Source organism: Mesorhizobium sp. B2-5-13, assembly GCF_006440535.1.
Classification (GTDB): domain Bacteria; phylum Pseudomonadota; class Alphaproteobacteria; order Rhizobiales; family Rhizobiaceae; genus Mesorhizobium; species Mesorhizobium salmacidum.
This window is the reverse complement of record NZ_VFUI01000008.1, coordinates 221,786-274,566: the sequence shown is the minus strand read 5'-3', so window position 1 is coordinate 274,566 and position 52,781 is coordinate 221,786. Positions and strand designations below refer to the sequence as shown.

At 62.1% G+C, this 52,781-nt stretch carries 50 protein-coding genes and 1 tRNA gene (1 of these 51 cut by a window edge); 28 read left to right on the top strand and 23 right to left on the bottom strand.

Annotation, left to right across the window (positions count from 1 at the left end; genetic code table 11):
• Positions 1 to 202: 202 nt before the first annotated feature.
• The gene (locus FJ434_RS16550) at positions 203 to 916 is read right to left on the bottom strand and encodes an RlmE family RNA methyltransferase (RefSeq protein WP_140753019.1); all 714 of its coding nucleotides are present in this window, start codon (positions 914 to 916) and stop codon (positions 203 to 205) included.
• A 25-nt stretch (positions 917 to 941) separates the two neighbouring features.
• Positions 942 to 2,306, bottom strand: coding sequence for a Ppx/GppA phosphatase family protein (locus FJ434_RS16545; RefSeq protein WP_140753053.1), 1,365 nt, complete (start codon positions 2,304 to 2,306; stop codon positions 942 to 944).
• Between the two features lie 55 nt (positions 2,307 to 2,361).
• Here FJ434_RS16545 and FJ434_RS16540 point away from each other — a divergent pair, with 55 nt between their 5' ends.
• From FJ434_RS16540 to FJ434_RS16530, 3 genes are all read left to right on the top strand, one after another.
• Complete coding sequence (locus tag FJ434_RS16540; RefSeq protein ID WP_140714292.1) at positions 2,362 to 2,634, top strand: hypothetical protein; 273 nt, start codon at positions 2,362 to 2,364, stop codon at positions 2,632 to 2,634.
• 85 nt (positions 2,635 to 2,719) lie between these two features.
• Entirely contained in the window at positions 2,720 to 3,652 is a 933-nt protein-coding gene (locus tag FJ434_RS16535) for a lysylphosphatidylglycerol synthase domain-containing protein (protein WP_140714289.1), read from the top strand.
• A 180-nt stretch (positions 3,653 to 3,832) separates the two neighbouring features.
• Positions 3,833 to 3,906: transfer RNA gene (locus FJ434_RS16530), tRNA-Gln, on the top strand.
• 67 nt (positions 3,907 to 3,973) lie between these two features.
• Here FJ434_RS16530 and FJ434_RS16525 read toward each other — a convergent pair.
• Positions 3,974 to 5,236, bottom strand: coding sequence for a site-specific integrase (locus FJ434_RS16525; RefSeq protein WP_140753021.1), 1,263 nt, complete (start codon positions 5,234 to 5,236; stop codon positions 3,974 to 3,976).
• A gap of 148 nt (positions 5,237 to 5,384) precedes the next feature.
• On the opposite strand from FJ434_RS16525, the gene FJ434_RS16520 reads away from it, so the two are divergent.
• The 12 genes from FJ434_RS16520 (at position 5,385) to FJ434_RS16460 (ending at position 14,772) form a co-directional block, all read left to right on the top strand.
• Positions 5,385 to 5,873 (top strand): MerR family transcriptional regulator, encoded by a 489-nt coding sequence (locus tag FJ434_RS16520; RefSeq protein WP_140753023.1) that lies wholly within the window; start codon positions 5,385 to 5,387, stop codon positions 5,871 to 5,873.
• A 36-nt stretch (positions 5,874 to 5,909) separates the two neighbouring features.
• Positions 5,910 to 6,101, top strand: a complete 192-nt coding sequence (locus FJ434_RS16515; RefSeq protein ID WP_181166176.1) for a DNA-binding protein — start codon at positions 5,910 to 5,912, stop codon at positions 6,099 to 6,101.
• Entirely contained in the window at positions 6,098 to 6,283 is a 186-nt protein-coding gene (locus FJ434_RS16510; RefSeq protein WP_140753025.1) for a hypothetical protein, read from the top strand. The genes FJ434_RS16515 and FJ434_RS16510 overlap by 4 nt, the downstream gene beginning before the upstream one ends.
• Positions 6,284 to 6,608: 325 nt before the next feature.
• Positions 6,609 to 7,052 carry a hypothetical protein gene (locus FJ434_RS16500; RefSeq protein WP_140753027.1) on the top strand — a complete coding sequence of 148 codons (444 nt, stop codon included), beginning with the start codon at positions 6,609 to 6,611 and terminating at the stop codon, positions 7,050 to 7,052.
• Positions 7,053 to 7,748: 696 nt separating this feature from the next.
• The gene (locus FJ434_RS29805) at positions 7,749 to 8,405 is read left to right on the top strand and encodes a hypothetical protein (protein ID WP_181166175.1); all 657 of its coding nucleotides are present in this window, start codon (positions 7,749 to 7,751) and stop codon (positions 8,403 to 8,405) included.
• Positions 8,405 to 8,983, top strand: a complete 579-nt coding sequence (locus FJ434_RS16490) for a hypothetical protein (RefSeq protein ID WP_140753029.1) — start codon at positions 8,405 to 8,407, stop codon at positions 8,981 to 8,983. The genes FJ434_RS29805 and FJ434_RS16490 overlap by 1 nt, the downstream gene beginning before the upstream one ends.
• Positions 8,980 to 9,174 carry a hypothetical protein gene (locus FJ434_RS16485; protein ID WP_140753031.1) on the top strand — a complete coding sequence of 65 codons (195 nt, stop codon included), beginning with the start codon at positions 8,980 to 8,982 and terminating at the stop codon, positions 9,172 to 9,174. The genes FJ434_RS16490 and FJ434_RS16485 overlap by 4 nt, the downstream gene beginning before the upstream one ends.
• Entirely contained in the window at positions 9,171 to 9,662 is a 492-nt protein-coding gene (locus FJ434_RS16480) for a hypothetical protein (protein WP_140753033.1), read from the top strand. The genes FJ434_RS16485 and FJ434_RS16480 overlap by 4 nt, the downstream gene beginning before the upstream one ends.
• Positions 9,663 to 10,400, top strand: a complete 738-nt coding sequence (locus tag FJ434_RS16475; RefSeq protein WP_140753035.1) for a hypothetical protein — start codon at positions 9,663 to 9,665, stop codon at positions 10,398 to 10,400.
• 2 nt (positions 10,401 to 10,402) lie between these two features.
• Complete coding sequence (locus tag FJ434_RS16470) at positions 10,403 to 10,636, top strand: hypothetical protein (RefSeq protein WP_140753037.1); 234 nt, start codon at positions 10,403 to 10,405, stop codon at positions 10,634 to 10,636.
• Positions 10,615 to 12,414: a hypothetical protein gene (locus FJ434_RS16465; protein WP_140753039.1), complete on the top strand. Its 1,800-nt coding sequence runs from the start codon at positions 10,615 to 10,617 to the stop codon at positions 12,412 to 12,414. Before FJ434_RS16470 ends, FJ434_RS16465 begins: the two co-directional genes overlap by 22 nt.
• Before the next feature lie 72 nt (positions 12,415 to 12,486).
• Positions 12,487 to 14,772: a hypothetical protein gene (locus FJ434_RS16460; protein ID WP_140753040.1), complete on the top strand. Its 2,286-nt coding sequence runs from the start codon at positions 12,487 to 12,489 to the stop codon at positions 14,770 to 14,772.
• Positions 14,773 to 14,781: 9 nt separating this feature from the next.
• On the opposite strand, the gene FJ434_RS16455 is transcribed toward FJ434_RS16460, so the two are convergent.
• A complete protein-coding gene (locus FJ434_RS16455; protein WP_140753043.1) occupies positions 14,782 to 15,066 on the bottom strand; it encodes a hypothetical protein in 285 nt (94 codons plus the stop codon).
• 47 nt (positions 15,067 to 15,113) lie between these two features.
• The gene (locus FJ434_RS16450) at positions 15,114 to 15,347 is read right to left on the bottom strand and encodes a hypothetical protein (RefSeq protein WP_140753045.1); all 234 of its coding nucleotides are present in this window, start codon (positions 15,345 to 15,347) and stop codon (positions 15,114 to 15,116) included.
• 350 nt (positions 15,348 to 15,697) lie between these two features.
• Between FJ434_RS16450 and FJ434_RS16445 the strand changes: the two genes are divergently transcribed.
• Both FJ434_RS16445 and FJ434_RS16440 read left to right on the top strand, forming a co-directional pair.
• Positions 15,698 to 15,883 carry a hypothetical protein gene (locus FJ434_RS16445; protein ID WP_140753047.1) on the top strand — a complete coding sequence of 62 codons (186 nt, stop codon included), beginning with the start codon at positions 15,698 to 15,700 and terminating at the stop codon, positions 15,881 to 15,883.
• Positions 15,880 to 16,296, top strand: a complete 417-nt coding sequence (locus tag FJ434_RS16440; RefSeq protein ID WP_140753049.1) for a hypothetical protein — start codon at positions 15,880 to 15,882, stop codon at positions 16,294 to 16,296. Before FJ434_RS16445 ends, FJ434_RS16440 begins: the two co-directional genes overlap by 4 nt.
• 657 nt (positions 16,297 to 16,953) lie before the next feature.
• Here FJ434_RS16440 and FJ434_RS16435 read toward each other — a convergent pair.
• Positions 16,954 to 18,294, bottom strand: a complete 1,341-nt coding sequence (locus tag FJ434_RS16435; protein WP_140796813.1) for a calcium-binding protein — start codon at positions 18,292 to 18,294, stop codon at positions 16,954 to 16,956.
• 500 nt (positions 18,295 to 18,794) lie between these two features.
• On the opposite strand from FJ434_RS16435, the gene FJ434_RS16430 reads away from it, so the two are divergent.
• The gene (locus tag FJ434_RS16430; RefSeq protein WP_140749047.1) at positions 18,795 to 19,424 is read left to right on the top strand and encodes a hypothetical protein; all 630 of its coding nucleotides are present in this window, start codon (positions 18,795 to 18,797) and stop codon (positions 19,422 to 19,424) included.
• A gap of 39 nt (positions 19,425 to 19,463) precedes the next feature.
• On the opposite strand, the gene FJ434_RS16425 is transcribed toward FJ434_RS16430, so the two are convergent.
• Both FJ434_RS16425 and FJ434_RS16420 read right to left on the bottom strand, forming a co-directional pair.
• Positions 19,464 to 19,856: a hypothetical protein gene (locus tag FJ434_RS16425; protein WP_027143100.1), complete on the bottom strand. Its 393-nt coding sequence runs from the start codon at positions 19,854 to 19,856 to the stop codon at positions 19,464 to 19,466.
• 69 nt (positions 19,857 to 19,925) lie between these two features.
• Positions 19,926 to 20,612: a D-lyxose/D-mannose family sugar isomerase gene (locus FJ434_RS16420; RefSeq protein WP_140507247.1), complete on the bottom strand. Its 687-nt coding sequence runs from the start codon at positions 20,610 to 20,612 to the stop codon at positions 19,926 to 19,928.
• A 186-nt stretch (positions 20,613 to 20,798) separates the two neighbouring features.
• Here FJ434_RS16420 and FJ434_RS16415 point away from each other — a divergent pair, with 186 nt between their 5' ends.
• Positions 20,799 to 21,857, top strand: coding sequence for a D-TA family PLP-dependent enzyme (locus FJ434_RS16415; RefSeq protein WP_140749050.1), 1,059 nt, complete (start codon positions 20,799 to 20,801; stop codon positions 21,855 to 21,857).
• A gap of 4 nt (positions 21,858 to 21,861) precedes the next feature.
• Here FJ434_RS16415 and FJ434_RS16410 read toward each other — a convergent pair whose 3' ends face one another.
• The 8 genes from FJ434_RS16410 to hutI form a co-directional block, all read right to left on the bottom strand.
• Positions 21,862 to 22,623: a heme ABC transporter permease gene (locus FJ434_RS16410; protein WP_140749053.1), complete on the bottom strand. Its 762-nt coding sequence runs from the start codon at positions 22,621 to 22,623 to the stop codon at positions 21,862 to 21,864.
• 102 nt (positions 22,624 to 22,725) lie between these two features.
• On the bottom strand, positions 22,726 to 24,498 hold the full coding sequence (locus FJ434_RS16405) for a glucan ABC transporter ATP-binding protein/ permease (protein ID WP_027143104.1): 1,773 nt from the start codon (positions 24,496 to 24,498) through the stop codon (positions 22,726 to 22,728).
• A 371-nt stretch (positions 24,499 to 24,869) separates the two neighbouring features.
• Positions 24,870 to 33,458, bottom strand: coding sequence for a glucoamylase family protein (locus FJ434_RS16400; protein ID WP_140749056.1), 8,589 nt, complete (start codon positions 33,456 to 33,458; stop codon positions 24,870 to 24,872).
• Between the two features lie 287 nt (positions 33,459 to 33,745).
• Positions 33,746 to 34,324: a HutD family protein gene (locus tag FJ434_RS16395; protein ID WP_140749059.1), complete on the bottom strand. Its 579-nt coding sequence runs from the start codon at positions 34,322 to 34,324 to the stop codon at positions 33,746 to 33,748.
• Positions 34,325 to 34,335: 11 nt separating this feature from the next.
• Positions 34,336 to 36,009: a urocanate hydratase gene (gene hutU, locus FJ434_RS16390; protein WP_181165958.1), complete on the bottom strand. Its 1,674-nt coding sequence runs from the start codon at positions 36,007 to 36,009 to the stop codon at positions 34,336 to 34,338.
• A gap of 25 nt (positions 36,010 to 36,034) precedes the next feature.
• Positions 36,035 to 36,850, bottom strand: coding sequence for an N-formylglutamate deformylase (gene hutG / locus FJ434_RS16385; protein ID WP_140749065.1), 816 nt, complete (start codon positions 36,848 to 36,850; stop codon positions 36,035 to 36,037).
• On the bottom strand, positions 36,847 to 38,382 hold the full coding sequence (hutH, locus tag FJ434_RS16380) for a histidine ammonia-lyase (protein ID WP_140749068.1): 1,536 nt from the start codon (positions 38,380 to 38,382) through the stop codon (positions 36,847 to 36,849). The genes hutG and hutH overlap by 4 nt, the downstream gene beginning before the upstream one ends.
• Entirely contained in the window at positions 38,379 to 39,611 is a 1,233-nt protein-coding gene (gene hutI / locus FJ434_RS16375) for an imidazolonepropionase (RefSeq protein ID WP_140749071.1), read from the bottom strand. The genes hutH and hutI overlap by 4 nt, the downstream gene beginning before the upstream one ends.
• Before the next feature lie 98 nt (positions 39,612 to 39,709).
• Here hutI and FJ434_RS16370 point away from each other — a divergent pair, with 98 nt between their 5' ends.
• Complete coding sequence (locus tag FJ434_RS16370) at positions 39,710 to 41,074, top strand: formimidoylglutamate deiminase (RefSeq protein ID WP_140749074.1); 1,365 nt, start codon at positions 39,710 to 39,712, stop codon at positions 41,072 to 41,074.
• Positions 41,075 to 41,076: 2 nt separating this feature from the next.
• Positions 41,077 to 41,817, top strand: coding sequence for a histidine utilization repressor (hutC, locus tag FJ434_RS16365; protein WP_140714333.1), 741 nt, complete (start codon positions 41,077 to 41,079; stop codon positions 41,815 to 41,817).
• Positions 41,818 to 41,867: 50 nt separating this feature from the next.
• Here hutC and FJ434_RS16360 read toward each other — a convergent pair whose 3' ends face one another.
• Positions 41,868 to 42,212: a RidA family protein gene (locus tag FJ434_RS16360; RefSeq protein WP_140507265.1), complete on the bottom strand. Its 345-nt coding sequence runs from the start codon at positions 42,210 to 42,212 to the stop codon at positions 41,868 to 41,870.
• A gap of 229 nt (positions 42,213 to 42,441) precedes the next feature.
• Here FJ434_RS16360 and aztA point away from each other — a divergent pair, with 229 nt between their 5' ends.
• From aztA to FJ434_RS16340, 4 genes are all read left to right on the top strand, one after another.
• On the top strand, positions 42,442 to 43,260 hold the full coding sequence (aztA, locus tag FJ434_RS16355; RefSeq protein ID WP_140507267.1) for a zinc ABC transporter ATP-binding protein AztA: 819 nt from the start codon (positions 42,442 to 42,444) through the stop codon (positions 43,258 to 43,260).
• Complete coding sequence (gene aztB, locus FJ434_RS16350; RefSeq protein WP_140749077.1) at positions 43,260 to 44,135, top strand: zinc ABC transporter permease AztB; 876 nt, start codon at positions 43,260 to 43,262, stop codon at positions 44,133 to 44,135. The genes aztA and aztB overlap by 1 nt, the downstream gene beginning before the upstream one ends.
• Before the next feature lie 26 nt (positions 44,136 to 44,161).
• The gene (gene aztC, locus FJ434_RS16345; protein WP_140714261.1) at positions 44,162 to 45,103 is read left to right on the top strand and encodes a zinc ABC transporter substrate-binding protein AztC; all 942 of its coding nucleotides are present in this window, start codon (positions 44,162 to 44,164) and stop codon (positions 45,101 to 45,103) included.
• Positions 45,104 to 45,253: 150 nt separating this feature from the next.
• Positions 45,254 to 45,592, top strand: a complete 339-nt coding sequence (locus FJ434_RS16340; RefSeq protein ID WP_027143117.1) for a TIGR01244 family sulfur transferase — start codon at positions 45,254 to 45,256, stop codon at positions 45,590 to 45,592.
• On the opposite strand, the gene FJ434_RS16335 is transcribed toward FJ434_RS16340, so the two are convergent.
• A complete protein-coding gene (locus FJ434_RS16335) occupies positions 45,589 to 46,056 on the bottom strand; it encodes an Lrp/AsnC family transcriptional regulator (protein ID WP_140507272.1) in 468 nt (155 codons plus the stop codon). The genes FJ434_RS16340 and FJ434_RS16335 overlap by 4 nt on opposite strands.
• A gap of 139 nt (positions 46,057 to 46,195) precedes the next feature.
• Between FJ434_RS16335 and hppD the strand changes: the two genes are divergently transcribed.
• Positions 46,196 to 47,311 (top strand): 4-hydroxyphenylpyruvate dioxygenase, encoded by a 1,116-nt coding sequence (gene hppD / locus FJ434_RS16330; protein WP_140749080.1) that lies wholly within the window; start codon positions 46,196 to 46,198, stop codon positions 47,309 to 47,311.
• A gap of 64 nt (positions 47,312 to 47,375) precedes the next feature.
• Entirely contained in the window at positions 47,376 to 47,609 is a 234-nt protein-coding gene (locus tag FJ434_RS16325) for a type II toxin-antitoxin system prevent-host-death family antitoxin (protein ID WP_348640971.1), read from the top strand.
• Here the strand turns inward: FJ434_RS16325 and FJ434_RS16320 are convergent.
• The 4 genes from FJ434_RS16320 to hmgA are packed head-to-tail and all read right to left on the bottom strand — an operon-like array spanning position 47,606 to position 51,380.
• Positions 47,606 to 48,142 carry a DinB family protein gene (locus tag FJ434_RS16320; RefSeq protein WP_140749083.1) on the bottom strand — a complete coding sequence of 179 codons (537 nt, stop codon included), beginning with the start codon at positions 48,140 to 48,142 and terminating at the stop codon, positions 47,606 to 47,608. The two genes, FJ434_RS16325 and FJ434_RS16320, sit on opposite strands and share 4 nt — an antisense overlap.
• 15 nt (positions 48,143 to 48,157) lie before the next feature.
• The gene (locus FJ434_RS16315; protein WP_140749086.1) at positions 48,158 to 49,171 is read right to left on the bottom strand and encodes a fumarylacetoacetate hydrolase family protein; all 1,014 of its coding nucleotides are present in this window, start codon (positions 49,169 to 49,171) and stop codon (positions 48,158 to 48,160) included.
• A complete protein-coding gene (locus FJ434_RS16310; RefSeq protein ID WP_181165972.1) occupies positions 49,168 to 50,055 on the bottom strand; it encodes an MBL fold metallo-hydrolase in 888 nt (295 codons plus the stop codon). The genes FJ434_RS16315 and FJ434_RS16310 overlap by 4 nt, the downstream gene beginning before the upstream one ends.
• 11 nt (positions 50,056 to 50,066) lie before the next feature.
• A complete protein-coding gene (gene hmgA / locus FJ434_RS16305; RefSeq protein ID WP_140714250.1) occupies positions 50,067 to 51,380 on the bottom strand; it encodes a homogentisate 1,2-dioxygenase in 1,314 nt (437 codons plus the stop codon).
• A gap of 86 nt (positions 51,381 to 51,466) precedes the next feature.
• Here hmgA and FJ434_RS16300 point away from each other — a divergent pair, with 86 nt between their 5' ends.
• The gene (locus FJ434_RS16300) at positions 51,467 to 51,904 is read left to right on the top strand and encodes a MarR family transcriptional regulator (protein ID WP_181165959.1); all 438 of its coding nucleotides are present in this window, start codon (positions 51,467 to 51,469) and stop codon (positions 51,902 to 51,904) included.
• A gap of 61 nt (positions 51,905 to 51,965) precedes the next feature.
• Here the strand turns inward: FJ434_RS16300 and tdh are convergent, their stop codons facing one another.
• Positions 51,966 to 52,781, bottom strand: the 3' portion of a protein-coding gene (gene tdh, locus FJ434_RS16295) for an L-threonine 3-dehydrogenase (RefSeq protein WP_140714248.1). It continues 219 nt past the right edge of the window; only the last 816 of its 1,035 coding nucleotides appear in the window; the start codon falls outside the window, past its right edge; it ends in the stop codon at positions 51,966 to 51,968.

Here is a 52,781-nt window from a genome sequence, read left to right as displayed (position 1 = left end):
CGTGCTCTACCGGCGGAGCCAGCCGGCATGAGGCGGAGTCTGCCCAAAATCCGCCGCAAGGGTGGCCCGAGGCCCCAAGAAACCGGGCAAAATACCCCGCCAAGGCGGCCCGATCGCCTTTCAAAAAACGCCCATGCATCACGTGCGCCAAATATCGGCTCCCGTGCAAAGGCCTCCTTGTGCAAGAGGAGAAGGGAGAGCGTTACTCCCTGCTCGGCTCTCGCCCCTTGAAGTCCTTGGCCAACAGATAAAGCTCCACCGACTCATCGCGCGATGCCGGTGGCTTGACGTGGTGGACGGAGCGGAAATTCTTCTTGAGCATGGAGAGCAGCTCGTTCTCGGCGCCACCCTGAAAAGTCTTGGCCAGGAAATGGCCGCCGGGCTTCAAGACCGACAGCGCGAAATCGGCCGCCACCTCGCACAGATGCATGGTGCGGATATGGTCGGTCCGCTTGTGGCCGGTGGTTGGTGCGGCCATGTCGGACAGCACGACATCCGGATCCCCGCCCAGCGTTTCGGAGAGCTTTTGCGGAGCCTGCGGATCGAGAAAATCCAGCAGCAGCACCGGCGCGCCAGGCACGGCGTCCATTTCGAGATAATCGATGCCGACGACATGCGGATGCTCGGCCGTCGATTTCGTGCGCGCGGCCGCGACCTGACACCAGCCGCCGGGGGCGGCACCGAGGTCGATCACCTTCATGCCGGGTTTCAAGAGGTTGTGCTTGTCGTCGATCTCGATCAGCTTGTAGGCCGCGCGCGAGCGATAGCCGTCGGCTTTGGAGCGCTGGACATAGGGATCGTTGATGTGGCGCTGCAGCCAGCGGCGCGACGATTCCTTCAGGCCGCTTTTCTTCTTGATCCGCGTTTTCAACACGCGAATGCTGGCGGACCCTGGTTTTTCCGGTTTCTTGGTCATTGCCTGATTTCTTGTTTGAGCATGATCATGCCGTAGCACGTCCATCGTTGCGCCAGACGCCGTCATCGGCCATCAGCTCGCTCAATATGCCCTCGCGCAGGCCCCGGTCGGCGACGCGAAGCCGCTCCGAGGGCCAGACGGCGCGGATTGCCTCGAGGATAGCACAGCCGGCGAGCACGAGATCGGCGCGGTCAGCACCGATGCAGGGGCTGGCGCAGCGCTGCTGGAAATCCCAGCCGACCAGCCTCTCCACCATGCGGTCGACGCTGTCGCGGTCCATCCACAGGCCGTCGACCCGGCGGCGGTCGTAGCGTTCGAGGTCGAGATGGACGCCGGCCAGCGTCGTCACCGTCCCCGAAGTGCCCAACAGATGGAAATTCGGGCTGGCCTTGAGATGGCTCAACCGATCGCGGCCCTCGAAAGCGGCCAGCCTGCCGGCGACGTCGTCGACCATGGCGGTGAAGATCTCGCGCGTTACGGTGCGGCCGCCAAAGCGTTCCGCCAATGACACGACGCCGACCGGCAGCGATGTCCACGAAACGATATGGTTGGCGAGGCGTGGCGAACGGCGGCCGGTGAGATCGATCAGCGCTATCTCGGAGGAGCCGCCGCCGATGTCGAACAGGACGACGCCTTGCGTGTCGCGCTCGACCAGCGAACCGCAGCCGGAAACCGCAAGGCGGGCTTCGGTCTGGCGGTCGATGATCTCGAGCTTCAGGCCGGCTTCGCGTTCGACACGATCGAGGAACTCGACGCCGTTTTCGGCGGTGCGGCAGGCTTCGGTGGCGATCAGCCTTGCCTTCCTGATCTTGCGGCCGCGCAGTTTGTCACCGCAGACCTTCAGCGCCTCAACCGCGCGGTCCATCGCCGGCTGGCCGAGCCGGCCATTGGCGGTGAGCCCCTCGCCCAGCCTGACGATGCGTGAGAAGGCATCGATGACGCGGAACTGGCCGTGACGCGTGGGGACGGCGACCAGCAGCCGACAATTGTTGGTGCCGAGGTCCAGCGCCGCAAAGACCGGAAGCTCGTGCACCGGCGGCCTGCGGTGTCCTTGCTCGGGGCGTGGGATTGGAACGACGGGCGAGATCGCCGCAGCGGCAACAGGCTTCAGCTCCACTGCCGCGACAGCGGCCTTGCCTTGTGCCGGCGATCGATTGTCCCCGGGGCGCGCATCGTCGCGCGCAAAAACCTTGCGCCCACGCCTTCGCTTGCGCCGTTTCTTGGGCTTGCCCTTCTGGCTGTGGGTCGCGTCGCCTGCCTGCCCGTTCACGGAGCGAGGCTCCGTCGGGCGGCGTTGCTGCCAACCGGCTGTGCCCGGGCCTGACGATCCCGGGGAAGCGCTGGACGCGCCCACCTCCGGCGCCCCTGCGCCGGTGTCGCGGTCTTCCACTGTCGTTCCTTCCGGCGCCGCGCGAACCGGTGACGGACGCAGCAGGCGCTTTGGCATGTTTCAAGTTGCGGCCAGATTAACAGTGCTGTGGCCGATCACCAAGGGCCGCATGCTGAATTTTGCCGGCCGGGGCGCGAACCGCCTTTTTCGCTGCACCGCCGTAATGTACCCGCAAGGCTGGATTGATAACGCGGCGCCAGCGAAGACCGCGCCCGTCGAAGCCGATGCCCTCGCCGCTTGTCAGCGTTTTGCGCCCTGTCCAGTGCAGGCAGGTCTTGCCGGCATCAGGCGCGACAAGTGTTCGCGGTTGAATAGCCGGCTTCAATGAGGCATTTCTGAAATGAATGGGGAATGCGGGGCGGTTGGCCTCTCGACAGAAAGGAAGCGGATACACAACGCATGGCAGTCGGGCAATGAACTGGAAACGCTATTTCTGGCCGGTCGTCGGCATCGGCGCGGTGATCTTCTCGCTGCTGCTGCTCTGGCATGAATTGCGCGGCATCTCGCTGGATGACGTCTGGGACGGGCTGGCGGCCATTCCGGCTCGCGACTGGATACTGGCAGGCTTGAGTTCGGTCGTTGCCTATGCCGCGCTCGCCGGCTACGATCACATCGCGCTGCTGCATATCGGGAGACGAGTGTCGTGGCTGTTCGTCACGCTCTGCTCCTTCACCACCTATGCGCTGTCGCACAATATAGGCGGCTCGGTGTTTTCCGGCGCCGTCATCCGCTACCGCGCATACGGCACCAGGGGCCTGACCGGCCAGGAAGTCGGCGTACTGGTGGCGGTCTGCTGGATAACCTTCGTGCTGTCGACGATACTCGCCTCGGGCCTTGTGCTGGTGTTTGAGCCGCAGATTATCGACCGATTCACCGGCATCGCCCATCACGGCCTGTCGGAGGCCGCAGGCATCGCGATGCTGATCCTCATCGCAGCCTATATATTCGGTAGTTGGCTGCATCTGCGCCCGTTGACGATCGGCAGCTTCCAATTGCACTATCCGGCGCTGCCGATCGTCGCACGGCAATTGCTGATCGGCCCGATCGAACTGATCGCCGCCGCGGCGATCATTTTCTTCGCCCTGCCCGGAGTGCACAATCCCGGCTATTTTGTCGTGCTGGGCGTCTTCCTCGTCTCCTTCTCGGTCGCCCAGATCTCGCATGCGCCGGGTGGCCTCGGCGTGTTCGAGGTGGTGTTTCTGGCCGGGCTTTCCGACATGGAACCGGTCGGCGTGCTGGCGGCGCTGCTGGTGTTCCGGCTGTTTTATCTGATCATCCCGCTGTTTCTGGGCCTGGGCATCGTGCTGTTCTTCGAACGCTCGCAATTCAGCCGCAAGGAGAGCTGAGGCATCGGATCGGACTTTGCACCCGCGTTGTGCGCGCCATATGAACTCGGCGCCTGATACCAGCGGCCGAAACGTTGTGATTGAACCGCAGAGCAGGCTTGACTATTTTCCGCTGGCGGCTACAAGGCAGCGCTCAAGCGGCTCAGCCGTTCGGCCCGCGCGGTCCATGACCGCGCCTGCTGGGGAATAGGTTAACGGTAGACCCACGGACTCTGACTCCGTTAGTCCTGGTTCGAATCCAGGTTCCCCAGCCAAGCAATTTCAATCACTTAGGCCAGTCCAGACATGTCGACCGAGCCGCCATGTCGCGTTTGTGTCGCGTCAAGCGCCAAGCAGGGACTTTTCCGCCGCTGCCAATGCCTCGTGATCGTTCGTGCTTGGGAACAGGTGGCCGTAGGTGTCGGCCGTCATGACGATGCTGGAATGCCCCATGCGCGCCTGTACCGTCTTGATGTCCTTGCCCTGCCCGCCAGCTTCCTTCGGGTTGATCAACCAGCTTGCATAGAAGTGCCGCAGCGCGTGCAGGCCGGTGTATTTCGCGGCCATGACTGGATTGCCATCCTTGTCGACCTTGGGCTTCCCATTCCTGTCCAGCGCGGGAACCGTGAGGCCGGCGGCGATCTGTGGCGGGTGCAGGCCGCGTGTCACGATGTTGGCGTGAAACTCGATGTTGCCTTCCCCATTCGGGAACACTAGGTCGAGCTTCCCCTTCGGGCATTTCAGCTTCCACTCCCGCAGGGTGTTGACGACCATCGGCGCCAGCGGAATGGTGCGGTCCTCGCCAGCTTCAGATTTTGGCAGGCCGATCGGGTTATACCCTTCATCGACGTATTTCTTCGCGTGGTACTTGTCGGCGCGCTGCCGTACGTGCAGCTCGCCCGCCTTCAGATCCACATCGGTCCACCGGAGGCCCCGCAATTCGGATGAGCGCAGCCCGGTAAAGATGGCGGTAACGATGAGCGGGCGATGCCAGCCCGTGGTTTTCTCAAGGATGAGGCGGATTTCTGCCGGGGACGGTATGTCGATGCCGACCTTCAGCTTCGCCTTGCGGTCGCCGTTCGTCTTGCGCTTCCGGCGTGTGGACATGTCGTGCACTACGTTGCGAGCGACGAGGCCGCGCTCCTGAGCATCCGCCAACAGTGAACCCAGGCTGACAGTGACGCGCTTGATCATGTCGGCGCTGCACGGCTGATTCTTGGTGCCGTGCGGTTCGGCTCGGAGCCGGTCTTGAAACTGGCGCACAACCGGAATGCTCAGTTTCGAGAGGCGCAAGCCGCCCAGGTAGGGCAGGATATGCTCGTTCAGGTGTTGGCGGCGCTGGTCGAGCGTCGTGCGCTCAAGGCCCGCTGCCGTGCCATCCTTAAGCCAGTAGACGCCGGCTTCCTTCACAGTGACGGTAGCGCGGTCGGCGACGTGCGTCCCCTCGTCTATGGATACGGTTGTCTTTGCCTCCCATGCATCGGCATCCTTCTTTTTCTCGAAGGTCTTCAGCCGGCGGGTGCCCTGCCCGTCCACATAGTCAACAATCCAAGCCTCTTTCTCGACGCCCTTGGCTGTAGTCCATTTGCGCTTGCGTACCGACATTGCCCAGCCCTCTAACGGAATTGTTTGTACCGTGTTGCACTATGTCGCAATTACTCCGCTTGTCAATGGATGCGATTTTCGGGGGATGCTTGACACTCGACGGCGATAATTGTAAACAAAAGACGCTTTACGTCTTTGCAGGTGCTTCATGGAATACACCCTTTCGGATCTGGCCAAGATCACCGGCGCCAAACGTCGGACAATCCAGCTCTGGGCCGAGGCTCGCGTTATCCAGACGGACGACGTTCATTCAGGGTCCGGAACCTATCGCAAATACTCTCGGCAAGAGGCTGCGATTGCGTGCCTCATGGTCCCCTTCGCCAGACTTCAGATGTCGATCGGTCAGCTTGCGATCATCTCGAATGGCATCCGGGGACATCTGAATGGCGAGGGTGACGGCAACGTCTATTGGAAGGACATCGAGGCAAGCATTGCCGGGACGGCCAAGTGTTATCTCATTGTCAGTGCGTTTGACGGTGCTGATGAGGTCGTCCCGGTTTCGCTCTATGTTCCCAAGCGCCAAGCCGGGAGCGCGCAGTACGCCGGCATCGGCGCGATGATGGCGATGCACGAATCTGAACCCGGCGCCATCAGTCTGTCCCTGCTGGTCAACACCCACGTAAAAGCGTTGCGTTGAGTTTTTTTGAGCTAACAAAAACGGAGAACGTCTTTGATCAAAGATATCGCTTCCAATCCAATCGATCTGGTGTGGGGCTGTGCCGCCATCGCCAGAGTGATCCGGCGCACACCGCGTCAAACCTTCCATTTGCTCGAAAGCGGCTCGCTGCCTGCCAAAAAGGTTGGCGGGCGATGGGTGATCGAGCGCGGCAAGCTCCTGGCCCTGTTCATGGAGGACGCGGCATGACGAATTCTGGTGTTGATCACGAGCTTTCCGACAAGGCCGATGAGGCCGCCGTCTGGCTTACCGCGAATTGGTGGAAGGCTGAACGTCCCCTGGTCCCGTTCCTACGCAAGCGCTTCGGCTTGTCCTCTCATGAGGCGATCGAAGCGATGCGGGAATCTGCTCGCATGAAGGGGCTCAAATGAGAAACCCTGAAAACGAGACCGCCGCGCCGATGGGCTCAATCATCAGCAGCGGCGGGATAGCTAAAACGTCACGCCACACACCTAGCGCTTCTCGCCCTACCCCGCAAGACAAATGGCGGGCGGCCAACCCCCTTGCCATATGGGCGCACGCTGCCCTCCGGTCGGCAATCAACCGCGGCCTGATCCAGAAGGAACCTTGCGAGGTTTGCGGCGCCTCCGAGGTCGACGGGCACCACGAGGACTATGGCAAGCCTATGGAAGTCCGCTGGCTCTGCCGGTTGCACCACAAGGGCGAACACAAGCGCCTGAGGTGCGAGGAGGTGACGTGAGGAAGGCCACTCGCCAGTTTCACAAGGTCGGCCCGGACGTGTGGCGTTCAAGGCGCTTCCTGGCCCTTACGAACGACCAACGGCTGCTGTGGTTCTATTTCAGCACTGGACCACATCAAACCAGCGCGGGGTGCTGCAAGGTGCCCCCTGCCTACGCTGTGGCCGATCTAGGCTGGACCATGGAACAGTATCAAGGCTGCCTTTCGGCGTTGGTAGCTGGCGGCCTGATCGACCATGACCCTGACACGGATGAGATCTTCGTTTGTCGATGGTTTCAGACCTCGCCACCTACCAACGGCAAGCACGCCGCCGGCACCTACAACCGTATCCTGAAGCTGGAAAGCGCCGAGCTTCAAGAGCGGGTCGAGCAAGTGTTTGGTGAGACCGAATTCGGGGCGATGTTCATGTCGACACCCTCAATCGCCAATTCGAAGTCATAGCCTATGGATAGCCTATCGGAACCCTATCGATACAAACAGATACAGAACCAGAACCAGAACCAGAACCAGAGATCAGAACCAGATCCAAAAGCAGATCGCAGAAGCAGAACACAGACGGGGCTCTTGAGGAAGGAAGAAGGAATGCGCCTATCACCCAAGACACAGCTTGCCCTCGATGCTCTTGACGATGCAGCAGCAGGACGCGGAATGCGTAAGTTCGGTGAAGCTTGGCCAGGATGCGATGTGGTCCTTTCCGAGCAATGGAGGAAAGAGTTCTACCTCCTCAGCACCGGCAGAAGCCCAGAGGCTAAGAAGAAGGCATTCCAGAGGGCCAGGAAAGCACTGACAGAAGCTGGGGTCATTCAGTTCCACCAGGAGCATGTATGGCGCCGTCCCGTTTGTCCCGGCTGAAATGGGGTTTGTTTCGAGTTCTGAAATAAGCCCGCGTTCCAGAAGGACGCGTCCCAACTTTTTCCTGAGCCTCCAAAGCCGCATTGCCAATGGTTTCCACCTATTCCGACAAGCGGATTGTTTATCCGCTATTCACAACCTAACTATCTGTTTTATAAGCATCTTTTATAGCATGTTGCGAGCATGTTGCGCTGATGATAAATTCACAGCCAGTGATTTGGAGCCGATTTAATGCCCGCAGATACAGCTACGAAAGCCCCTCGAAAGCCGCAGACTAGAACGCGGGTGAGCAACGGCAAATCCACCGTGGCGGCTGATGGTCGGTTGACCTGGGTGCGTCGCCTCAAGGATCTCATCGAAGCTCATGAGCACGATCTTGGCGGGACGGACACCCTGAGCCAGGCCCAGCGGTCATTGGTGCGCCGTGCTGCCACTCTCAGCGTTGAACTGGAGCGCATGGAGGCGACATTCGCCACGGCAGGCCAGATCAGCGCTGAAGACCTGGACGGCTACCAGCGGGCCAGCAACACGCTTCGCCGCCATCTGGAGGTGCTTGGCCTCAAAGAGCAGCAGCGCCCCGCGATAGAGCCGGACGAGGATCGGCATGGCATCGGCCACGTGGTCAGGAGAATCAAGGACGACATCGACATGTACAGCACGTGTGTTGGCAGGCAGGAAGCCAAGTACGATATCGCCCGACGCATCGCCTATGCCGTGGCCCTTGCCAAGGACACAGGGCAGCCTTTGCCCCCGCTCATTGCCGAGCTTGCTGTCAAGCTGAGGCTTGCTGATTACGCCGATAGCGAGGTGTTGGACGCTGAGGCTGAGGAAGTCACAGTCGCTCCTACTCCCGAGCCCGTTGCCGAGGAACGCCAGCCCGAGCCCGTCGACATGTCCGGCATCGTCCAGGGGCCATGGAAAACCGACAGGAACATCCTCTGATGGACTTCGCCAAGCGCCGCGCCACCGCAGAGACACGGATTGCAGCCCTACAGCAGGCCCGTGGTGTTGCCATGCTCGATGCCAAGAGCTTCGACAGTCGTGAGCTTACAGCCCTGGAAACCGAACTGGACGCCATCAACGCCGCAGAGGGTGAGGCCGCCCGCCGCGTACGCGAGGCAGTAGCAGCCGCAGAGAAGGCCCGTATCGCTTCCCTGAGGACAAAGCTCGCCAAGGTGAACGAAGAGCGCCTGGAGGCCGCAGGACAGGCAGAGAAGGCCGCTCGGGACTTCACAGAGCAGACAAAGCTCTGGATTGCCGCCAATGCCGATGCCGCCCGCCTTGTGCGCAGTCTGAACAAGACAGGGGGCGGCGCGGGCCTATTCGATGCCGGCGAGACCGAGCAACGTATCTCACGCTTCCTGACCAATGTCCTTAAGCCGCTGACCGGCCTCGGGCGCAAGCTCGGGCAGATCACCTTCCCCGACTACTGGAACCGCTTCGACGGCTCTTGGGCTGAGATCGAGCGCACCATCACCGAACCCGAAATCCTGGCAATCCTGAAAGGCACCGACGCATGAGACACCCGCTTGAACCGATATGCGACGGCAAGGCCGCGCTGGAATACACCACGAGCATGGAACCTGGCCCGGAAGGCAAGCCGATCATGTGGCTCTGCCGAGCCGATGGCGAGCGCCTGGAGAAGATCGCCGGCAGGCAGCAGGCCGAAGACCGCGCCACTGCCCTCATTGAGAAGGGAAACCTCCCATGAGCAAGACAGCCCTGAGTGCAGCGGAACTGAAATCCGCCGACCGGCAGGCGCCCGAGATCGATCCGGCCGGCGTTACCCTCCAGTCAACCGGCTTCGCATGGCGGGAGTATCTGGTGCGCGTCCCGGCTGACTTCGTGGCCGATGACCTCAAGCTCCCGGAAGTTTGGCGCAAGCTGCAGACCGGCAGCCGCAACGGCCTGAAGAAGTTCGATCACCTGTTTATCGTCGCCTTTGACGAAAGCTGGCTGGCTGAGGCCATCGTCGCCAGTGCAGACGGCAAGGGCGCGGTCCTCTGCAAGCCCAGGATCACGACCATGCCAGAGCGGTATGACAAGCTGTTCAGCGACGGCACCTACAGAATCGAGTGGAACGGCTTCGGCTTCGTCACCGTGCGCATCAGGGATGGTCATGTCATGACGCAGCCGGTGCCGAACGCCGCCCTTGCCGAACGTCTCCTGGCGCAACTTTATCCGGCGAGGGTCGCGTAAATGGCGAACGAACTTACAGTTTCCCAGAACTCTGGCGCGGAGCTTGAGCAGGCCCCCGCGACAAGTGACCTTGCGGCTGGCGATCAGGGGGGATTTGCCTCTCTCCCTGCCGATGCCAGCCGCAAGGCCGTAATCCAGGCGATCATGCGAACCGACATCGACCGGTACTATGCCGAAGGTCTGGATCGGGAGTATGCAGCGCTTCTCCAGGCCGAGACGGAGGGGGGCAATCCCGACGCCGGCAATCCTACGGCGCCGATGCCTGCGGATGATGCCCGTGTGTCCCTGTGCAGCTCGCAAGCCGGTCAAAAGCTGGTCTACGAGTGGGAGCGCATGGGCGGCTTCAAGGCCCATCTTTCCAACGTCCAGAAGGATGTCGGCGCCATTGTCCGCGAGACCGGCAACAATCGGGCGCAACGGGTGTTCATGGAGGAGTTTTCCCGTTCCGTGCCGCAAAGCGTCGAGATCGCCATCATGGACGAGGTGGCCAGCGGCAGGCCCTATGTGCAGCCCGCCGGCCAAGCGGAGATCGACATCTTCGCCAACAGGCCAGCCGGCAAGATCCTCGTGCAGTCCTGGGGCAGCGAGGCCCCGGAGAAGGTGGCGATCCTGCGCACCCGCGCATTGCGGATTGTCCAGTCCATAAGCGAGGACGACGCCGCCTGCTTGTGGGCTTGGCTCGATGACCAGGACACGGCGGTTGTCGTGAAGATTTTCCGGCAACTGGCGGGCGGCTGAAAATGGCTGAAGATTTGCTCGGTCCCACTGAAAGCATCGATGCCGCCCCAAAACAAGGAGAGGCGCGCGAGCGGCTGGCCTTCAGGCTTCAACGGGAGTTCCGCCCAAGGACTGAACATGGCGACGAAGTTGAGTTGGCAGACTACGACGCAACACAGCTCGCCGACATCATCGCTGAATATGTTAGCGCCTGCCTTACCCCAAAGGAGGGGACATGGATCCGATCCTCAATGTGATGCAACAGAACGTGCCGGCTTTCGACGGCCCGGAACCGGCCTGGGACGTTACAGACCACCCTGCTTATGGCAGCATCCCCCTGGGTCTGTCTCGCGTAAAGCCTGGCGCGAACGCCTTCACCGGCTTCCCGGCTCAATACGAGGGCGCCACCCCGGCCGCTCTGATGCACTCTGCCTTGAATGAGCCGCTTAGCCTTTTCTCGACGCTGGAGGAGAGCGCCAAATCGGGCGTGCTGGACAGCTTCTATCTCGGCTCACTGATCAGGAAGGTAACCACTGATCCGGGCGCGCCGCAGTGGGCCAATCGAGGTGAGAGCCCGGAAAGCTATCAGGCTCGCCGCGCGGCTGCCAATCCGCTGACCGAGGATCAATACAAAGCTTCCGCGTCGTATCGGGCCGATATTCCTTGGGACAAGGGCATGACCGATACGCGGGCCGCCGCGCTCGCTGATTCCTATGACGCGCAAAAAGTACGTGAGTATTTCACACAGAAGCGTCCTATCACAGCGTTCATAGGCAATATGGGTGGGCAAGCGCTCGACCCCATCAACTACATTCCGATTGTAGGTGAGGCGGTGAAATCAGCGCAGATCGCCCGCTTCGGCTATGTCGGGGGTCGCCTCATCACTGGTGCCGCTGACGCTGCGCTGAATACCGGTATCGCCAGCGTGGCCACACAGGGCGAGCGGGCGAAGTTCGGCGACGATGTGTCGTGGCAGTCGACCGTTTCCACCATGGCGATGGCTGCGCTCATTGGTGGCGCCTTCGGAGCCGTCCACGGGGTATTTGAAGGCCGCGCGCCGCGCGTCGATCCACAGATACGAGCCCGGGCAGAGGAAAACCTGTCGACGTTGAAGAACGTCCAGGAATCCCGCATCGCGCTCAATGAGGGCATCGACGCCGTTGTCCGGGGCGAGGATGTCAATCTCTCGCCGAACGCAACCGAACCGCTTGCGCGCATTGCCCAGGACGTGCAGCGCATCGAAGCAACCCGCCGCGCGACCGTGGATGCAGCACCCGTCACCAAGGCGGCGACCATGGAAGACGTTTCCGCATCCTACAAGGCAGTTGCGGTCGCGCACCCGGAACTTGACCAGGCAGCGAGCCCGTCCAGCTTCGATAGCCTCATGATCGCCGATCTACAGGCCAAGGGCTTCGACGGCATCGCAGGGGACGCCAAGGCCCGGCCAATGCCGCTTTCTTTCGACCCAGCAACGATCGATGTTCCTGTGGTTACGAAGGCGCCAGTCTTTGGTGGCCTCGACCCCAATCTGAACCCGTCCATCCCTGAGTTTGCCGCGGCTGTTTCGGCCAAGGTTTCGGAGGCCAGCATCGCAAGCCTCACGCGCCGATATGAGATCGGCAACCGGATGCATAACCGGCTGCTGCGCTGGCTGGACCCCAAGACCGGGCTGGGCTTCGGTCGCTTCGACAATCACGAGATGTTGCCGCAGTTGATCAGCTATCACCAGCGGGAGCTACAGACCGCCGCAAGGCCCATCGACACGAGCAGGCCGGCGCTGGATTCCCTGCCGGAAGGCCACAAGGAAGCACAGGCCAGAATAGGCAAGCCCGACGATCCTAAAGCCACTGCCGACCAATACCGCGTCGATCTGAACACCGGAGCGTTTCCCGAGGAAGCGGACCTTCATCAGCTTGCCGTGGAAGGCAGGATGACCCCGGAGGACGTCGCCGCCATGACGGAAGCACACACCCAATTCGATCAGGCCCACGCCTACGGAGAGGCTTTGAAGTCCCTGGCAACCTGCTTGATCTGATGCCGATCCGCGCCTTCGGCAAGCGCGCAATGGAACGTCGGATGACGTCCCGTCCCTTAGATGGAGCCCTTTATGACCTCGATTCAAATCGACCGAAACGACGGCTTGTCGTCAGCGGTGGCGGTGAAAGGTCCGTGCAAGGCCGCCACCAGCTCGAACATCACGCTGTCCGGTGAGCAGACCATCGACGGCGTGGCCTGTGTGACCGGCGATCGCGTGCTGGTCCGGGCTCAGACCACGGCTTCGGATAACGGCATCTGGAAGGTCGATACCGGCGTGTGGTCCCGCGCCAAGGATTTCAATAACAATCGCGACGTGAAGACCGGGACCATGGTCCTTGTTACCGGCGGAACGACAAGCGCAGCCCTCTGGCAGGTGACCACCGCCAACCCGATTGCGATTGGCAGTACCAGTCTAACCTTCGGCAAGGCGCTGATCCAGCCGACAGCGGCAGCCGTATTCGATGCGCTCTCCCCGACTACGACTCGCGGCGACCTGATCTTCCGCAACGCCACGACAAACACGCGTCTTGCAGCGTCAACCGCAGGCTATCTGCTTCAGACCAACGGCGCTGGAACAGACCCGACATGGGCGGGGTTTCTGCAAGAGGGCACCGGGGCCGCGGTGCGGGATTGGCTGGGCAAGGGACAGGATATCGTAAGCGTCAAAGACTTCGGGGCCAAGGGCGATGCGATATACAACGGCGGCGACGGCATCACCACCAACGGTTCCACCACGGTCAACAGCGCCAGCGGCACCTTCACCGCTGCGGACGTAGGCAAGACGATCATCCTGTCCAAGGGCGTTTCAGGCGGCACGCCGCTTGTCACAACCATCGCCACACGAGTCAGCGCGACTCAGATCACCCTCGCCACCCCGGCCACGAACGCCGCCACGCAATCGTATTATTATGGCACCAACGACACGACGGCCATCCAGAACGCTGCCAATGCGGCAGGAGCCCTACATCGCGCTCTGTACGCTCCGGGTGGGCGTTATCTGCACACTGCGACCATAACACTGCCGCAGGCTGCCAACCGCATACTTGGCGACGGCCCCAGCTCTACGGTCTTCATCCAAGGCACCCCGGCTATAAACGGTTTCACCTTTGTAGCTACCGGATCGAACGAGCGGACTGACAGCTTTGCGCTGATTAAGTCTCAGCAGTTCGCCAACCTTAGCGTCATGCGGGCGGCGGGCGGGAATAACGGTGGCATCGGCATCTACTGCCAGTGGCTTCCTGCAACCAACAACCAGGTCTATTTCACGATGGACAACGTTCAGGTCTACACGGATGGAGGTACTGATAGCGCGTGGGGAATAGGCGTCTACCTGTATAACTGCAACGGGTCGAGCATCGTAAACTGCGTCGTCAAGGGGAACAACGCCGACAGTAACCTGACCTCGGCCAACCCCTACACGATGGGACAGGCCCTCTTCTACGACAGTGATGGGACCGCAGGGCAGATCAACCACTATATCAGCCATGTCACAACGGGAGCGGCGTCCTACGGGCTGTTTGTGAATGGATGGTATGAAGGGTTCTTCATCGAGAATTGTTCCTTTGTCCAACATTGGAAAGGTATCTACAACTCGGGTAGCGCGCACCTAAACTCGGTGTTTAACATCGTCAACTGCCACATGGACGTGCGGACGATTGCCCTCGATTTCACCAGCGTCTTCAAGCTCCATGTGGTGAACTGCGATCTGTTCAAGAACGGTGGCGGTGGTGCGCCTGTTGGATTCGCTGCCAACCTCGTCAATATGGTGACGTGTGCTCACGCGCAGTTCATCGGCAACTCATTAGGCACGACTGACACGACACTGCCGATCGGTATTGTGGCCGATGGTAACTGCTACCGCATGATCGTTGAAGGTAATCTGTTCCAATCGATGACCAACGGTATTGTGCTGAACACAACGACCAACGGTGCCATCGTCGCCGGCAACATCTTCTACAACTGCGCGGTGGGTGTCCTCCTCAACACTGGGACGGGTGGGAACATCATCGGTGTCAACAAGTACGATGGGACGTACACCAACCGTATCTCGGACATTAGTGGCACCACGACGAACCAGACCGTCCCCTTCAAGTACACGGCGCAGAAGACCGCCGTTTTCGGGTCGTCGCTGGCCACGCAGACCGTCACATTCACGATCCCGGCAGGCGTCTTTGTGGCAGCGCCACCCTTTGCGACACTGGCGACGTACTTCAACTCGGGCCTATACCCCGTGTTCATCTACGATAGCTCCTCGTCAACGGCCACCTCCCTCGTGTTCCTCGTGAGGGAGTATCAGGGAGCAACCATTGCGGCGGGCACGTATCTCTTCGCTATGACAGCCGAGGCGCTGAACTAGCGCCGGAGATCACCGGCCGGCCTTAAGGGCGTCGACTTCGTTGCGCAGCTCTCTGACCTCTGCCTCTAGAGTGTCGATGCGCCTTGCTGCCTCCAGGCCATTGCTGTCGGCTTGGAGCGCTGCTTTTGAAAGCGTCCTTAACGTTGCCTGCTGGTCGTTCAGTGCTTGCGCGTGTTCGTTTATGAGGTCCACATGCTCGTTGTGGAGGCAGAGCAGATAATTGATCGCGCCGTTTACGTCGCTTCTCATTTGAAAGCATGATGCAGAGGCGGGTGTTGAGAGGGTGGCCGCCAACAGTGCGACTCCAACCAGTACAGGGACAGCGCGTTTCTGCCTGTCTGTCATTGGAGGTTGGCAGCGATTTGAAGTCCAGTGCCCAAGACGATCAGTATAAGACCGCCCAACCCGTATTTGTCGTATCGCCTCTCAAGCGCCACCTCCTCTTCATCGATTTGTTCGATGATGATGTTGGTTGTGCCTCCTGTCCGGACTTTGTACGGCATGCCGTAGCGGAAAAGCACGATCACCCCGGCAAGCGAACAAACCGAACCCGCTATATTGAAAATTGCCATCATCGCTGTACCCCCATTGCAAGGAAATACATGCGTCGCAAAGCGATTGCCCCGCAAGGGGATGCTTGAATTATTAACCGAATGAGAGCAGCATGTCCGTGGGCGTGATAACCCGGACCAGTGACGACCTAAAATCGTTGGCGCGATCTAAAGTCGTTTGTCCCCTTTTTGGGGATGACGCGCAGCTTGGCGGCTACCGCGAACGGCCTTTCTATAGGCCGGGGGCGGTAGTCATGTCCAGCGGGAAACCGTAAAAGCTGCCGGCCTGTCTCACTGGCAGGTTATCACCCCCCGGCTTTGGCGCCGTTCGCCATGCGGGCCGTGATAGCCCAAGGGACCAGTGAGAAAACCCAATGACCCAACATAGAATCAGCATTGAAGAGATGCTGGACGAATTGCCGCCCGTCGAGCGGGAACGCCTTTGGTGGCAGATCTACCAGGTTCTCAAGATCATCGAAGGAATGATCGCGCGCGGCGAGGATAAGTCCGTCATCAAAGCCTACATCGCCAGCAGCCAGAAGTGGGAGGAGGTGCAATGAACGCGCCCGTCAGGCTTCTGAAGCCCTACGGGATGCCACTCGGCACAGATCCCCGTACATGGCGGCAGGCGATCGAAAAGCAAGTGAACGACCTCCTAGACCGCGCGATGAGCCTCATCACGGCGTTGGACTGCATGGAAGCGGACTGCGACCTTGAGGACGGCGCCGACGCCGAACCCTGGCTTGCATGGTGCGAGCGCGGCCCGCAGACTGTGTTTTCCTTCCATGACGGGAGGGGAAGCCCCTACGATGATCGGGAGCAGGACAACAGCGACGACGAGGACGACGGCACGCTGGAGCCCACCCTAGGCGCGCCGAACCGTCACCACAATCAAGAGCATTGGGCGGCTGGAGCCCGGGGCGATCATGAAAGGGAGGTTTGCGTCGACCGCGAACAGCCCGACCACCATTAACCGGAAACTGGTTTATCGATTCGGCCCGCTGCCTCACGGTGGCGGGCTTTTTCGTGTCGCGAGCATGTCGCGTGGAGTTGCCGATAGACTTTTGTAATCCTTGGGAATCAACGGAAACGGTTAGTAGGGCAGCGCGACATGAAAGCCCCCTACCCTACCGGTAATCGCTGATTTTAAACGATAAATTCTCGACACGATGCGCCACAAACCACGGACTCTGACTCCGTTAGTCCTGGTTCGAATCCAGGTTCCCCAGCCACTTCTCTTTTTAACAACAAAATCAAGCAGTTAAGGCGCGTTAGAAAACGCTAAGAGTTACATGCTAGTTGACTAATTTTGCTATGCTGATGCGGCCGCCGTTTCCGCAGGTCAATCGAACGGTTGCCTGAAGGCGGCACAGACTTCGCCTCGGTTCCATTCGCAGCACCAGATGTAGGAGCTTCTCGTTAGGAAGCTGCCGGACGAACAGTCGGCTGGCTTCGCGACCCAGTCCAGGAGCCAAACGCCGTCGTCCATGGATGATTCTTCACGTTGCCCATAAACGTCGGCCACATTGATCGTGACAGACGCACATGCGCCGGCCCTTGCAATCAGCGGTGCCATCACCAGTTCGGGCCGATGGCGGCGACACCACTATCGGTGCGATCGCAGAAGTGATCAAACGACGAACACGTCGTGATAGGTCAGGGCCGCCCCGGGCTCCAGATGGGCGATTTCCACCTGCGGGGCCGATTTCGAGCCGTCGGGATCATAGGACAGAACGCCGGTGGTCCGGTCGTAGAGCAGGTAATCGTTGCTGTGGGCGGCGTGTTCTTGCAACTCGAAATACGACGAGTTCACCTGTGTCGGGCTGGACAAGGAACCGGGGCCGAGCTTGGTGAAGACAGCACTGTCGAGATAAAGCGCGTCATGTTCTGCGTCGAAGTCGGTGATTGTGTCGACATTGCCGGGGCCATAGGCCGTGTCAAACACGAAGGTGTCCTCGCCCTTGCCACCAGTCAGCACGTCGTTGCCACCGAGGCCCCGCAGAGTATCGTTGCCAGCCTGGGCATCAAAGGTATTGGCCCCGCCGGTGCCGACAAATGTATCGTTGCCGGTCGTTCCGTGGGTCGGGTCCGTCGGAGGTGGCGGTGTCGGGTCGGTCCCGTCATGGGCTGCATGCCAGGCCGCCTTGGCGTGGTCCCAGTAATCGCGGGCCGCCTGGCCTTGAAGGACCGTCCAGCCAGCGGGGGGCATTGGATAATTCGCCGGCAGCGGCGTGTCGGAGAGGTTGAGATAGTAATTGCCGTGCGACTCGACCGTCTTGTCCCAGGCCCGCTGCACCCGCTCCAAGCCGTTGTGGTGAACGTCGGTGATCGCCACAACGCAGTCGACAAAGTGCAAGCTGGGTACGATGTCGTTGGCGCCTGTGCCCTTGTCGAGTTTGAATGGCGAACCGTGGGTCATCACGCCCTTGCGAAGATACTCTCCCATGCCCAGAAGCATGCCATCCATGGTGACCGAGTTGCCAGACCCATTCACCTCACCGTCGCCAAGGCTCACTCCGGAAAACACGTGGTCGAACAAGGAATCTCGGATGGTGCCGCCGATGACGTCGTCGTCCTCGACCGCGTCGTCTCGTGAGTTGCCGACATAGCTATCCTCGATAAGAAAGGTGCCAGTGCCGCCGACACGGATGCCATCCCAGGGCTGGGTGATCGTAAAGTCGTCGATGACAAAGCTGTGGGCTGAATTCACACGGACTGCGGCGGAGTTGACGTAGATGTTCTCCCAGTCGCCGGTTTGGGAGACCGTGCCGTTGATCGTGCCGCCGAAAGCCGTGAGGTTGTCGCCGGGGTTGACGACCGCGAAGGGATAGAGGTTGGTGGGGCTTCCCTGATTGGCAACGATCCACGAGGCGTTGGTGGCATCGATTGTGGTGTCGGCGGGCAGGTTTGATGCCTTATATTGGCGGTAGCCATAGTCGCCGCTCAAGACAATGGTGTTCGTATTGGCCATGTTTGGCCACCTTTCACACCCCCGCCCTTTTTTCTGCCCAAACGCCTGAAGCCAGAAAGGCCTACACCTACCAGAGCCCTGTTAACCATATCGTGCAAATCACAAAATGTAAAAATAATGGACGTCCCTCGCAAAAAAAGCTGTCGCGCAGCGATTTCAGCGGGGCCCGACGTCCTATATGCCTATATGCTTGGCGCATTAGCACGGGAGAAAGGTGTGTCCCGAGAGCGTGACGCGCATATGTGGCGCGAAGCCGGGAAGCTTGCGGCGTCTGGCGACTATGAAGGATGGCTTGCCATTGAATGGGAGCTTCGTAGCAGAGGATTCTCACGCGCCAAGCTGCTGTTTGATAACGACCGGGTCCGCGAAAAATTGGATGACATCTGTAAGAAGGCACAGGAGCAACGCGCCCACGCCAACCGGACCTAAAGGCCAGAAGCGCGGCGATCTTGCCCTTCACCGATCGCATGTGGGCTGCCATTCCCGTATAAGGCCGCCTGATGGTCACTGACACGGAGTTCATCCGCGAAAGCATCAGCCAAGGCTGCGTGATGCTGGCCGATGGCGAGTTCTTCATCGACAGGTTGGTGAAGTATGTCGGCAACGGGAGGGTCCGATGGCAGGTCGAATTTCGTGGACATCGAATCGAACTGACGACCGGCCAGCTCAAGAAGCAGCCTACGTTCCGAAGGAAGATGCTCGAACAGGCCGGCGTGCTGCCGTCTCAGCGCACCGGGGCCAATTACAGGCGATGGGCTATCGATCTGAGGAAGAACGCTATCGAGCTTCCTTGGCGCGATAGACCGGTCGATGCCGGATTCACCGTCGACAGGCTTGTCAGCCATGGGAGCGTCCGGTGGATAGTTGAATACCAAGGCAAGGCAATCAAATTCACGACCACCAAACTGCGCAGGCAAACCAGTTTCCGCAAGAGGATGCTGCTCAAGGCCAAGGTGCTGCCGCCCCAACTTGACCCGGTTGCCTATCGGAAGTGGGTGGACTGGCTGATTCAAAACGCCACGGAGGCGGCACCGCAGACCAGCGATGCCTTGATGACCGAGAAAAGTTGGCTTGACGACCTGCCGGAGCTAGCCGGCTGGCAAAAAGAAGCGCCACCCGAAAGCGACTAACAGGGCGCTGGCCGACCTTCCCAGGCGGTTAATTTCCGATCATGGAATGCTGAAGGGCACCGATTCCGCAACCGTTCCATCAATGGCCAAATCAACACGATAGGTGCCCTCCGGCCATCCCGCCGTAGGTTTGGTGAGTTGTGAATCAGCCTCGTTGTTCGCTCCGACGTCGAGGTCGACCTTGTCGATAGTATAGTTTTCCGGTGCGGCGCCGTGGGAATCGACCGAGACCCAGGAGAATGTGATTTTCGATGTGGGCGCGATATCCACCAAATCGGCCGACACATAAATCACCGGTGTGTCGACAGGGAAGCTGCTCTGAGGCGTTCCCCCGTCCTTCGTCGCGGAAAGGACAATGTTATCAAAGCCGGCCGCATGGGCCGGCAAGCTGAGGGCCGCCAAGGCGGCAACGGCAACTAGAACTGATTTCAAGACTTACTCCTCGGACTTGGTTACCGGCCCGCAAATCTGGGGGCGAATTGGCGCTAAGGGCGGATGCATTCAGCCCAGCCATTTGTCATAGTCGGCCACCAGCAAGTGCAGTGGCTGCGTGTCTTCCTCGATATCGGCGAAACGGCCGATCGGCTCGCGGAAGACATTGTCGGTGCGATCGTCATTGACGGTCGATACCTCGCCGATCAGGACATCCTTGCCTTCGGCCCAGAAGGCGTGCCAGACGCCGGGCAAAAGCGTGACGCTCTGGCCCGGATCGAGCTTCAACAGCCCGCCCGCCGGCAACCTGTGGATGGTTCCGTCGACCGGCACCGACACCTCGGCCTTGGGGTCGATACCGCCATCGCGGTCATGCATGAACAGTTCAAGCACCAGCTTGCCGCCGCCGCGGTTGATGATGTCCTCGGCCTTGATGTTGTGGCGGTGCATCGGCGACATCTGCTCCTTGCGCGAGATCATGATCTTCTCGGCATAGAGCATGCCCATGCCCTTCTTCATGTCCTCGTAGCGACCGTTGCGAACGGTGAACAGGAACAGGCCGAGATCGTCGAACTTGCCCTGGCCGTAGTCGGTGATGTCCCAGCCGAGCCGTGAGGTGAAGATAGCCGAGGAATCGACCTGACGCGCCTTCATCTCTTCCGGCGACCAATAGGCGAAGGGCGGCATGATGTAGCCGAACGAGCGGATGAAAGCGTCGGCTTCGCGGATGATATCGTTGATTGCGGAGCGTTTCATGATCATGACCCCTGGTCTCGGTTTTTCCGATAGATCGCATAGCCGAACGCCGGTGCGGTGTCGATCCATTCTGCTTATTCGAGCCTTGCGCGTTCCCGACCATGGCCCACCGATCGGGTTCGCCTGCGGCGTGACATCGCTTGCTTTCAGGCCCATAAACCCTGCGAATTTTCACAGAGATAGCCGATGCCGACCATCCATGACCTCGATACGCCGTCGATCCTCATCGACGCCGCACGCGCCGAAGCCAACATCGCCAGAGCGCAAGCCCATGCCGACAAGAACGGACTGAAGCTCAGGCCGCACATCAAGACGCACAAGCTGCCTTATTGGGCGAAGAAACAGGTGGCGGCTGGCGCCGTAGGCATTACTTGCCAGAAGATCGGCGAGGCCGAGGTGATGGCCGATGCCGGGCTGACGGATATCTTTCTCCCCTACAACATCCTTGGGCGCGCCAAGCTCGAACGGCTGAAGGCGCTGCATGGTCGCGTGAAGCTGTCGGTGACGGCCGACAGCGCGCAGACGCTGGAAGGGCTCGCCGCCACCTTCATCGATGCCGGGCACCCGCTATCGGTATTGGTCGAATGCGACACCGGCATGGGACGCTGCGGCGTGCAGACTGCCAATGAAGCGGTTGCGCTGGCGAGGTTGATGGACAAGGCCGGCGGCCTTGCCTTCGGCGGACTGATGACCTATCCGGCCGCCGGCCGGGCCGTGGAGGCCGAAGCCTGGCTTGCCGACGCCAAACAGGCGCTGGCCGCCTCGGGTCTCGCTTGCGAGCGCATCTCCAGCGGCGGCACGCCTGACATGTGGCGTTCCGCCGATGCCTCCGTCGTTACCGAATACCGGCCCGGCACCTATATCTATCTCGACCGTTACCAGGTCGCCAAAGGCGTCGGCGGCCTAGACGATTGCGCGCTGACGGTGCTGGCAACCGTGGTCAGCCATCCGACAGCGTCACGCGCCATTCTCGATGCCGGCAGCAAGGCCTTGTCCAGCGACACGCTGGGGCTAAAGGATTTCGGAGAGTTGATGGGCGTGCCGGGAGCGCTGGTGACGGGCCTGAGCGAGGAGCACGGTACGGTCACGCTGTCGGGCGATGGCAAGCTGCGCATTGGCGAACGCGTGCGTGTGGTGCCGGACCATTGCTGCGTCGTCACCAACCTGTTCAACGAGGTCAATCTGATCGACGGTGAGAAGGTGCTGGGAACGCTGCCGGTGGCGGCACGCGGACTTATGGGGTGAATTTCTAGGCCGGACGCTCCGCCTGCCGCGCCGCCACCCGCCGCATGGCAATGACGCGGCGGCGCCGGATTTCGGTGCGCATGGCCATCAGATGGAGCGTGAAGAAGAGCGCGGTGAAGCCGACGGCCATCACCAGCAGCGGCCAGAGCAGGCTGGGATCGATGGTCGGGCCGCCGAGCCTGAACACGGAAGCCGGCTGGTGCAGCGTGTTCCACCAGTCGACCGAGAATTTGATGATCGGGATGTTGGTGAAGCCGACCAGCGTGATGATGGCGGCGGCCCAGGCGGCGCGGCTGGCATCATCCAGCGCACGGGTCAGCGCGATGATGCCGAGATACATCAGGAACAGCACGAACACCGAGGTCAGCCTTGCGTCCCAGACCCACCAGGTGCCCCACATCGGCTTGCCCCAGATCGAACCCGTGATCAGCGCCAGCGCGGTGAAGACCGCACCGATGGGGGCCGCTGATTTGAGCGCGACGTCGGCTAGCGGATGCCGCCAGACCAGCGTGCCGAGGGCAGACAGCGCCATCAGCGTGTAGCACATCATGGCGAGCCAGGCGAAAGGCACATGGATGTACATGATGCGAACGGTGATGCCTTGCTGGAAATCCTCGGGCGCGGTGAAGCTCATATAGAGGCCGACGGCGAGGACGAGCGCGGCGAGCGCCGCCAACCACGGTACAAGCTTGTCGGCCATCCCGACGAACCGCGTCGGATTGGCAAGATCGGCCCAGCCGCTCAGGCGTGAGGTGGTGTCACTCATGCGACTTTACATAGACCGCCGATGCGTTTGGGGCAATCGAGCGGTGGTGTCGCAGGCGTAGAAGCGTCTTCCTTCCCTCTTGTGGGGGAAGGAAGAACCGGCTCAAGCGGCCTCACCCTGTACGGAGCGGCTAAGGCGGCGGACTTCCTCGTCATTGAGCAGGCCGCCGGCGCGCAGCAGGCTGGCGAAGCGGCCGTTGCGCAGCGACAGTTCGGCGAAGCCACCCATCTCCACCACCTTGCCCTTGTCCATGAACACGACCAGATCGGCGTCGCGGACGGTGGTCAGGCGGTGGGCGATGATGAAGGTGGTGCGGTCGCGGCGCAATTCGTCGATCGCTTCCTTGACGCGATCCTCGGTCTCGACGTCGAGTGCGCTGGTCGCCTCGTCGAGCACCAGGATCGGAGCATCCTTCAGCACGGCACGGGCAATAGCGATCCGCTGGCGCTCGCCGCCAGACAACTGGCCGCCACGTTCGCCGACCACCGTGTCGTAGCCGTTGCTCTTGGCCAGGATGAAATCCTGCGCCGCGGCCGCGGAGGCGGCGGCATGGATTTCTTCGTTGGTCGCGTCGGCACGGCCGACCCGGATATTGTCCTCGATCGAGCGGTTGAGAAGCCCGGCATCCTGGAACACGGTGGCGATCGAATGGCGCAGCGACTTGCGGGTCACCGTGCGGGTATCGATGCCGTCGATCAGGATACGGCCACTGGACGGCGAGAAGACGCGCTGCAGCAAGTTGATGAGCGTGGTCTTTCCCGCACCTGTCGGCCCGACAATGGCGACGGTCTGGCCTGCCTGGACCTCGAAGGACACATCGCTGACGCCCTGGCCCGAATTGGCGAACTCGAAGCTGACATCCTCGAAACGGACATGGCCGGTGACGTTGGCAAGGTCGCGCAGGCCATCCGGCTCGGCGGTATCGGCGGCCGAGTCCTCGAGCTTATAGAAATCCTCAAGCTTGGCGCGGGCTTCCGAAATCTGAGTGGTGAAGGCCGACATCTGGTCGAGACGGGCGATCAGCATTCCGGCAAAGCCGGTGAAGGCCACGACGTCGCCGACGCGGAGCTGGCCACGGGTGACGAGATAAGCGCCGATCGACAGCACGATCATCATCGAAATGGTCGAGGACAGGCGGTTCAGCGCATTGGCAATCGCCCACCAGTCGAGCACAGGATTCTGTGCGTCGAGCAGGCCCTTGACGTAACGCTTCAACGCCGCGGTCTCATGGCCGATGCGGTTGTAGCTCTGCAGCACGGCGACATTGCTGACGCTATCGGTCACATGGGCAAACACGGTATGATAGTGACGCTCGACGGCGGTCTGCCCTGCCTTGGTGCGGCGCATGACGATACGGCCGATGCCCACGTAAAGGACGCCAAGGCCAAGCAGCACAATGGACATGCGGACGTCCATCGCAAGCGCGGTCGGCACCAGCAGCACCAGCGCGATGGCCGTCGAAAGATGCACGCGCATGAATTCGAGCCACAAGCTGAAAAGGGTTTCAACGGCGCGCAGCAGCGTGTGCAGCGAATTGGAGGTGCCGCGCTGGTGATGCCAGGCGAGCGGCATGGTGATTACGCGCTCGAAGGACTGGCACAACACTTCCGAACGACGGGCATGGGCGAAACGATCGGCGCCACGCGCCACCAGCACGAAGGCCATGACATTGAAGAGACCGAGAGCTGCCCAAACCGCAAGCGTCGAAAACACCGGACCTTTTTCGGAAATAGCGCCGATCACCCGGCCTAAAAGGATCGGCTCAAGGATCGCGATGGCTGCAAGCGCGACGTTGGCCGCACAGATCAGCGCGACGCGCTTCTTGTCGGCAGCCAGATATCCCAGCGCTCTCCAATAGATCTGCAGAAGTGACACTTTAGCTACTCCGCCAACTTTCTATTGTGCCCAACACCAATATTGTGCACTGCACCATTTCGTAACACCTAACGGTTGATGCGTCGCAAAACAATGCCCGTCTATCGCTTCCGTTCCCGTTTAGCGAACAAAAGATGACGACGATACGAAATCTGACGTGATCACCTAACGGTTTGAGATAAAAGGTGAAATGTCAGCCTTGCGGCAAAATCGTGGCAGCAGCGGAGCACTGCCACATTTTTAATCAACGCGAGCTTGCACGGTCGGTTTCGCGCGTCTTTGGCGGACGCCCCACAGATCGCGCGCAAGTAAACAGGGCGCGGCGGCGCGCGTCCGGAGGACGCGCGCGCTTCTGACATAAACTGCTGATTTTACGCTGGTATCTTGACCACGACCTCGGTCTGGCCGCCGGCCTTGGGTTCAAAGGACGCCGCTTTTGTCTTCGATCCGTTGACTTCGAGCGAGATCGTCTTGGCCTTTTTGTCGCGAACGACCTGGACCTTGATGTCGGCGCCCAGCATCTTAAGCGAAGCCTGGTAGCCATCCCAGTGGCTGGGCAGCTTCGGCCGGAATGTGATCTGCTTGCCGCGCCGTTCGATGCCCAGGATGCCTTCGACCGCCGCCCGGTAGAGCCAGCCCGCCGAGCCGGTGTACCAAGTCCAGCCGCCGCGCCCACCCTTGTCGTCCCCGGCATAGATATCGGCCGCCACTACATAGGGTTCGACGCGGTAGTGCTCGGTCGACGCCTCGTCGAACGCGTGGTTGACCGGGTTCAGCATCGAGAAGCAGCGATAGGCTTCATCGGTCTGCCCCATCTCGGCGAGCGCAATGACGAACCAGGTGGCGGCATGGGTGTATTGGCCGCCATTCTCGCGCACGCCAGGCGGATAGCTCTTGATGTAGCCGGGATCCTTCTGCGTCTTCGAGAAGGGTGGAGTGAACAGTTTGACGATCTTGAGATGATCGTCGACGAGCAGCTTCGTCGCCTGCTGCATCGCGGTGGTCGACCGCGCCGGGTCGCCCTCGCCCGAAAGCACGCTCCAGGACTGGGCGATGGAGTCGATCTTGCACTCTTGCGATGTACGCGACCCCAAAGGCGTGCCGTCATCGAAACTGCCGCGCCGGTACCATTCGCCATCCCATGCCGTGCTTTCGAGCGCTCGCTTCAGCGCGTCGGCATGTTTTGTCCAGGCCTGTGCGCGCTTGGTGTCGCCCTCGGTCCTGGCGACCGCGGCGAAGTCGCCCAGCGTCTTCAGCAGGAACCAGCCCAGCCACACGCTCTCGCCCTTGCCGTGCTCGCCGACACGGTTCATGCCGTCGTTCCAGTCGCCGCCGAGAATCAACGGCAGGCCGGCTGGACTGCTGCGCTTGATGGCGAGGTCGAGCGCACGCGCGCAGTGGTCGTACAGGGACACCGTCTTCTTCGAGATTTCCGGGGTGAAAAAGGCGTCGTGCTCGCCTTCGCCCAGCACCTGTCCGTCGAGGAAAGGCAGTTGCTCCTTCAGGATAGTGCCGTCGCCGGTCACCAAGAGATAGCGGGCCGTGGCGTGGGCGAGCCACACCACGTCGTCGGAGATCAGGGTACGCACGCCGGCGCCGGTGCGCGGCAACCACCAATGCTGCACGTCGCCTTCCGGGAACTGCCGCCGCGCGGCATTGAGGATCTGGTCGCGCGCCAGCGTGGGATCATGCGCCAGCAAGGCGAGTGTGTCCTGCAACTGGTCGCGGAAGCCGAAGGCGCCGCTTGCCTGATAGAAAGCCGAGCGGGCGCGGATGCGGCAGGCAAGGCTCTGATAAGGCAGCCAGTGATTGACCATGGCATCGAGCGCCTTGTCGGGCGTCTCGACCTGGATGGTGTCGAGGAAGGCGCGCCATTCGCGCTCATTGTCGGCCAGGCGCTGGTCGAAATCCTTGCCCCGGTGCTTCTGCACCAGCGCGCTCGCCTGCGCCGAAGACTCGGCATCGCCAAGCAGCCAGATGAGCGTGACGTCGCCGCCAGCCTGAATCTCGATGTCGCGGGCGATCGCCGCGCAAGGATCATCTCCGGCCTCGACGCGGCCTGACAGGGCCGCGCCGCTCAGCACCGCCTGCGGCAACTCGCTGGACCCGTGCCGGCCGAGGAACTCGGCCCGGTCTGATGTCACCGAGTGGACGCCGGTGTCGGCGGCGAGGAAGGCCACCCGCTCGCTGAAATCGAGCCCGTAGGGATTTTGCGCCAGCAGCGCGCCGGTGGCACCGTCGCGGGACGGCACTATAGTTGCCGCGGTGCGCGACCGATGCCCGCCAAGCACCCATTCGGCATAGGCGTAAACGCGCAGCCGGGCCGGTACCGGGCCGGAATTCTGGATGCGCAGCCGCGTGATCTTCACCGGATCGATGGGATCGACGACATGGGTCAGGTCCATCGACAACGATCCGCGCTTCGAGCGGAAGGTCGAGAAGCCCTGGCCATGCCACGCTTCATAGGTCATCGAGGGATCGCGCACCACCGCGGCGATCGGCGAGAACGCCTTGCCGCTGGTCTGGTCGTAAATATAGATGCCCTCGCCCGGCCGGTTGGACACCGGGTCGTTCGACCATGGCGTCAACTGGTAATCGCGACTGTTGCGGCTCCAGGTGAAGGCAGCACCTTCGGCCGAGGTGTGGAAGCCGAACGAGGCGTTGGAGACGACGTTGATCCAGGGTTGCGGCGTGGTGCGCCCGCCAGTCAGGCGCACCACATAGTGCCGCCCGTCGCCGTCGAAGCCGCCAAAACCGTTCCACTGGCTGAGGCCGGAGCCATCGGCGCTGACATCGGCCCCCGCCTGCGAGGCAAATGCATGCATCTGCGGTGCGGGCGGGGGAATTTCGCGCGGGCCTGGCAATCCTGCCGGCTGCTGGCCATCGCGTGCCTGCAGTGCGGCCGCTTCGGCCCGTTCGATCTGGTCGAAGATGGTGCCGTTGCGCGTATGCAGCACAACCCGGGCGACGGCGAGCAGCGTCTTATAGGTGGTTTCCTCCATCAGGTCGCGGCGCACCGCGAAAATGTGCTGGCGGGGTCCGAGTTCCTTGCCGCGCAAGCGGCTGTTTTCGCAAAGCGTTTCGACCGCGCGCTGCAGATCCTGGACATAGGAGGAAGCCTGCTCGTTGACGACGACGAAGTCGATCATCATGCCGCGGGTGCGCATATACTCCTGGAAGCGCAACGCCTGGGCAACGATCTCCAGATCGGCAACGTCGCCGATCCTGACCAGGAAGATCGGGTAATCGCCCGAAATGCTTGTCGGCCACAGGCTCGACTGCTTGCCCAATCCGGAAGCAACGGACTCGGCCGGCAGCCGCAGGAACGGGTCGGGATAGATCAGATAGCGCGCCAGTTTCTGCACATTGGCCGCATCGGTCAGGCTGAGGCCCATATGGCGGGTCTGCACCTGGCTGCGCGTCCAGGCAAGCATGGCCTGGCGAGCAAAGCTCTCCTGATGGTCGAGCCGGCTTATGGCCTCATCCAGCTCGGCGCGGTTGGCCCCGACGACTGTCCAGAAGGTCAGCGATACCTTCTTGTTGGCGGGCACGCGCACCTGACGGCGCAGCGAGGCGATGGGATCGAGCGTGAAGCCGGAATGGCCACCCAGCCTGGCGCCTGGATCGAAAGCGGCGGCATCGACGATGGTGCGGCCACGGCCGATGAAGGCGCGCCTGTCGGTCTCGGCCTCGGCATCACGCGCCGGTCCCGACGGATCGGTGACGAAATGCACCAGGGTGACATCGGGCTCGCTGGTTTCGCGCTTGCGGCGCGTGGCGAAGATCGCGCCATTGTTGGCGGCGATCTCGGTTTCCACGAACATCTTCGAGAAAGCCGGATGCGCGTTGTCGGAAGCCTCCGAGCCCAGCACCAGCTCGGCAAAGGACGTCACTTCGATGTGACGGTCTGACGTGCTCTCATTGTAGAGCGTGATCCGGCGGCCCTCGCCATTGCCCTCGGAAACAACGATGCATTCCACCTCGGAGCGCAGCGTGCCGGCGGTTTTGACAAAGCTCGCCTTGTCGTCGGAAAACAAGGTTTGCGTCTTTTCCTCGGCGGCGCGTCTGGGCTCCGATGTCGCCGACCACCAGTCGCCGGTGGCAGCGTCGCGCAGGAAGATGTAGGAGCCAAGCCGGTCCTCGACGGGGTCGGGCTGCCAGCGGGTGACGGAAAGATCGCCCCAGCGGCTGTAGCCGGAGCCGGTCGCGGTCACCATCACCGAATAGCGGCCGTTGGACATCACATTGGTCGAACGCAGCGCCCGCACGGGATCGAGCACGATGCGGGTATCGGGGCTCTCGGTTTCGGTCTCGTCCTTGGAGCGCTCGTCGGCCTCGGTGCGGACGGTGGCGGTCGGAATATCGCGCGGCGCCCTCTCCTGCAGCAGCAGTTCGGCCGATTCAATGACCGGATCGCTGTGGAAGCGATCGCGCAGGCGACCTTCGAAGATGGCGTCGGCGACGGCGGCGATCGACATGCCCGAATGGTGGGCATAGTAGTTCAGCACGACCGCTTGGTTGGTGCCTTCCGGCACGCGCTGCGGCGTGAAGTCGACCGCATCATAATAGCCATGACGGCCAAGCGCGCCGATCTCGCGCAGCCGGGCCAGATTCTGCACCGCTTCGCGCGGGTTGAACTGCGCCGCCATGATAGTCGCGTAAGGCGCAATTACCGTGTTCTGGCCAAGGCCGCGCTTGAGCCCAAGCCCCGGCACGCCGAAATTGGTGTACTGATAGGTCAGTTCGCGGTCGCGGGCGTTGTAGGCCGCTTCCGAGATGCCCCACGGCACGTTCTTCTGGCGGCCGTACTGCATCTGGCGCTTGATGATCAGCTTGCTGGTCTGGTTGAGGATGGAGCCTTGCGGCTCCTTCATCACCAGCGGCGGCATCAGGTACTCGAACATCGAGCCGGACCACGACATCAGCGCGCCCTGGAAGCCGATCTCGACGATGGGGCGGCCGAGCCTGAACCAGTGTTCGGTTGGCAGATCGCCCTTGGCGATGGCAAACAGGCTGGTCAGCCGCGCCTCGGAAGCCAGGAGATCGTAGCAGCTTTCGTCGAGCTGATGTTCCTCGACCCGGTAGCCGATCGACAAAAGCTTGCGCTCCGGCCGCATCAGGAAGGCGAATTCCATCTCGAAGGCGAAACGACGGGTGCGCTCGCGCAAGGTGAGCAGCTTGGCACGCAGGGCCTCGACAGCGTTTTCGTCGCTGTGGGCGTCGTGGACGTGCGCCTCGCAGGTGGCTTCGAGCCTTGCCGCCCAGTCGACGATGACGTCACTCTGCGGCGATGCGGCCTCGGTGTGAATGGCGGTGGCGAGCTTGCGGATTTCGCCGGCCAGCACCGCCAGGTTGATGGTGCGGATCGACGCCATTTCCGGCTGGGCCTTGATCGTGTCGACGGCGCGCCGCATGCCGTCGAGGCGATCGACAAGCCGTTGGCGCAACGGGCGCAACTGACGGCGGTCGTCGGGCAGTTCATCGAGGCTTTCGCTCAGGATGGTCACCGTGTCGAGAATGCCTTCGAAATCGCCCTGCAGGTGGACGGAAGGCGCTTCCGCCCATTCGGCGCAAGCCGCCGCCACCGCCACCAGGTGACCGGCGAGATTGCCGCTGTCGACAGCTGAGATATAGAGCGGATAGAGCGGCTTGAGCGTCGTGGTGTCGTACCAGTTGAAGAGATGGCCGCGGCTGCGCGGCATGCTCTCGATGGTCGTCATGGTTGCATCGATGCGGGTGATGGCATCGGAAAGGCTGATCCAGCCGAAATCGCGCGCCGAAACGACCGAGAGCAGGTAGACGCCGATATTGGTCGGCGAGGTGCGCGGCGCCACGACGGGCGCCGGGCTCTCCTGGAAATTATCCGGCGGCAGATTGTGATGTTCTGCCGTGACGAAGGTTTCGAAATAGTGCCAGGTGCGCCGCGCCACGGTGCGCAGCGTGTGGATGTCGGCTTGCGATATGCGCAGCCGGTCCTCGGTTTCGGCGGAGCGGCTGATCCAGCTGGCGATCGCCGGCGAACCGATCCAGAACAAGGCAAAGAAGAAGGCGACGAAGGCACCGGTGGAATCGGCCAGCACCGGAATGGCGAGGCCGACAAAGCCGATGATCACGGCGCCATACATCATGCCGTAATAGGAGCCGACATCATTGTCGCCCGCCTTGTGCGCCTGCGAGGCGGTGCGCCACTCCAGGAGGTTCTGCCGGCTGACGAACAGCCGGTAGAGCGTGCGCACAATGGCATCGCCCATCATCCAGGCGTTATGTGCCATCAGCACGATCTTCAGCGCCACCATGGCGGTGCCGAAGGCGACGTCGCGCGCCAGCGCGGAGAAATGGCCGCGCGGCGTCTGGTCGCCGCTTTTGGGCAGGATGGCGTTGACCACGTCGAAGGTCGGCGCCATGAACAGGCTGAGGATCAGCAAGGCCTGCCACTGCGCGGCCTGCGTGAACGGCAGCAAGGTCCAGCCGGCGATCGCCGCCATCACCCAAAAGATCGGCGTCAGCGAGCGGCGCAGATTGTCGACCATCTTCCAGCGCGACAAGGCCGGAACGCCGGAACGAGGGTTAAAGATGTAGCCCAAAAGCTGCCAGTCGCCGCGCGCCCAGCGATGGTGGCGCGAGGCATCGACCGAGTAGCGGGTCGGGTAATCCTCGACCAGTTCGACGTCGGTGACCAGTGCGGCGCGCGCCAGGGCACCTTCGAGCAGATCGTGGCTGAGGATGGTGTTTTCCTCGATGCGGCCCTGCAAGGCGGCCTCGAAGGCATCGACATGATAGAGGCCCTTGCCGGTGAAGGATCCGTCACTGAAGACATCCTGATAGAGGTCCGAAACAGCGAAGACATAGGGATCAAGGCCGCGATTGGCCGAGAAGACGCGCTGGAAGAACGAGGCTTCGTCGCCGCTGGTGAGTGAAGCGGTGATGCGCGGCTGCAGGATGGTGTAACCGGCGGTCACGACGCGCCTCGTGGCGTCGAAATGCGGACGGTTGAGCGGATGGCAAAGCTTGCCGACCAGGCTCGATACCGCATCGCGGGTGGTGCGGGTATCGGCGTCGAGCGTCATCACATGGACGACCTTTTCCGGCAGCGGGACTTCGAGCGGCAGGAAGGTGGTATCGCTGTCGCCGCGCAGCAAGAGGTCGAGTTCGTGCAGCTTGCCGCGCTTGCGTTCCCAGCCCATCCAGCACCCTTGACCGGCATTGTAGAGCCGGCGGCGGTGCAGGATATAGAAGCGCGGCGCGCCGTCGGAGGGATAGCGCGCGTTGAGACGGGCGATTTCGGCGCGGGCGAAGTCGAGGATCTCGGTATCCGCCGCATCGATCTCGATCTTGCTGTCGGGCCAATCCGAAAGCAGCGCGAAATGGATCTCGTCCGCCAGATTGGCGAGGTAATGCACTTCGATGTTGCGGATGTTTTCCTCGACATCGTCACGCGAGCCGATCAGCGACGGCACGACCACCAGAGTGCGCGCCTCGGGCGGCACACCGTGCCTGTAGTCGTAACCGATAAGGCGTGTCGGCTTAAGGAACAGCGAGACCACGGTGTTGAAGAAAGCGAGCGCGCCTTCGCTGGCCGGCACGGCAAACAGAGCCAGCATCAGCACGATCGACGGCACCGACAGGCCGAGATTGGAAAGGGCGTTGCCGGACAGGACAAGCAGCAGGACGGTCAGCGCGAAGACGGGCAGGACGATGCCCAGCCAGCCGGTCTTGGCGAAGGTCCGCTTGACCGTCTGGCTGATCGTGGGCCGGTAACCGATCGCCTTTTCCAATTCCAGCCGGCGCGGGCCAACGACGTAAAAACCGACATCGGTATGAGCGGATGCGACCTGGGCGTCCACTCCTTCACCGCTCTCCGGGACGGTTTCACCGACGGCGTGGCCGGCCAGTTCAATGGCTTTTTCGGCGACACGGTACTCCGAGAGGTTCGAGCGGCGAGCCAGTTCCTCGATCGCGGTGCGGTATTGATCGCGCGAGAAGAAGTCGAGCGCGGCAAAATCGGTGCGCTCGCGCAGCACGGTATCGATGCGGCTGACGCCTTCGAACCACACCGTCCAGTCGACGTCGTTGATGAGGCGCAGGCCGCGGACGATATTGCCGGTGGTCACATTGCCGCTGGACAGCGTCTGGTGCTCGGAAATGATGATTTCCTCGGCATCCGAGCCGGTCTTCTCGAGTTCGCCTTCCAGCCACTCCAGCGCCTTGCCGGCGTTCTGCGATCCGTCACGCAAGCGATAGAGAAGCTGAGTGGCAAAGGTGGTGTCCTGCGCATGCGCGCTGAAATTGGCTAGGATCGTCTGCCGATCCGGATTGTCGTCGGTCGCCAGCACCTTGTCGGCCACGTCATTGGCGATCTGGCGCATCTGGCGGGTGCGGTTGACCCTGACCGCCAGGCGACGGAGGTTCTCGATCAGCACGAAACGCAGAAGGGACGGCAGTGCCCAGAGTTCACCAATCTTCAACGGTTCGACCGACTGAAAGCCCTGGACGATAGACTTGAACATGGTCGCCGAGACGGAACTGTCGGAATGCGCGACATAAGTCCAGGCCAGCGCCAATGCGCGCGGCACGGTGCCGCCATCGGGCAGTTTCAGGGTCGGCAATTGCCGGTAAAAGCGGCGCGGCAGGTCGCGTTTGACCTGGAAAATGGTTTCCTCGATCAGATAGTTGTTGTCGAGCAGCCACTGCGCGGCCGGCGTGATGGTTTCGCCCCTCGCCTGCGCGGCATTGGTAGACCGGTAGACTTCGAGGATCTTCTTGGCGCTGTCACGGATACGGGCTTGAAAGTCGAACGGTATCAGGCCGAACAGATCCGTCAGATCGCCCTTGGCCAGGCTTTCGCCGAGCAGCCGGAGCCGTTCCTCCGGCAGGAATGTGGATCTTATCGGCTCTTCCGTGATGACTGGGAAGCTCGCGCTTGTCTTCTCGATCTGGGCTAGGTTCGTCTGAATATTCATTGAAAATTCCGTAAACGGGCACTCAGCGGCGTCACCGCCACGGCAATGGCCCTAAAACCGGTTCGAATGCAATCGGTTGCATCAACCCTAAGCCGAAAGTTTATTTTCCGCACCACGACGGAGCGTCATCTTTCGACCAATCCAAAGACGAGCGCCTCTCGCTCCCGTCGGGATCGATCGACGGAGAGGATTCGGGCTTTTTCGTGATGCCAGTGCCAGCTTACGCTATATTTCGCCAGCGTCGCGATCATGTTTGGAAACAGGCGGTAACCGTTGGGCGAAGCGCGTCAGGCGGCAGCGATTATCCTGATCACGAAAAGGGTCGCATCCGGCGCGGGCTGAACCCGCAAGACAGAGGCGTCCGGCCCGAGCAGCAGGGTGTCGAGCGGTCCGAGACGAACGGGCGCGGCGCCGGCGAAAATGGCATCGCCTCCGTGACAAAGGATGAGGGTGGGACCGGCCTCGGCCGGGATTTCCGCAGGCGTCGAAATCGCCAGACGCTCGACCGAATGCAACATGCGGCCGCGACGGGTCATAACGTTGAGATCGGTGATCGGGCCGGCGATCAGCGCGGCACTCGTCGGCTGGTCGGCTGGAAAGGAAAATGGCTGGGAAGCCGGTGTCACCCGCTCCGGCGGACGGCCCGCGACATCAAGCACGATCCCCTCGCCTTCCAGCACCGACAGCGTGCGGTCGATGCCGGCAAAATTGGAGAACGGCCCGCTGCGTTCGACCCGGGCCATCGAGACGCGCCAGTCGAAATCGTCGAGCCCGGCACCATCGGGCGAGACGGCGATCTCGGTCGTCGTACCGCCGCCGTTCTTCCACGGCATGACGCGGTAATCGGTGGCACGAAGGACACGCATCACGTCAGCCGCTATCCGAGAATGCCTGGCAGGTTGAGCTGGTGCTCCTTGGCGCATTCGATCGCGATGTCATAGCCGGCGTCGGCATGGCGCATGACGCCCGTCGCCGGATCGTTCCATAGAACGCGCTCCAGCCGCCTTGCCGCGTCCGGCGTGCCGTCGGCAACGATGACCATGCCGGCATGCTGGGAGAAGCCCATGCCGACGCCGCCGCCATGGTGCAGCGATACCCAGGTCGCGCCCGAAGCTGTGTTGAGCAGCGCGTTGAGCAGCGGCCAGTCGGACACTGCGTCGGAACCGTCCTTCATCGATTCCGTCTCGCGGTTTGGCGAAGCGACCGAACCCGAATCGAGGTGATCGCGACCGATGACGACCGGCGCCTTGAGTTCGCCCTTGGCCACCATTTCGTTGAAGGCGAGGCCCAATCGGTGGCGATCGCCAAGGCCGACCCAGCAGATGCGCGCCGGCAACCCTTGAAAGGAAATCCGCTCGCGGGCCATGTCCAGCCAATTGTGTAGATGGGTGTTGCCGGGGGTGAGTTCACGCACCTTGGCGTCGGTCTTGTAGATATCCTCTGGATCGCCGGAGAGTGCTGCCCAGCGGAACGGGCCGATGCCGCGGCAGAAGAGCGGACGGATGTAGGCCGGCACGAAGCCGGGGAACGCAAAGGCGTTTTCAAACCCTTCGTCCTTGGCGACCTGGCGGATGTTGTTGCCATAGTCGAGTGTCGGCACGCCGGCGTTCCAGAACGCGACCATCGCCTCGACATGCTCGCGCATGGAGGCGCGCGCCGCCTTCTCGACCGCCCGGGGGTCGCTGACGCGCTTTTCGCGCCACTCGGCCATAGTCCAGCCCTTCGGCAGATAACCATTGATGGGGTCGTGCGCCGAGGTCTGGTCGGTGACCATATCGGGGCGAATGCCGCGCTTGAACATCTCGGGCACGATCTCGGCGGCGTTGCCGAGCAGGGCGACGGACTTCGCCTCGCCGGCCGTCGTCCAGCGTTCGATCAGTTCCATGGCTTCGTCGAGCGTCTCGGCCTTCTCGTCGACATAGCGGGTGCGCAGGCGGAAATCGATCGAGTCCGGATTGCATTCGATCGCCAGGCAGCAGGCGCCGGCCATGACGGCGGCCAATGGCTGCGCGCCGCCCATGCCGCCCAGGCCGCCGGTCAGGATCCATTTTCCCTTGAGATTGCCGCCATAATGCTGGCGGCCGGCCTCGACGAAGGTCTCGTAGGTGCCCTGCACGATGCCTTGCGTGCCGATGTAGATCCAGGAGCCGGCCGTCATCTGGCCGTACATCATCAGGCCCCTCTTATCGAGTTCGTTGAATTTCTCCCAGGTCGCCCAGTGTGGCACCAGATTGGAGTTGGCGATGAGCACGCGCGGCGCGTCCGGGTGGGTGCGGAACACGCCGACCGGCTTGCCGGACTGCACCAGCAGCGTCTCGTCCTCGCCAAGCGTCTTCAGCGACGCAACGATCTGATCGAAATCGTTCCAGGTACGCGCCGCCCGGCCGATGCCGCCATAGACGACCAGTTCATTGGGGTTCTCGGCAACATCAGGGTCAAGATTGTTCATCAGCATGCGCAACGGCGCTTCAGTCGTCCAATACCGGGCATTGAGCTTGTCGCCGCGGGGGCTGCGCACTTCGCGGATGTTGTGACGGGGGTCGGTCATCATTGTCCCTTTCGGATGAGGCGGCGCGTCAGCGCCCGGCCCAGTCAATGGCAGTTTGGAGAATCTGCGTCAGCGTGGCGCGGATGGGCGCGGCGAACGCGGCATCGTAGGGCGCGGGCCAATTGTCCGGTGTGCCCTTCCCGTCCGGCTCGCGCATGTAGCCGCGGTTGGAGAGCTCCATCTGCAGCGCATGCACGCCCTGATGCGGCTGGCCGAAATGGCGCGTGATCCAGCCGCCCTTGAAGCGTCCGTTGACGACAAAGGTCTCACCGGTTTCTGCCATGATCCGGTTGACCATCGCCTGCAACGCCGGATCAGCGCTCCTGCCGTCGTTCGTGCCGAGGTTGAACACCGGCAGCGTGCCTTCGAAGAGGCGTGGCAGCACCGAGCGGATCGAATGGCAGTCGTAGAGGACAATCTTGCCATGCAAGGTCCGCAACCTGTCGATCTCGGCCTGCAAGGCGGCGTGATAGGGTGCAAAGAATTTCTCGCGGCGCTCGTCGATCTCCGACGGTCCCGGCTCTTCGCCCTCGCGATAGAGCGGATCGCCGTCGAAGGTTTCGGTTGGGCATAGGCCGGTGGTTGCCTGGCCGGGATAGAGCGAGGCGCCGGATGGATCGCGGTTGACGTCGATGACTGTGCGCGAGATCGCGGTGTGCACGACCGTAGCGCCGAGACCGCCGGCGAAATCATAGAGATTGTCGATCCACCAGTCGCAATCGCGGCGACCAAGCCATGGCGAGATAAGCCGGTTTTCGAGGCCGGCGAGGTCGACACCGGTGTGCGGGATCGACACCAGAAGCGGTGCCGTGCCTCGTTTTATTGTCAGCCAAGAAGGTGTCATAGCGCAATCCCCGGCAGCGCCACCGCGCTCGCGGCCTTCGCGACTGCACCGCTACGTACCATGGCGATCGCCTTTTCCATGTCGGGGTGGAAGTGCCGGTCATTGTCGAGATGCGGCACCTCGGCGCGAACCAGCTTGCGCACGGCTTCAAGCGCCGCACTCGAGGCGAGTGGTGCATGGAAATCGCACCCTTGCGCGGCGGCTAGCAATTCAATGCCGATAACAGCCGTCGCATTCTCGATCATGCCGATCAGCCGGCGCGCGCCATGCGCGGCCATCGAGACATGGTCTTCCTGGTTGGCCGAGGTCGGGATGGAATCGACGCTGGCCGGATAGGCTTTCTGCTTGTTTTCCGAGACAAGTGCGGCCGCCGTCACCTGTGGGATCATGAAGCCGGAGTTCAGGCCGGGCTTGGGCGTCAGGAAGGCGGGCATGCCTGACAGCGCGGGATCGACCAGCATGGCGATGCGGCGTTCCGACAGCGAGCCGATCTCACAGACGGCAAGTGCGATCATGTCGGCGGCGAAGGCGACCGGCTCGGCGTGGAAATTGCCGCCGGAGAGCGCCGTGTCGTCCTCGGCGAAGACCAGCGGATTGTCGGTAACGCCATTGGCCTCGGTTTCGAGCGTATCGGCGGCTTTGCGCAGGACATCGAGCGCGGCGCCCATGACCTGCGGCTGGCAACGCAGGCAATAGGGATCCTGCACACGCTCGTCGCCGAGCCGGTGCGACTCGCGGATGGCGCTGCCGGCCATCAGATTGCGCAACGCATCCGCGGTCTCGATCTGGCCGCGATGCTTTCTCAACATATGGATGCGCGGGTCGAAGGGGGCATCGGAACCCTTTGCCGCGTCGGTCGAGAGTGCGCCGGCGACTAGCGCCGACTGGTAGAGCACTTCGGCCTCGAACAGGGCGGCCAGCGCATAGGCCGTCGAAAACTGCGTGCCGTTGAGCAGCGCCAGACCTTCCTTGGCGCCCAATGTGACGGGCTCCAGCCCATGCGAGACGAACGCGACCTTGGCGGGAAAGCGGCCATGCGGGGTAAAGCATTCGCCGACACCGATCATCACCGCCGTCATGTGCGACAATGGGGCAAGGTCGCCGGAGGCGCCAACTGAACCTTGCGCCGGCACCACCGGGATGACGTCATTGGCCAGCATCGCTTCGAGCAACTCGATGGTTTGCGGGCGCACACCGGAGGCACCCTGCGCAAGGCTCGCAAGTTTCAGCGCCATCATCAGCCGGGCAATGGCAACAGGCATCGGCTCGCCCACGCCCGCGGCATGCGAAAGCACGATGTTGCGCTGCAGGGTCCCGAGATCCTCGGCGGGAATGCGCACGCTGGCCAGCTTGCCGAAACCGGTATTGATCCCATAGACCGGCTCACCCTTGGCGATGATGCGCGCGACAGCTTCGGCGCTTGCCTTGATTTTCGGGCGACAGGCACCGTCCAGTTTCGGCATGGCGCCACGGTAGATGGCGCGCCAGTCGGCCAGCGTCGCATCGCCGGGCTTCAGCGTCAGTTCTGTCATTGTCCTCTCCAGATGCGGGCATGCAGCGGGTTGAAGCCCATACGGTAGACGAGTTCGGCGGGGCGCTCGATGTCCCAGATCGCCAGGTCGGCGGATTTGCCCGGTTCCAGCGTGCCGGTCTCTTCGAGCAGGCCCAGCGCACGCGCGGCTTCGCGGGTGACGCCGGCAAGACATTCGTCGACCGTCATGCCGAACAGGGTCGCCGCCATGTTCATGGTCAGAAGCAGCGAGGTCAGCGGCGAAGTGCCGGGATTGTTGTCGGTGGCCACCGACATTTTGACGCCAAGCTGGCGGAACAGGGCGATCGGCGGCTTCTTGGTCTCGCGAATGAAGTAGTAGGCGCCGGGCAGGATCGTCGCCACTGTCCCCGCCTTGGCCATCGCCATGGCGCCCGCCTCGTCGGTGTATTCGAGATGATCGGCTGACAACGCACCATAGCGGGCGGCGAATTCAGCGCCATGCAGGTTGGACAGCTGGTCGGCGTGGAGTTTTACGGGCAAGCCGAGCGCCTTGGCCTTGTCGAACACGCGAGACATCTGCTCGGGCGAAAAGGCGATGCCTTCACAGAACCCGTCGACGGCATCGGCCAAGCCTTCCGCGGCGACGCCGGGAAGGATCGTTTTGGCGACGAGATCGATGAAAGCGTCCTTGTCGCCCTTGGCTTCGGGCGGCAGCGCGTGGGCTGCGAGACATGTGGTGCGAACCATCACCGGGCGTTCACTGCCCAGTTGCCGCGCGGCGCGCAGCGATTTCTTCTCGTTTTCAAGATCGAGACCATAGCCCGACTTTATTTCAACGGTGGTGACGCCTTCGGCCATCAGTGCATCGAGGCGCGGCAGCGTCTGGGCAACCAGGTCGTCCTCGCTGGCGGCACGCAAGGATTTGACCGAGGAAACGATGCCACCGCCGGCCCTGGCGACCTCTTCATACGTGGCCCCGGCCAGCCGCATCTCGAACTCGTTGGCGCGGTTCCCGGCGTGGACGAGATGGGTGTGGCAGTCGATCAGGCCGGGCGTGATCCAGCGGCCCTCGCAATCGATGATCTCGCCCTGGGCAAACGCCGACGGCATCTCGGATTGCGAACCCGCATAGACAATGCGGCCATCGCGCGCGGCGAGCGCGCCTTGCTCGACGATACCCAGTCCGGCAGAATTTTCAGCCATGATTGCCAGACGCGCGTTGCGCCACAGGCGAAGTCCCCCTGCCGGGTTTTTGCTCTCTACGGCCATCATCTTTTCCGTTTCAATCGGTGGCGATTATGTATATACATATTGAGACGCACTGCAAGTGTCATCATCGCACACGAGACCGGGAAGCGGAGAGAAAAGTGACCGATATCTTTGCGGAACAGGCGCTTCTTCCCAACGGCTGGCACGACAATGTGCGGATCACTTTCGCCAATGGGCGCATTGCGGCCGTAGAGCCTGGGAGCACCGCGTCTCCTGGTGACGAACGCCATGCCATTCTCCTTCCCGGCATGGCCAATCTGCACAGCCACGCCTTCCAACGCGGCATGGCAGGGCTCGCCGAGTTGCGCGGCCACTCCGCCGACAGTTTCTGGAGCTGGCGCGAGGTGATGTACCGCTTCGCGCTGTGGATGACTCCCGACCAGGTCGAGGCGGTGGCGGCGCAGCTCTACGTCGAAATGCTAGAGGCCGGTTTTTCGCGCGTCGGCGAATTTCATTATCTGCACCATGACCGTGATGGACAACCCTATGCCAACCCAGCCGAGATGGCCGAGCGCATCGCTGCCGCGGCCGGCGAAACGGGTATCGGCCTGACGCTTTTGCCTGTGTTTTACGCACATTCCTCCTTCGGTGGTGCCGCGCCAAACGAGGGCCAGCGCCGATTCATCAACGATGTGAATCGGTTCGCCCGGCTTGTTGAGAAAAGCCGGGAATCTGTTCGCTCTTTGAATCAAGCGATTGTCGGCGTTGCCCCGCACAGTCTACGGGCCGCGACGCCTGAAGAACTCACGGCGATTGCGGCCATGGCGCCAAACGGACCAATCCACATCCATGTCGCCGAGCAGGTGAAAGAAGTTGAAGACTGCCTTGCCTGGTCCGGCGCGCGTCCGGTCGAATTTCTGCTTGGGGCTGCCGATGTCGACCAGCGCTGGTGCCTGATCCATGCCACCCACATGACCGATGCTGAAACCATCGGCATGGCCAGGAGCGGCGCCATTGCCGGCCTTTGCCCGATCACGGAGGCCAATCTCGGCGACGGCACCTTTGCCGCGCCTTTGTTCAGGGAGCATGGCGGCCGCTTCGGTGTCGGCTCCGATTCCAACGTGCTGATCGGCCTGCCCGACGAATTGCGCCAGCTCGAATATTCGCAGCGCCTCGCGCACCGCGCCCGCAATGTGCTGGCCGTGGCCGGCGGCTCGACCGGCCGCGCGCTGTACGACGCAGCGCTTGACGGCGGCAGCGTCGCGCTTGGCGCCGGCGCATCGCAAATCGCGCCTGGTGCATCCGCCGATCTCGTCTCGCTCGACGCCGGCAACCCCTCGCTGGCCGGCAAAACCGGCGATGCAATCCTCGACGCCTGGATTTTCGCCAATGGCAGCAAGGTCGATTGTGTCTGGGTGCATGGCAAGAAACAGGTCAGTGATGGCAGACATGCCAAGCGCGAGGCCATCGCCGAACGGTTTCGCGGCGTGATGACAGCGCTTTCCGAGGGTTCACCCAGATGAGCATGGCTGAACCGACGGAGATAGACGACAGCGAGACCGTCTCGCTGCATCAGCGCATCCTTTCCGATATCCGGGAAAGAATTCTTTCCGGCACCTGGGTGCCCGGCCACCGTATCCCGTTCGAACATGAGCTGACCGCCGAATACCAATGCTCACGCATGACGGTGAACAAGGCTCTGTCCCAGTTGGCCAAGGCAGGTTTGATCGAACGCCGCCGCCGGTCGGGCAGCTTTGTCCGCCAGCCGCAATCGCAGGCAGCCGTGCTGGAACTTCACGACATCAGGATCGAAGTCGAGGCGCTCGGCCTGCCCTATCGCTACAAGCGGCTGGAACGCCTGAAGCGGCGCAGCAATGGGGAGGACAGGACGTTGCTCGAACTGTCCGCCGCAGGTCCAGTGCTATGGCTCGAAGGTCTTCATTTTGCCGGCGAACGGCCATTCGCGCTCGAGCAACGTCTGATCAATCTTTCGGCGGTTTCGGAAGCCGGGGACGAAGAGTTTCTGGAAATCGCTGCCGGGCCTTGGCTGATCGACCGCGTGCCGTGGAGCGAGGCCGAGCATCGGATACGCGCCATGAGCGCTGACGACGCCATCGCCGATGCGCTCGACATCGATCCCGGGGCACCTTGCCTAGTGGTCGAACGCCGCACCTGGAGTGCCGAGCACCCGGTCACCCACGTGCGCTTCATCTATCCGGCGGAAAGCCATACGCTGGTGGCAAGGTTCACGCCGTCGCAGGGGTGAGTGATCTCCCCTCGTCGTGGGGGGAGATCGGCAGTTCTGACGTCGCGCCTTTACAGCGCCGCGGTGATAATAATCTCGACCAGATATTCCGGGCCAGCGAGCTTTGCTTCGCCGGTGGCGCGGGCGGGCGTGTGGCCCTGCGGCACCCACTTGTCCCATTCGGTATTCATCTCGGCGAAGGTGCCCATGTCGGCCAGCCAGATGATCGCCTGGACGATCTTGGTCTTCTCGGTGCCGGCCTTGGCCAGCAATTCATCGATGGTCGCCAGAATATCGCGGGTCTGCGCGGCGACATTGCCGCCGGGTTCGCCGACCTGGCCGGCCAGGTAGACGGTGTTGCCGTGGATAACGATCTGGCTCATGCGCGGGCCAACATCGATGCGACGAATGCTCATTGCGAGTTCCTTCCGTTGTGGTCGCGCCTCTTTAGAGTCGCCGTCCGCTTCGGGCAAGGCCGGCTGAACCGAAACCGCTTGAGCCAATTGCTCCCTCCAGGGCCAGGCGCCTACACGGCGAGTTGACCACCGCGACGCAATTCCGCCGGATTGGCTTGTTGACTAATGTAATAACATCACATATCCAAACGGCCGCACCTTAGCCGGATTTGGTTTCCCACGGAACGATATGACCCAGACCTGCCTGACATTCCGTGACCTGACGTTGGGCTACAACAGCCATCCCGCGATCCATCACCTCGATGGCGCGATCCGCAAGGGCTCGCTGACGGCCGTGGTTGGGGCCAACGGCTCTGGCAAGTCGACGCTGATGAAGGGTATTGTCGGGGTGCTGAAGCCGATGGCAGGCGAGGTCATTCGCGCGCCGGGCGTGCGGGCGGCCTACCTGCCGCAGCAATCGGAACTCGATCGCTCCTTTCCCGCCCGCGTCGTCGATCTGGTCTCGCTCGGCCTGTGGCCGAAGCGCGGAATGCTTGGCCGCTATACCGGGGAAGATCGTGAGGCCGTCAGCCAGGCTTTGATGGCCGTCGGCCTCGGCGGCTTCGAGAAGCGGCCGATCGACACGCTGTCGGGTGGCCAGTTGCAGCGCACGCTGTTTGCCCGCGTGCTGTTGCAGGATGCCGACCTGATCCTGCTCGACGAACCGTTCAACGCCGTCGACGCCAAGACGGTCGGTGACCTCATTGCCTTGATCAAGCGTTGGCACGGCGAAGAGCGCACCATCATGGTGGTGGTCCATGATCTCGATCTGGTGCGCCAGAATTTTCCCGAAACACTGCTGCTTGCCCGTCAGCCGGTTGCCTGGGGCGAGACCCGGGAGACGCTGAAACCGGAGAACCTGCTGCGCGCGCGCCGCTTCCACGAAGCCTGGGAAGAGAACGCGCCCTGGTGCGAGCCTGACGAGCACGCTCATGACCATGACCATGACCATGGTCATCATGGCCACGACCACGATCATCACCACGGCGCCGGACCGAGGGCTGCCTGATGGACGCGCTCTACAGTCTTTTCATCGCCCCTTTCGCCGATTTCGGCTTCATGCAGCGGGCGCTGTTCGGCTCGCTGATGCTGTCGCTCGGCGCCTGCCCGATCGGCGTTTTTCTGATGCTGCGGCGCATGAGCCTGTCGGGCGACGCGATGGCGCATGCCATCCTGCCGGGCGCGGCCGCGGGTTTCCTGTTCTACGGGCTGGAAATCCTGCCGATGACCATTGGCGGCCTGATCGCCGGCATCATCGTGGCGCTCGGCGCCGGTGCCGTGTCGCGCTTCACCGTCCAGCGCGAGGACGCCTCGATGGCGGCCTTCTACCTGATTTCGCTCGCCATCGGCGTGCTGATGGTGTCGATCCGCGGCTCCAGCGTCGACCTCATGCATGTGCTGTTCGGCACGGTGCTGGCGCTCAACAACGAGGCTTTGACGCTGATTGGCGGCATCGTCGCGGTGACGCTGGTCAGCCTTGCCATCTTCTGGCGGGCGCTGGTGGCCGAATGCCTCGACCCGCTGTTCCTGCGTTCGGTCAGCCGCATGGGCAGCCCGGTGCATTTCATCTTCCTCGGTCTCGTCGTGCTCAACCTCGTCGGCGGCTTCCAGGCGCTCGGAACCTTGCTTTCCGTCGGATTGATGATGCTGCCGGCGGCAGCCGCGCGCTTCTGGACAACGCGCGTCGAACCGATGTGCGTGCTGGCCGTACTGATCGGCTTTGCCTCCTGCATCGCCGGACTGCTCCTGTCCTATCATGCGTCGCTGCCATCCGGCCCTGCCATCATCCTGTCGGCCGGCGTCGTCTATTTCGCCTCGATCCTGTTTGGCACGCGCGGCATCCTGCGCGCCCGCATCATCCATCACCGTCACAGAACGGCCTGATCCCCGCCCTAAAAGGAGACCCGCTTATGCTCAAATCGATCCGTGCCGCCCTGACGATGAGCGTTATAACATTTGCCGCCTTCAGCGCGTCATCGGCTTTCGCCGCACCGCTGAAAGTGGTCGCCAGCTTCACAGTCATTGCGGATTTCGCCAAGAATGTCGGCGGCGACCGCATCGCGATCACCACGATCGTCGGCCCAGACGGCGACGCCCATGTCTACGAGCCGAGCCCTGCCGACGCGGTGGCCATGGCCAAGGCCGATATCGTGCTGGTCAACGGCCTGCACTTCGAAGGTTTCCTGCAGCGCCTGGTCGATGCCAGCGCCACCAAGGCCTCCATTGTCACCTTGACCAAGGGCGTGACGCCGATCGACTTCAAACCTGAATTCGCCGACGCCGATGCGGCCGAGGGTGCCGGCACCGGCGGCGGCAAGACCGTCGCCGATCCGCACGCCTTCCAGTCGATCGCCAATGCCAAGATTTATGTGAAGAACATCGCCGAGGCCTTCTGCGCGGCCGACAGCGACGGCTGTGTCAGCTACCAGACCAATGCCGCCGCCTACACCAGGAAGCTCGATGCTCTGGAAGGCGAAGTGAAGGCGGCGATCCAGTCGATCCCCGAGGCAAAGCGCGTCGTCATCACCTCGCATGACGCCTTCGGCTATTTCGAACACGAATACGGCCTGACCTTCCTCGCTCCGCAAGGCATCTCGACTGATTCCGAACCGTCGGCCGCCGATGTCGCCAAGCTGGTCGAGCAGGTGAAGCAGGACAAGGCCGCGGCCATCTTCGTCGAGAACATCACCAACCCGCGCCTGATCGAGCAGATCGCCAGCGAGACCGGTATCAAGGTCGGCGGCACGCTCTACTCGGACGCGCTGTCGCAGCCCGACGGCCCGGGCTCGACCTATATCGACATGATGCGCAACAACATCCGTCAGATCAAAGGCGCCATTCTAGGCAGCTGAATTTGATCCGCACCCAACCGGGCCGTATCGGCCTGGTTGGATTTTCTGGCGCGCGATGTCTATTTGGCAGAGAATTCCGTCGATGCGGATTGCCGTGCCCACCGGGCAATGGCAAGACTGCCGCCAAACCAGATTGCGAGGATATGAGCCATGGAATATCGCCAGATCAGCGAGGACTATTCGGTCTCGGGTCAGATCCAGCCCGAAGATGTCGCCACCATCAAGGAAGCCGGCTTCAAGAGCGTGATCTGCAACCGGCCGGACGATGAGCAGCCCGGCCAACCTTCGGCGGACACGCTCAAGGCAACGGTCGAAGCCGCTGGCCTCGCCTTCCGCTACATCCCGGTGATCAGCGGCCAGATGACCGCCGAGAATGTCGAGGACCAGGCAGAGGCGCTCGACGAGCTCCAAGGCCCGGTGTTTGCTTATTGCCGGTCCGGCGCGCGCTGCACCAATTTGTTCCTGGCGATACAGCAGTCGAAGGGTTAGATCGGCAGCGCCCCGGTTTCCTTCAGCGTCTCCAGCACGATCGCGGTCTTCACATGCTGCACGGATTCATGCGGCAGGAGTACGCCGTTGACGAACTCCGACAACGATTTGAGATCGGGCGTCACCACCTTCAGGATGTAATCCATCTCGCCGGTCAGCGCGTGCGCCTCCTGCACTTCCGGCAGGCGCGCCACCAATTCGCCGAAGCGCCGCGCATTGTCGCGGTTGTGGGTGGCCAGCGTCACTGAAATGACATTGACCAGCGAGAAGCCGAGCCTGTCGCGGTCGAGCACGGCGCGATAGCCCTTGATATAGCCATCCTCCTCCAGCCGCTGCCGGCGGCGCGAGCATTGCGACGCCGACAGGTTCACCCTTTCGGAAAGGTCGTTGTTGGTGAGCCGCGCGTCGCCCTGCAAGAGCGCCATTATCTTGCGGTCAAACTGATCAATGCGCCCATTGTCCATGGTTTCCTCCCATATTATGCATGCTTCACGCATGTCATCACCATTTCAAGCGTTTGAATGCAAGCACCATGCACAGACCCCGCGCTATGATGGCGTTAGGAGGCCCTTTTTAGGCCAAGCAGCTTCCGGAGGAATTATCATGGGTCCCTTCCCACACGACGCCCCGCCCGCCACGATCAGCAAGGACAACCCTGCCGGCACCGATGGCTTCGAGTTCGTCGAATTCGCGCATCCGGAGCCCAAGAAGCTAGCCGAACTGTTCACCCGCATGGGTTATATGGCGGTAGCCAGGCATCGCACGAAGGACATCACCGTCTGGCGCCAGGGCGACATCAACTATGTCGTCAATGCCGAGCCCGGCTCGCACGCGATGAAGTTCGCCGACAAGCACGGCCCTTGCGCGGCCTCGATGGCCTGGCGGGTGGTTGATGCCAAACATGCTTTCGAGCATGCGGTGTCGAAGGGCGCCACGCCTTATGAAGGCGACGACAAGGCACTCGACGTGCCGGCCATATCAGGCATCGGCGGTTCGCTGCTCTATTTCATCGAGGCCTATGGCAAAAAGGGCTCGGCCTATGACGCCGAGTTCGAATGGCTGGGCGAACGCGACCCGCGACCGCAGGGCGTCGGCTTCTATTACCTCGACCACCTGACCCACAATGTCTATCGCGGCCAGATGGACAAATGGTGGGATTTCTATCGCAATCTGTTCGGCTTCAAGCAGATCCATTTCTTCGACATCGACGGCAGGATTACCGGCCTGGTCAGCCGCGCCATCACCTCGCCCTGCGGCAAGATCCGCATTCCATTGAATGAGTCCAAGGACGAGACCAGCCAGATCGCCGAATACCTGAAGAAGTACAATGGCGAAGGCATCCAGCACGTCGCTGTCGGCACGGACGACATCTACGCCGCCACCGACAAGCTCGCCGAGAACGGGCTGAAATTCATGCCCGGCCCGCCTGAGACCTATTACGACATGTCTTATGACCGCGTGAACGGCCATGACGAGCCGATCGAGCGGATGAAGAAACACGGCATCCTGATCGACGGCGAAGGCGTGGTCGATGGCGGCACGACCAAGATCCTTCTGCAAATCTTCTCGAAGACCGTTATCGGGCCGATCTTTTTCGAGTTCATCCAGCGCAAGGGCGACGAAGGCTTTGGCGAAGGCAATTTCCGCGCGCTGTTCGAATCGATCGAGCAGGACCAGATCAAGCGCGGCGTCATCAAGGTTGACGGCAAGGCGGCATAAAAGTGAAAGCTCGTTAGCAGTTCGATCAGCGTTGACCTAAGTTCCGGCGATAAGAGGTCGATCTGTGAACGTCTCCACAACTGCAGCCAGAGCCAAACTGTCGGAACTAGTGAGACGCGCGAAAGCTGGCGAGGAGATCGTGCTCACGCGGCGCGCGAAGGCCGTGGCGCGTCTCTTGCCACCGCCGGTGAAGGAAGACCTTTTGCCACGCATCGGCGCTTTGAAGGGCAAATTCGTATCGCCGATGATTTTGACGCCCTCGGCCCTGAATGGGCCGAGCATTCGAGATGACGGCTAGAGCCCCAGCCGCCCGACCTCTTTCTCCCTCAGCTTCATATCATAATCGAGCAGAAACTCGTCCAACTGGGGCGGCGCGACCGAGCTACCCGAGAGCATGGCGTGGACCTGGCCGCGATGATGGATGTCGTGCAGGAAGACGTGCGCCAGGATATCGCCAATGCGTTCTGGGATCATGCCGTCCTCGCGCCGGTCGGTGATGACGCGGCGATCGAGATCGGTCTCCGACAGGCCATCGCAGAAGGCGATCAGCCGCCGGTCGGCCGTCAGCTGAGCCACGCAAAGCTCCGGCGCAGCAGCGAAAGGCACGAAGTCATCGTAGGCAGCGGCACCGACGCCGCCTTCTTCGAGAAAATCGAGATAGAGCTGATCGACCGCGAGGACATGGTTGAGCGTCGCCTTGATCGACGGGAAAAAGCTGGTGCGCTCGGCCTCGAACTCACCGGGCTTCAGCGCAAGCACGGCGCGATAGAGCCGGTCGTTCGACCACAAATTGTTGCGCGCCATGCGGCGAAGATGCTCGAGCAGGGTCATTCTTCCTCCTTGCGCTCACCGCTCGTATTTCTCCACCGTCTGCTCGATGGCGCCGAAAATCGAGGCTCCAGTCTTTGACTTCATCTCGATGCGCACCGTGTCGCCGAAGCGCAGGAACGGCGTCTTTGGTTCGCCTGACGCAATCGTCTCGATCATGCGCAGTTCGGCGATGCAGGAATAGCCGGCGCCGCCCGCCGAGACTGGCTTGCCCGGGCCGCCGTCGAGTTTGTTGGATACCGTACCCGAACCAATGATGGTGCCTGATACCAGTGGCCTTGTGCGGGCGGCATGAGCGATCAGGGCCGGGAAATCGAACGTCATGTCGGTACCGGCATTGGCGCGGCCGAACGGCTTGCCGTTGATGTCGGCGAGCAGCGGCAGGCTGACCTTGCCGCCATCCCAGGCGTCGCCCAGCTCATCCGGCGTCACCGCGACCGGAGAGAAGGCGGAGGACGGTTTCGATTGGAAGAAGCCGAACCCCTTGGCGAGTTCCGACCCGGTGAGCGCGCGTAGCGTGACATCGTTGACCAGCATGACCAGCCGGATCGCGGCGCCTGCCTGATCGAGGCTGGCGCCCATCGGCACGTCGTCGATGATGACGGCAATTTCGGCCTCCATGTCGATGCCGAAGGCTTCATCCGCCATGCGGATCGGATCACGTGGCGCAACGAAGGAGTCCGAGCCGCCCTGGTAGATCAGCGGGTCGGTCCAGAAACTCGCCGGCATTTCGACGCCACGCGCTTTCCGCACCAGTTCGACATGGTTCACATAGGCGGAGCCGTCGGCCCATTGATAGGCGCGCGGCAGCGGCGAATGCGCATCGTGTTCGTGGAAGCGAGCTGCCGGCATCGCATTGTTCTCCAGCGATTCCGCGATTGTCGCGAGATGCGGCGAGATCCTGCGCCAGTCGTCGAGTGCCGCCTGCAGCGTGCGTGCCAGGAACGAGGCGTCGGTGTATTGCGTCAGGTCGCGCGAAACGACGACGAGTTTCCCGTCGCGCGTTCCGTCCTTCAGCGTGGCAAGCTTCATGTGGTTCCCTCTCCTTGCGCAGCTTTCTCGCTGCTTAGCTCCACAACAAGGCCGTCACGGGCAATCGTCAAGTCACCGGCCCATGTTTTCCTGACGGCGGCAACCCAGTCCTCCTCGCCGATCCCGACATCATCGGCCGGAATGAGGTGGTTGAGCACCAGCCTTTTGACGCCGGCATCGCTGGCGATACGGCCTGCCTCCTCGGCAAAGCTGTGGCTGGCGAGCAGATGTTCCCTGAGCCGAGCGCCATTGCCGGTCCTGGCAACCAGCCGCTCGATGCCCTCCTCCAGCATGGCTTCATGGACGAGGATATCGGCACTTTCGGCGAAATCGGCGAGCGGTGGGAAGAAGGCCGTGTCGGCCGAGAACACCACGCTTTTTGCGCCATGCTCGAAGCGGAGGGCAAAGCAGTCGGTCACTGGTGGGTGGTCGACGCGCAGCGCCGTCACCTTCAGGCCGCGCTGCTTGACCACATGGCCTTCGTCGAATTCGTCGATCGAAACCAACTCGCGAATATCGGGCCGGCCCTCATCGACGATGCGGATCTCGATGTCGAATTCCATCGCCTGACAAAAGCGCCGCCAATAGTGCCCGACCCCAGGCGGGCCGAACACGGTGACCGGCGTCGCCAAGCCAGCCATCCAGGCGGTGTGGATCAGCGGCCCCAGCTCCAACACATGGTCGGAATGCAGGTGCGTGATGAAGATCAGGTCGAGCGCCTTCAGGCTGATGCCGGCATCGACCAGGCCGCGCGTCACGCCAAGCCCGCAGTCGACGACGATCGCTCGCCCGCCGATCTCGAGCAGCGACGAACTCGGCCACGGTCCGCCCGGCCGCAGCGCCGGACCGCCTTTCGAGCCCAACAACACCAACCGATCCGGCATTGACTTGCCGCTCAAGACCAGTCGCCCTCGGGCGTGCCATTGAAGCGTTTCTTCAGGTCAGCCCAGCAGTCGATGTAATTGTCCTGCCGGGTTTCGAGTTCGGCGCCGTAGCGGGTCAGCATCTGCGGAAAGCGGGTCTCGAACATGAAAGCCATGGTGTTGTCGAGCTTGACCGGTTTCAGGTCGGCGCGCGAGGCTTTTTCGAAGCCAGGCGCATCCGGGCCATGGGCCAGCATCAGATTGTGCAGGCTAATGCCGCCGGGCACGAAGCCTTCTTCCTTGGCATCGTACTGGCCGTGGATCAGCCCCATGAACTCGCTCATGATGTTGCGGTGATACCAGGGCGGCCGAAACGTATTCTCGGCCACCAGCCAGCGCGGCGGGAAGATGACGAAATCGATATTGGCGGTCCCTTCCTCGCCGCTCGGCGCGGTGAGCACGGTGAAGATCGACGGGTCGGGATGGTCGAACAGCAGCGCGCCGACCGGCGAAAAGGTCGCCAGATCATATTTGTAGGGGGCGTAGTTGCCGTGCCATGCCACCACGTCGAGCGGCGAATGGCCGATCTCGGTGACGTGGAAATTGCCGCACCATTTCACGATCAGCCGGCACGGCGTTTCCTTCTCCTCGAACCAGGCGCATGGCGTCTTGAAATCGCGCGGATTGGCCAGGCAATTGGCGCCGATCGGGCCGCGGTCAGGCAGCGTCAGCTTGGCGCCGTAGTTCTCGCAGACATAGCCGCGCACTTCGGTGTCGACCAATTCGACCTTGAAGACGAGGCCGCGCGGCAGCACGCAGATTTCGCCCGGCCGAAGCTCGATGACACCCATCTCGGTGACCAAGCGCAAGCTGCCCACCTGCGGCACGACAAGCAGTTCACCGTCGGCGTTGAAGAGATGGTCGTCGACCATCGAGCGATTGGCGACATAGACATGGGCTGCCATGCCGGTCTGCCCGAGCACGTCACCGGCTGTGGTGATGGTGCGCATGCCCTGGATGAAATCGGTCGGCTCGTTCGGCATCGGCACCGGATTCCAGCGGTACTGGCCAAGCGCCAGCTCGTGATCGCCGACATTGGGGGCAGTCTTCCACAGCGGATAGCTGGCGGCCCTGAACCGGCCCGTGTGCCTGACGCTCGGACGGATGCGATAGAGCCAGGAGCGCTCATTGGTGCCGCGCGGCGCGGTGAAGGGCGAACCGGAAAGCTGTTCGGCATAGAGGCCGTAGGCCGGCCGCTGCGGCGAGTTGCGTCCCTGCGGCAGCGAGCCGGGCAGTGTCTCGGTCTCAAAATCGTTGCCGAAGCCCGGCATGTAGGAAAAGGCCATCGCTTCCTCCCGGATTGACCAAACTTGTTTCATTTGTAACCATTGAAAATGTAACTATCAATCTTCCGTTTTTCCGGATGCGGACAATGGACATTCTCGAACTCGAAAGCTTCCTGCCCTACCGGCTGTATCGCCTCGCCGATGCCGTCAGCCGCGAATTCTCGACGGTCTATAAGGACCGCCATGGCCTGACCCGGCCCGAATGGCGCACGTTATCGGGGTTGGGACAGCGCGGCACGATGACCGCGACGGAACTTGGCGAACAATCGGCCATGCACAAGACCAAGGTTTCGCGGGCGGTAGCCGAGTTGGAACGCCGGCGCTGGCTGGTGCGGACGCCTGACGAGAACGACCGCCGCGTCGAGCACCTGACACTGACGAAGGCCGGGCTCGCTGCCTATCGCGAGATGGTGCCGCTGGCGAAGGCGTTTGAGAGAGAGTTGCTGGCGAAGTTTGGCGTGGACGCACGTGCGGCGATTATGAGCGGGATGGCGGCACTGGAGATGGCGTTGGAAGGAAAATAGAGTTGATAGGCTGGCAGGACAGAGGGGGCGCGAAGGAACTCCACGTCTCTGTCGACGCGTCTCACCAGTCCATCACCACCTTGCCCGAACTGCCGCTCCTCATCGCATCGAACCCAAACTGGAAATCATCGACGCCGATGCGATGCGTGATTAGGCCGGTCACATCGAGCGGGCCCTGCACCAGGGCGATCATCTTGTACCAGGTCTCGAACATTTCGCGGCCATAGATGCCCTTCAAGTGCAGCATCTTGAAGATGACCTTGTTCCAGTCGATCTCGAAGCCGGTCGGCGCTATGCCGAGGATGGCGATCTTGCCGCCATTGTTCATGGTATCGATCATGTCGCGGAAGGCGGGCGCGGCGCCCGACATTTCGAGACCGACGTCGAATCCCTCGGTCATGCCGAGCACCGGCATAACATCGCGCAGCTTCTCCTTCGAGGCATCGACGACATGCTGGACGCCGAGCTTTTTCGCCAGCGCCAGCCGCACCGGGTTGATATCGGTGATGACGACCTTGCGCGCGCCGACGCACTGCGCGACCAATGCGCCCATGATGCCGATCGGTCCGGCGCCGGTGACCAACACATCCTCGCCGACCAGATCGAAGGACAGCGCCGTGTGGACGGCATTGCCCAAGGGGTCAAAGATCGCGGCAATCTCGTCCGGAACATCGTCGGGAATCGGCACGACATTGTGCTGCGGGATCGCCAGATATTCGCCGAAGGCGCCAGGACGGTTGACGCCGACGCCGAGCGTGTTGCGGCACAGATGTCCCCTGCCCGCACGACAGTTGCGGCAGTGGCCGCAGACAATGTGGCCCTCGCCCGACACGCGCTGGCCGACCTTGTATTCGGTAACCGCAGCACCAAAGTCGGC

Bases quoted from the DNA above. Each gene is read 5' to 3' on its own strand.
- FJ434_RS16475 (WP_140753035.1), top strand. From the start codon at position 9,663: ATGGCGAACGAACTTACAGTTTCCCAGAACTCTGGCGCGGAGCTTGAG.
- FJ434_RS16540 (WP_140714292.1), top strand. From the start codon at position 2,362: ATGTTTCAAGTTGCGGCCAGATTAACAGTGCTGTGGCCGATCACCAAG.
- FJ434_RS16510 (WP_140753025.1), top strand. From the start codon at position 6,098: ATGACGAATTCTGGTGTTGATCACGAGCTTTCCGACAAGGCCGATGAG.
- FJ434_RS16395 (WP_140749059.1), bottom strand. From the start codon at position 34,324: ATGCGTGTCCTTCGTGCCACCGATTACCGCGTCATGCCGTGGAAGAAC.
- aztB (WP_140749077.1), top strand. From the start codon at position 43,260: ATGGACGCGCTCTACAGTCTTTTCATCGCCCCTTTCGCCGATTTCGGC.
- FJ434_RS16535 (WP_140714289.1), top strand. From the start codon at position 2,720: ATGAACTGGAAACGCTATTTCTGGCCGGTCGTCGGCATCGGCGCGGTG.
- FJ434_RS16360 (WP_140507265.1), bottom strand. From the start codon at position 42,212: ATGAGCATTCGTCGCATCGATGTTGGCCCGCGCATGAGCCAGATCGTT.
- hutH (WP_140749068.1), bottom strand. From the start codon at position 38,382: ATGACAGAACTGACGCTGAAGCCCGGCGATGCGACGCTGGCCGACTGG.
- FJ434_RS16470 (WP_140753037.1), top strand. From the start codon at position 10,403: ATGGCTGAAGATTTGCTCGGTCCCACTGAAAGCATCGATGCCGCCCCA.
- FJ434_RS16415 (WP_140749050.1), top strand. From the start codon at position 20,799: ATGCCGACCATCCATGACCTCGATACGCCGTCGATCCTCATCGACGCC.
- FJ434_RS16525 (WP_140753021.1), bottom strand. From the start codon at position 5,236: ATGTCGGTACGCAAGCGCAAATGGACTACAGCCAAGGGCGTCGAGAAA.
- FJ434_RS16550 (WP_140753019.1), bottom strand. From the start codon at position 916: ATGACCAAGAAACCGGAAAAACCAGGGTCCGCCAGCATTCGCGTGTTG.
- FJ434_RS16490 (WP_140753029.1), top strand. From the start codon at position 8,405: ATGGACTTCGCCAAGCGCCGCGCCACCGCAGAGACACGGATTGCAGCC.
- FJ434_RS16440 (WP_140753049.1), top strand. From the start codon at position 15,880: ATGAACGCGCCCGTCAGGCTTCTGAAGCCCTACGGGATGCCACTCGGC.
- FJ434_RS16320 (WP_140749083.1), bottom strand. From the start codon at position 48,142: ATGACCCTGCTCGAGCATCTTCGCCGCATGGCGCGCAACAATTTGTGG.
- FJ434_RS16340 (WP_027143117.1), top strand. From the start codon at position 45,254: ATGGAATATCGCCAGATCAGCGAGGACTATTCGGTCTCGGGTCAGATC.
- FJ434_RS16450 (WP_140753045.1), bottom strand. From the start codon at position 15,347: ATGATGGCAATTTTCAATATAGCGGGTTCGGTTTGTTCGCTTGCCGGG.
- hutI (WP_140749071.1), bottom strand. From the start codon at position 39,611: ATGGCCGTAGAGAGCAAAAACCCGGCAGGGGGACTTCGCCTGTGGCGC.
- FJ434_RS16435 (WP_140796813.1), bottom strand. From the start codon at position 18,294: ATGGCCAATACGAACACCATTGTCTTGAGCGGCGACTATGGCTACCGC.
- hppD (WP_140749080.1), top strand. From the start codon at position 46,196: ATGGGTCCCTTCCCACACGACGCCCCGCCCGCCACGATCAGCAAGGAC.
- FJ434_RS16335 (WP_140507272.1), bottom strand. From the start codon at position 46,056: ATGGACAATGGGCGCATTGATCAGTTTGACCGCAAGATAATGGCGCTC.
- FJ434_RS16480 (WP_140753033.1), top strand. From the start codon at position 9,171: ATGAGCAAGACAGCCCTGAGTGCAGCGGAACTGAAATCCGCCGACCGG.
- FJ434_RS16520 (WP_140753023.1), top strand. From the start codon at position 5,385: ATGGAATACACCCTTTCGGATCTGGCCAAGATCACCGGCGCCAAACGT.
- FJ434_RS16465 (WP_140753039.1), top strand. From the start codon at position 10,615: ATGGATCCGATCCTCAATGTGATGCAACAGAACGTGCCGGCTTTCGAC.
- FJ434_RS16410 (WP_140749053.1), bottom strand. From the start codon at position 22,623: ATGAGTGACACCACCTCACGCCTGAGCGGCTGGGCCGATCTTGCCAAT.
- FJ434_RS16485 (WP_140753031.1), top strand. From the start codon at position 8,980: ATGAGACACCCGCTTGAACCGATATGCGACGGCAAGGCCGCGCTGGAA.
- FJ434_RS16315 (WP_140749086.1), bottom strand. From the start codon at position 49,171: ATGAAGCTTGCCACGCTGAAGGACGGAACGCGCGACGGGAAACTCGTC.
- hmgA (WP_140714250.1), bottom strand. From the start codon at position 51,380: ATGGCCTTTTCCTACATGCCGGGCTTCGGCAACGATTTTGAGACCGAG.
- FJ434_RS16430 (WP_140749047.1), top strand. From the start codon at position 18,795: ATGGTCACTGACACGGAGTTCATCCGCGAAAGCATCAGCCAAGGCTGC.
- FJ434_RS16420 (WP_140507247.1), bottom strand. From the start codon at position 20,612: ATGAAACGCTCCGCAATCAACGATATCATCCGCGAAGCCGACGCTTTC.
- FJ434_RS16300 (WP_181165959.1), top strand. From the start codon at position 51,467: ATGGACATTCTCGAACTCGAAAGCTTCCTGCCCTACCGGCTGTATCGC.
- FJ434_RS16460 (WP_140753040.1), top strand. From the start codon at position 12,487: ATGACCTCGATTCAAATCGACCGAAACGACGGCTTGTCGTCAGCGGTG.
- FJ434_RS16400 (WP_140749056.1), bottom strand. From the start codon at position 33,458: ATGAATATTCAGACGAACCTAGCCCAGATCGAGAAGACAAGCGCGAGC.
- hutU (WP_181165958.1), bottom strand. From the start codon at position 36,009: ATGATGACCGACCCCCGTCACAACATCCGCGAAGTGCGCAGCCCCCGC.
- hutG (WP_140749065.1), bottom strand. From the start codon at position 36,850: ATGACACCTTCTTGGCTGACAATAAAACGAGGCACGGCACCGCTTCTG.
- FJ434_RS16310 (WP_181165972.1), bottom strand. From the start codon at position 50,055: ATGCCGGATCGGTTGGTGTTGTTGGGCTCGAAAGGCGGTCCGGCGCTG.
- FJ434_RS16445 (WP_140753047.1), top strand. From the start codon at position 15,698: ATGACCCAACATAGAATCAGCATTGAAGAGATGCTGGACGAATTGCCG.
- hutC (WP_140714333.1), top strand. From the start codon at position 41,077: ATGGCTGAACCGACGGAGATAGACGACAGCGAGACCGTCTCGCTGCAT.
- aztC (WP_140714261.1), top strand. From the start codon at position 44,162: ATGCTCAAATCGATCCGTGCCGCCCTGACGATGAGCGTTATAACATTT.
- aztA (WP_140507267.1), top strand. From the start codon at position 42,442: ATGACCCAGACCTGCCTGACATTCCGTGACCTGACGTTGGGCTACAAC.